Raw genomic sequence first — 55,640 nt, 5'->3', positions numbered from 1 at the left:
ACCTTCTGCATCAATGTCGCGCGGCGAAGCGACTTGGAATCCGAGATCGCTTTGTTGCCATCCGTCGTGTTGATGACAAGCTGGACCTGCCGGTTGCGGATCGCGTCCTCGACATGCGGACGACCTTCCTGGACCTTGTTGACCTTGACGGCGGCAATGCCGTTTTCACCGAGGAAGCGGGCGGTGCCGCCGGTCGCCATCACCTTGAAGCCGATGTCGACGAGAATGCGGATCGCCGGTAGGACGCGGGTTTTGTCTTCGTCGCGGACGGATACGAACACCGTTCCGTCGCGCGGCAGATCGACGCCGGCACCGAGCTGCGACTTGGCAAAAGCAAGCGCGTAGTCGGTATCAAGGCCGATGACTTCGCCAGTCGAGCGCATTTCCGGGCCGAGCAGCGTGTCGACACCGGGGAAGCGGGCGAACGGGAACACGGCTTCCTTGACGGCGATGTGCTTCAGGTTGCGCGGGTCGGGCTTTTCGCCGTAGGCGGCGATCGCCACATCCAGCGCTTCACCGGCCATCACGCGGGCAGCGATCTTGGCGATCGGCGCACCGATGGTCTTGGCGACGAAGGGCACGGTGCGCGAGGCGCGCGGGTTGACTTCGAGCACGTAGATCGTGCCGTCCTTGATCGCGAACTGGACGTTCATCAGACCACCGACATTGAGTGCTTTGGCCAGCGCCGTCGTCTGGCGTTCCAGCTCGTCGACCATCGCGTTGTCGAGCGTGTGAACCGGCAGCGAGCAGGCACTGTCGCCGGAGTGAATGCCGGCCTCCTCGATGTGCTCCATGATACCCGAGACGAACACATCCTTGCCGTCACAGAGGCAGTCGACGTCGACTTCCGTGGCGTTGCTCAGGTAGCTGTCGAACAGCAGCGGGTTCTTGCCGAGAAGCGTGTTGATCTGGCCGGTCTTGTCGTTCGGGTAACGCTGCTTGATGTCTTCCGGAACGAGGCCCGGAACTGTATCGAGCAGATATGTCTGCAGCATGCTTTCCGAATGGATGATCTGCATGGCCCGGCCACCGAGAACGTAGGACGGACGCACGACCAGCGGGAAGCCGATTTCGGCGGCAACGAGGCGTGCCTGTTCGACCGAATAGGCGATGCCGTTGTTCGGCTGGTTGAGATCGAGCTTCATCAGCAGCTTCTGGAAGCGGTCGCGGTCTTCGGCAAGGTCGATCATGTCGGGTGCGGTGCCGAGGATCGGGATGCCGTTCTTTTCCAGTGCTTCCGCCAGCTTCAGCGGCGTCTGGCCGCCGAACTGCACGATGACGCCGACCAGTTCGCCCTTTTCCTGCTCGGCGCGCATGATCTCGATCACGTCTTCAGCGGTCAGCGACTCGAAGTAGAGCCGGTCCGACGTGTCGTAGTCGGTCGAAACGGTCTCGGGGTTGCAGTTGATCATGATCGCTTCATAGCCAGCGTCCTTCAAAGCGAAGGCGGCATGGCAGCAGCAATAGTCGAACTCGATGCCCTGGCCGATCCGGTTCGGACCACCGCCGAGGATGACGACCTTCTTGCGGTCGGAGACATCAGCCTCAGAGCGGGCCGCACCAACGAAAGGCGTCTCGTAGGTCGAGTACATGTAGGCGGTCGGCGAGGCGAATTCGGCGGCGCAGGTGTCGATGCGCTTATAGACCGGGCGGACGTTGAGCGCGTTTCGAAGTTCTGCCACTTCCTTCGGGCGCTTGCCGCCGAGCGTTGCCAGCCGGGCATCGGAGAAGCCCATGGCCTTCAGCATGCGCAGGTTCTCAGCATCCTGAGGCAGGCCGTGCTCGCGGACGCGCGCTTCCATGTCGACGATCGCCTTGAACTGGGCGATGAACCACGGGTCGATCTTGCTTGCCTCGTGAACTTCGGCCTCGCTCATGCCGAGACGCAGCGCCTGGGCAACCATGCGCAGACGGTCCGGCGTCGGCGTACCGATCGCGGCACGGATAGCGTTACGGCCATCGCCGTTCTCGTCCATGTCAGGGATTTCGATTTCATCGAGACCGGTGAGCCCGGTCTCAAGGCCACGCAGCGCTTTCTGCAGCGATTCGGCAAAGGTACGGCCGATCGCCATGACTTCACCGACCGACTTCATCGCAGTGGTCAGGACCGGCGAGGCGCCTGGGAATTTCTCGAAGGCAAAGCGCGGGATCTTGGTGACGACGTAGTCGATCGACGGCTCGAAGGATGCCGGCGTCGCGCCGCCGGTGATGTCGTTCTCGAGTTCGTCGAGCGTGTAGCCGATGGCGAGCTTGGCCGCGATCTTGGCGATCGGGAAGCCGGTTGCCTTGGAAGCGAGAGCCGAGGAGCGCGAAACGCGCGGGTTCATCTCGATGACGACGAGACGACCATCCTTGGGGTTGACGGCGAACTGCACATTCGAGCCCCCGGTCTCGACGCCGATCTCGCGCAGCACCGCGATCGAGGCGTTGCGCATGATCTGGTATTCCTTGTCCGTCAGCGTCAGCGCCGGAGCAACGGTGATCGAATCGCCGGTGTGCACGCCCATCGGGTCGATGTTTTCGATCGAGCAGATGATGATGCAGTTGTCCGCCGTGTCGCGGACGACTTCCATCTCGTATTCCTTCCAGCCGAGAACCGATTCTTCGATCAGCACTTCGGTGGTCGGCGATGCGTCGAGGCCGCTGCCGACGATGTCGAAGAATTCGGTGCGGTTATAGGCGATGCCGCCGCCGGTGCCGCCGAGTGTGAACGACGGGCGGATGATCGCCGGCAGGCCGACATCGTCGAGCGCCTGCGCGGCGATGGCCATCGCATGGTTCATGTAGCGCTGCTTGCGATCGCCTTCGCCGAGGTTCCACTGGTTTTCCAGTTCGTCGAGCGCCGTGTCGAGTTCCGGCCCGGAAAGGCGGCCCTTCAGTTCGGCGCGTTCGGCCTCATGCACCTTGCGGTCGTGGTCCTTGATGTCGGTGGCGTTCGCCAGGCGCGACTTCGGCGTCTCCAGGCCGATCTTGGCCATCGCCTCGCGGAAGAGCGCGCGGTCTTCTGCCTTGTCGATCGCGTCCGGCTTGGCGCCGATCATCTCGACATTGTAGCGGTCGAGAACGCCCATGCGGCGCAGCGACAGCGCGGTGTTGAGCGCGGTCTGGCCGCCCATGGTCGGCAGCAGTGCGTCTGGGCGCTCCTTGGCAATGATCTTGGCAACGACTTCCGGGGTGATCGGCTCGACGTATGTTGCGTCCGCCAGACCCGGGTCGGTCATGATCGTTGCCGGGTTGGAGTTGACGAGGATGACGCGGTAGCCTTCCTCCTTCAGCGCCTTGCAGGCCTGGGTGCCGGAATAGTCGAATTCGCATGCCTGACCGATGACGATCGGCCCCGCGCCGATGATGAGGATCGATTTGATATCTTGGCGCTTCGGCATGGTCGGTCATCCGTTTCTAGCTGCGCGAAAAACCGGCCAAAGTGGGAGGTCACCGGCCGGGCACGCATTGATGGTCTTTTCAGGCTAGAAGCGGCTTATAGGCAAATGTATCTGCAAGCGAAACCCCGAAAATTCCGGAATCGACAGGAAAGCCGACATATTTCGGCATGGGCTTTTGCAACGTGTCGGACGGCGGTCCCAAAGCCGCATGCGGGCCGTCAAATCACGCCCGGTACCACCAGAACCTCGACCTCGCCGGCAGCAGGCGGATGGGCAATCACGCTGGCGGCTTCATCGAGCGAAACGTGCCGCGCGATCCTCCGTGCAAGAGGTGCCTGTCGGTGCCACACGCCTCGACGCGCACCAGCAGGTCACCAGGGCCGGGAGCAGGCGTCCACCTTACGCAGGAAGTTCACTTCACCCAGGAACAGGTCGTCAATCGCCTCGAGCCGCAACGCCTTCATGACCATGCCTCCCTCCACAATTTCCCTGGTGCCAATAGGATTGTCAAAGCGGGACGGTCAAGGACGCGATCGAGGAAGGCGATAACCCCAGCGCTGCCGCACGGCCGCAGCATAGGTGCGGCTCACCGGCACTTCGGTTCCATCGCAAAGCAGGATCGTCATGCGACCGTTATCACGGACGAGGCGTGCAACATGCGCGTCCGCCACCCAATGGGAACGATGGACCTGCAGGCCCGCCACCGGGCCGAGTTCACCGAGCGCATCGGCGAAGCGCAACAGGACGAGTTCACGGCCGAGAGTGGTCGTCACTTCCGTGTAGTGATCGCTAACCGTCACGTGCAGCGGCAGGCCGCGATTGGCGGGTTTCAGGCGCAGAAGCAGCGGTACCCGGCCCGTCTCCTTGAGAAGAGCCGGGTTGCGGGACGTCTGTTGCCCGGCCTCGTCGGACGCGATTGCGGTGGTGCCGGCGTCATTCAGCTCCAAGGCGAATTCAGTGTTCATCGTCATCCAGGTCAAGGTGCAGAACAAGAGCGACAGGAACAGGCCGGTCGCGATGTCCGTCATGACGTCAGCGACTGTTGGAATGGCCGAAAAGGTCGCCGAGCCGATCGCGGTGGTCACGAGGCCGATCGGTATGCTGGCAACGGCTGCACCGATCATCATGCGAACGAAACCGGAGGCAACCTTTTCGCGCAGCAGGCCATTGGCAAGCACGGCCGAAACGATTGCGATCGCCCAGGTGACGGCGTGCAGCACGAGCCAGAACCCGAGCCGCGGCACGACAGCCAGGCGTTCGGCAGTGCCATAGGGCCCCGTGACCCAAAAGATCAGCACGACTGCAGCAAAGGTTGCCCAGAGGCGTGGCGCCTTGACGACAAGATGCAGCTCACGAAGCGTGGATTGCAGAAATGGGCGTTTCACGAAGTTTTCCGTCCGTTCCAGTCAAAGCGTTTGAGCGCAGCCCGGAGCCTGCCGCAAGTTCGGGGAAAATCAACAGCATAGAAATTTTTCATGACATTTTCACCTCTTCTCCATGCATCGTTCGCAGTGCAGCTGCACGTCGCGACCGTCATCCCGGCTGCCATCCTTGGTGCTTTCCTGCTTGCCCGTCCGAAGGGCACACGCCTGCATAGGCTGCTCGGCAAAATCTGGCTCGCACTCATGGTCGTGACCGCATTCTCCACGTTCTTCATCCATGAAATCAAGCTGGTCGGCGGTTTCAGCCCCATTCACCTGTTGTCGATCTATGTGCTCTTCGGCAGCTGGCAGACGATTGCGGCCGCCCGGCGGCACGACATCCCCGCGCATCGCGGGCATGTGGCTGGCATGTATCTCGGCGGCATTGTCGTTTCCGGCCTCTTCACACTGCTGCCCGGAAGGCTGCTGCATGCGAGCCTGTTCTCCGAGCTTTCGATCTGGCAGTCAGCGGTGATGGCGGCTCTGCTGGCTGCGCTGCTCATTTCCGCAGCCGTCCTGTCGATCCGACAGGGTCGTCTCTTCGGTCGCCGCAAGTCCTCGAAAAGATTAGCTTGATCGCAACCTTACGGGCCTGATTGCGTTTTACAACGGCATTCGGCCCGGCATATAAAAGGTCTGACCGATATTGCGTATCGATCCATGCCGGGAGGACAGATCATGGAATGGAAAGGCCGCCGCCAATCCGGAAACGTTGAGGACCAGCGCGGGGCGAGCCCCGGCGGCGGTCTGGGCGGTAATCCATTCGGCCGCGGTGGTGGCTTCCGCATGCCCGGCGGTGGCGGAGGCATGCGTGGCGCCGGCGGCGGCATGAGCTTCGGCACCATCATCTTTCTGGTCGTGCTCTATTTCATCCTGAAGGCCTTGGGCATCGACATGCTGCAGGTGCTGAACGGCGGCGGCGGTCCGGTCGCGCAGCCGGGCTTCGAGCAGAGCGATGGCTCGCCGGTACCCCGCGGATCGGCGCAGGAAGAAGAGATGAAAGCCTTCATGTCGACGGTGCTGGCCGAAACCGAAGACACCTGGAACGGCATCTTCCAGGCGAGCGGCGAACAATATCAAGAGCCGAAGATGGTGCTGTTCAGCGGCTCCGTGCGCTCCGCCTGCGGCTTTGCCTCGGCAGCGTCCGGCCCGTTCTACTGCCCTGGTGACCGCAAGGTCTATCTCGACATGGGTTTCTTCGACGAGCTTGAGCAGAAGTTCGGCGCATCTGGCGACTTCGCGCAGGCCTATGTCGTTGCGCATGAAGTTGGCCACCATGTTCAGAACCTGATCGGCGTGCTGCCGAAGTTCAACCAGATGCGCCAGTCGATGGGTGAAGCCGAAGCCAACCAGATGTCGGTTCGCGTCGAACTGCAGGCTGATTGCTTCGCCGGCGTCTGGGGCAAGTATACCCAGCAGAAGGGCCTGTTGGAGCAGGGCGATCTGGAAGAGGCGCTGAACGCCGCCACCCAGATCGGCGACGACACGCTGCAGAAACGCATGCAGGGCTACGTCGTCCCGGAAAGCTTCAACCACGGCACATCGGAGCAGCGCATGCGCTGGTTCAAGCGCGGCTTCGACAGCGGCAAGATGGCGGCCTGCGACACCTTCTCCGGCCAGGTCTGATTCCAGACCGTCCAGGGAAAAAGCAAAGGGGCCGGCGAGAACTGTCGGCCCCTTTCGTTACCCGGGATTAGAGCGCTCTGGGTTAGACAAAGTTGCAGAGAACACTCTACAGCGCTGCGCGTCTTATTCGACGCGCAAAGATCGCTGTAGCACTTTGAATTGCTGCATGTTTTCACGCATTTCCTGACGGAAAACCGCTTCGCACTTTTCCTGGAAATGCTCTAATGGCGCTCGCTGTCCATATGGGCGAGCTGCGCCTCGGGATAGCGCGCGCCTGCGGCCGCATCCCTCGGCACCGCCCGCTCGATCGCGGCCAGATCTTCCGGTGTCAGATGTACCGCTTGCGATGCCAGCGCTTCGGCCAGCCGGTCGCGACGACGTGCACCGATGAGCGGCACGATATCCTTGCCTTGGGCTGCGACCCAGGCGATCGCAATCTGTGCCACGGTGGCGCCCTTCGCATCCGCCACGCGCTTCAGCGCGTCGACAAGGGCCAGATTTGTGTCGACATTGCCCGCCTGAAAACGTGGGCTGGCCGCGCGGAAGTCGCCACGTGCGACCGCATCCTTCTGCCAATGGCCGCTGATCAGGCCGCGCGACAGCACGCCATAGGCGGTAATGCCGATACCGAGCGCACGGCACGTGGGCAGGATATCGTCCTCGATGCCGCGCGAGATCAGCGAATATTCGATCTGCAGATCCGCGATGGGATGGACGGCCGCTGCCCTTCGGATGGTCTCGGATCCGACTTCCGAAAGCCCGATATGCCTGACATAACCTGCCTGCACCAGATCAGCGATTGCGCCCACTGTTTCTTCGATCGGCACGTCCGGGTCGAGACGGGCAGGGCGGTAGATGTCGATATGGTCGACGCCCAACCGCTGCAGGGTATAGGCGAGAAAGTTGCGCACCGCCTTCGGTCGGCAATCATAGCCCACCCAACTGCCACCAGCGTCTCTCAAGGCACCGAACTTCACGCTGAGAACGACCCGATCGCGGTCCTGGCCCTTGAGCGCTTCGCCAATCAGCATCTCGTTGTGGCCCATGCCATAGAAGTCGCCGGTATCGATGAGCGTAATTCCCGCATCGAGCGCCGCATGGAACGTGGCGATGCTTTCCGTACGATCCGACGGGCCATACATGCCCGACATGCCCATGCAGCCAAGGCCGATGTTGGAAACCATAGGGCCGACTTTTCCGAGCGAAACCTGATCCATTCTCGTTCTCCTTCGGCGGCGCGCCTTTGCGCCCTTCTTCGTCCCCATTGTTACGCCCGGTCCTATCGTGCGATAATCCCGTACAGTCAGAACAAGCCGTACGGCATTTCGCACAATGAACGATCTTCCTCTCGCCGACCTCGATGCCTTCACCGCCGTTGCGCGCGAGCGCAGCTTTCGCGCTGCCGCCGAGAAGCGGGGCGTTTCCGCTTCGTCGCTGAGCGAAGCGCTGCGGCGGCTCGAAGCCAAACTCGATGTGCGGCTCCTCAACCGCACGACCCGCAGTGTAACACCGACGGAAGCCGGCATGCGGCTACTCGAGCGCCTGCAGCCGGCACTCGGGGAGATTGCCGGCGCGCTCGACCAGGTGAGCGAATTGCGCGACAGTCCCGCAGGAACCCTGAAACTGAACGTGCCCACGGTCGTCGCGCGCGTGATCCTGCCCTCGATCATTGGGCGCTTTCTGAAGGTAAATCCTGCCATTTCGCTGGAGGTGACGGCAGACGACGGCTTCATCGACGTCCTTGCCGCCGGCTTCGACGCCGGCATCCGCTACGAAGAGCGGGTCGAGCGCGACATGATCGCCATTCCGATCGGACCGCGGCAGCAACGCTACATCACTGCCGCGTCGCCGGACTATCTCGCGCGACACGGCCTTGCCGCAACACCCGCACGATCTTCTGGAGCATGCCTGCATCCGGCATCGCTTCGCAAGCGGCGTCAGCCTAGCCTGGGAGTTCGGTGACGGAGACGCAGCAATCTCGATCGCCCCTCCGACTGTCGTCATCGCGAACTCGGTCGATCTTGAAATTGCCGCTGCAGTCGAAGGTCTCGGCGTCATCCGGACGTTCGAGGAGTTCCTGGCGCCGCATCTCAAATCCGGCGCCGTCGTGACGATCCTCGACGAATGGGTGACGCCCTTTCCAGGGCCGTTTCTCTACTATGCCAGCCGCCGCCACATGCCGGCGCCGCTTCGAGCCTTCGTCGACTTTCTCAAGGCCGAGCAACGGTCAGGGGTGCGCTGAATGGCGGCCATTTTGGGGAGCAATGGATCAACAAACGCGATTGTTCTCATAAAAAACTTTGAGATGTTCACGTATTGTTTCGACTAAAATTACGCGTTACACCTAAATTGGTAACGTCGTTCACGTTCTGTCTCCGCGCTGGCGACGGATGGCGCAGGGAGAGTTTCATGCTCGACGAAAAGTTCGTGCGGCGCGGCCTGTTCCTCGTCTTTCTCATCCTGCTTCTCGACATCATCGGCATCGCCATCATCGTGCCGGTGCTGCCCACCTATCTGGAGGAGCTGACCGGCGCCAATGTCAGCGACGCGGCGATCGACGGCGGCTGGCTGCTGCTCGTCTATGCCGCGATGCAGTTCCTGTTCGCGCCCCTCATCGGCAACCTCAGCGACCGTTTCGGACGCCGGCCGATCCTGCTTGCCTCCGTGCTCACCTTCGCCATCGACAATCTGATCTGCGCTCTCGCGACCAGCTACTGGATGCTCTTCGTCGGCCGTGTGCTCGCCGGCATCAGCGGCGCCAGCTTCGGCACCGCTTCGGCCTATATCGCCGACATCAGCCATGACGGAAACCGGGCGAAGAATTTCGGCCTGATCGGAATCGCGTTCGGATCCGGCTTTGCACTGGGGCCGGTCATTGGCGGGCTGCTTGGCGAACTGGGTCCGCGTGTGCCGTTCTATGGTGCCGCGGCACTTTCCTTCATCAACTTCCTGCTCGGCGTTTTTCTGCTGCCGGAGACATTGGACAAGGCGCATCGTCGCCGCTTCGAATGGCGGCGCGCCAATCCACTCGGCGCGCTCAGGCAGATGCGCAACTATCCCGGCATCGGCTGGGTCGGGCTGGTGTTCTTCCTGTTCTGGATGGCGCATTCGGTTTATCCGTCCGTCTGGTCGTTCGTATCGTCTTACCGGTACGGCTGGAGCGAGGGGGAAATCGGCCTGTCGCTCGGCATCTTCGGCATCGGCGGTGCCATGGTGATGGCGTTCGTACTGCCGCGCGTCGTGCCGCGGCTTGGCGAGTGGCGGACGGCCGTCCTCGGCCTGATTTTCACGGCACTCGGTGCCGCGGGCTACGCTGCTGCCTGGCAGGGCTGGATGATCTATGCCGTGATTATCGCCACCGCGCTCGAAAGCCTCGCCGATCCGCCGCTGCGCAGCATCGCCGCCGGCCATGTGCCGCCGTCGGCGCAGGGAGAGTTGCAAGGGGCGCTCACCAGTATCGGCAGCATCACGACGATCATCGGCCCGCTGATCTTCACCCAGATCTTCGGCTACTTCACGAGCCCGACGACCACGGTCTCCTTCTCAGGCGCCCCCTATGCACTCGCCAGTTGCTTCGTCGTCGGTGCGCTCGCGGTGTTCTGGCTCAAGGCACCAAAACGGCTCGCGGTCGCGGCTGAACATATCGAGCCCGCAGTGTCCATGGCCGAACCGCGCTACTCCGATCGCAGTGCCATGCACTGAAATTGATCAATATTCGTGATCTTTGGATGAAAAATTGAGCAGTCGGAGCTTTGTTACTGGTTCTTTTGCCGGCCGTGATCTATTTCGGTCATCCTTGCCTTCGTTCTGACCTGCCGCATTTCGGCCGCGTCGACATCCAGGAATCCGTCATGCTGACCGCCACTGCGAGCCCGACCCCGGTGCAAACCGACAATTCATGGCGCACTCATTATCGTGCAAGCCTCTATCTCGGGGTGCCCTTCATCGGCGCACAGCTGGCGCAGCTTGCGATCAACACAACCGACGTCTTGATGGTGGGCAAGCTTGGCGCAACGCAGCTTGCGGCAATCATCCTGGCGACGCAGATGTACTTTACCATCTACATCTTCGGCAGCGGCTTCGCCAACGCGGTCGTACCGATGGCCGCGCAAGCCCAGGGCAGGGGCGACAAGGTCTCCGTGCGTCGCTCCGTGCGCATGGGTCTCTGGGTGGTGCTGTGCTATGGCGTGCTGACGGCGCCGGTGCTCTGGCTGGCGGAACCGATCCTGCTGCTTGCCGGCCAGCAGCCGGAGGTCGCGGCACTCGCGGCCGAGTATCTGCACATTGCGCAATGGGCGATCTTTCCCGGCCTCATCTTCATGGTGCTGCGGGCGTTCCTGAGCGGTCTGGAGCGGGCGGGGATCATTCTCTATGTCACACTGGCAACGCTGGTTCTCAATGCAGCGCTTTGCTACGTGCTGATCTACGGCCACTACGGCTTTCCGCAGCTGGGCATCTTCGGCGCGGCCGTCGCCGCCCTTGGCGTGGCCGTGCTCGGCACGGTGCTGACCATCGCCTATATCAAGAGCAAACCGGAACTGAACCAGTATGAGCTGTTCGTGCGTTTCTGGCGCCCGGATTGGCCCGCCTTCAGGGAAGTCGTCTATCTCGGCATACCGATCTCGCTGACCATTCTTGCCGAAGTCAGCCTGTTCACCGTCGCCTCGTTGCTGATGGGAACCATCGGCACGATCGAGCTTGCCGCACACGGCATCGCGCTGCAGTTCGCCTCGCTCGCCTTCATGATCCCGCTCGGAATTGCGCAGGCGGCAACCGTGCGCGTCGGCCTTGCCTACGGCCGTGGCGACATGCTCGGCGTCCGGCGTGCCGCGATCTCGGCACTGGTGCTCGGAGCCATCTTTGCGATCATCGGCAGCGCCATCTTCGCTCTCTTCCCGAGCCAGCTCGCCGCCCTTTATCTTGACACCAACCGGCCGGATGCCGCGCAAGTGCTCGCCTTTGCCGCTCCGCTCATCGTGATCGCCGGCGCGTTCCAGCTGGTGGACGGATTGCAGGCAATCGCCGCCGGCATGCTTCGCGGGCTCAAGGACACAAAGGTGCCGATGATCCTGGCGATGATCTCCTATTGGCCGATCGGGTTCCTTTGCGCCTGGGCCTTCGCGTTCCCGCTCAAGTTCGGCGGCATCGGCGTGTGGTTCGGCTTCGTGCTGGGACTTGCCGCTGCAGCATTGTTCCTGAACTGGCGGTTCTTCCGGATGATCCGCGACCACAAGGTGACGGCGGCTTAAGCATCGACCAAAGAAAAAGCCGGACGGGCAGGGGATGCCGTCCGGCTTACAAAAGGCGACCACATCAGGGGAGAATGTCGGTCGCTTATTCCGAAACTCCTGGAGGAAGTTTCTCAAGGTCTCTAAACGTTGAACCCGCCGGTCTCATTGGAGCCCAGTCGATCGCGCTGGAGGTCGCGTATCGTGCGGGCAAAATCGACGAGAAAGACGAAACTGATTACCGCCGCGGCGGTCATGAAGACTGTCGCCATGACATGATACCTTTAGCCGAAGATCTTACGGTTGCTTGAACGGTCACGTTGCTCACGGGACTCGTCGCGGAGTGCATGTATCGTCGCAAATATCATTGCGAAAAACATCGTCATCGAAAACAGAGCAAGTCCCATAGCCGTCATCCTTTCAGGTTCCTAAACGGCAGTATCTTCAAAAAGGTTCCGTTCTTTCTTGCTTCACATTACCGATTGCAACGTGAAACACTCTTGAACATGGCATTCATCTAGCATTCATTTCTTTGGTGCCACTGTTTCCCAGGGAACAGGCCCGCGCTCCTGCACAACTCTTGCGATCTGTCGCCGTCCATGACAAAAGGCTTCACCAAACGGAAACAGGTGCGATGACGACGGCATTCTACCCCGGCTCCTTCGATCCGATGACGAACGGGCATCTCGACGTACTTGTTCAGGCGCTGAACGTGGCGCGCAAAGTCATCGTGGCAATTGGCATCCATCCGGGCAAGGCGCCGCTTTTCTCGTTCGACGAGCGCTCGGACCTCATTCGCCAGTCGCTGCTCGAGTTTCTGCCCGAGCGTGCCGCCGACATCGACGTCGTCTCCTTCGACAATCTCGTGGTCGACGCTGCGCGGCAAAGCGGCGCAAAGCTGCTTGTGCGCGGCTTGCGCGATGGCACTGACCTCGATTACGAGATGCAGATGGCTGGCATGAACCGGCAGATGGCGCCGGATGTCCAGACCTTGTTTTTGCCGGCTGGCACGGCATCGCGGCCCATTACAGCCACATTGGTCCGCCAGATCGCGGCCATGGGCGGCGACGTCAGTGCCTTCGTGCCCAAGGCTGTTCACGCGGCGCTGCAGGCCAAACGCAAGGCCTGAGCCGCCACACTCCATTCACCACTCAGGGAGAAACCATGAAAATCCTCCACCTCGCTTTCGCCGGTGCCGTCACGCTTGCGTCCTGGACGGGAACGGCGCTTGCGCAGTCGGCCGACAACTTCCTCACAATCACGCTGAAGGATGGCCCTGTTGTCGTCGAGCTTCGCCCTGATATCGCGCCGAAGCACGTCGAGCAGATCAAGGCGCTTGCAACAGCCGGCGAATACGACAACGTCGCCTTCCACCGCGTCATCAAGGGCTTCATGGCCCAGACAGGCGACGTCCAGTACGGCGACATGGAAAACGGCTTCCAGCCCCAGGCTGCGGGCACGGGCGGTTCGTCCAAGCCGGACCTGCCGGCCGAATTTTCCGACGTACCGTTCGAGCGCGGCACGGTCGGCATGGCCCGTTCGCAGGATCCCAACAGCGCCAATTCGCAGTTCTTCATCATGTTTGCCCCGGGCGACTTCCTCAACGGCCAGTACACGGTCGTCGGCAAGGTCGTCTCCGGCATGGAGAACGTCGATAAGATCAAACTCGGTGACGACGCCAACAACGGCTCCGTCGCCGATCCCGACCGCATGATCAGCGTCAAGGTCGGCAAGTAAAGTCAACAGAAGGAGAAAACCCATGGCCGAGATCAAAGATCCGGAAAACACGATCATCATGGAGACCACCAAGGGCAAGGTCGTCATCGAGCTTATGCCGAACGTGGCTCCGGGTCATGTCGCCCGAATCAAGGAACTGGCACGCGAAGGCGCCTATGACGGCGTGGTGTTTCACCGCGTGATCGAGGACTTCATGGCACAGACCGGCGACGTCCAGTACGGCAAGACCGGCGGCGAGCACTTCAACCCGTCGCGTGCCGGCATGGGCGGCTCATCCAAGCCGGACCTGAACGCTGAATTCTCGAACGTCAGCCACATTCGTGGCACGTGCTCGATGGCGCGCAGCCAGATGCCGAACTCGGCCAATTCGCAGTTCTTCATCTGCTTCACCGATGCTCCGTGGCTGAACAAGCAGTACTCGGTCTGGGGCCAGGTCATCGAAGGCATGGACAACATCGACAAGATCAAGCGCGGCGAACCGGTGCGTGATCCCGACACCATCGTGTCCATGCGGGTTGCCGCCGACGCCTGATTTGCGCTAATGCACAAACCCGCCCCGGTCGCGCCGAAAGGCCCTGGGGCGGGTTTGCTTTTTTTTCAGAAACGATCCATGCGCGTAGACCTGTTCGACTTCGACCTTCCGGAAACCTCGATTGCGTTGCGGCCCGTAAATCCGCGCGACAGCGCCCGCATGCTCGTCGTCGACCCGCAGGCGCCGGAACTCCTGACGGATCACGGCGTGCTCGACCTGCCGTCCTTCCTGCGTCCCGGCGACGCACTGGTGTTCAACGACACCAAGGTCATTCCGGCGCAGCTCGAAGGCATTCGTCGACGCGGCGAAGAGATTACCACGCCCGTCTCGCTGACCCTGCATATGCGGGTCGCGCCGGATCGCTGGAAGGCGTTTGCCCGGCCGGCACGCCGCCTCAAGGTCGGCGACCGCATTGCCTTTGGCCACGGCGGCAACAGCTGCATGCTCGGCACACTCGACGCAACTGTCGAGGAAAAGGGCGACGCCGGTGAGGTGACGCTGCGCTTCGATCTCGCCGGACCGCTGCTCGACGAAGCGATCATGGCCGTCGGGCACATTCCATTGCCGCCATATATCGCCTCCAAACGCGCAGAGGATGCTCAGGACCGCGTCGACTACCAAACGGTCTACGCCCGTGAGGAGGGCGCCGTAGCCGCCCCTACCGCTGGCCTGCATTTCACCGAGCGGCTGTTTTCCAGGCTGAACGAACTCGGCATCGAACGTCATTTCGTCACCCTGCATGTCGGCGCCGGGACATTCCTGCCGGTCAAGGCCGATGATACCGACGACCACGTGATGCACCTGGAGATTGGCCAGGTCGATGCCGCAACCGCCGAACGCCTCAATGCCGTCAAGGCGAGGGGCGGCCGGATGGTCTGCGTCGGTACGACGTCGCTACGGCTGATCGAAAGTGCGGCGGACGAACACGGTATCATCCATCCCTGGTCAGGCCCGACCGGCATCTTCATCACGCCCGGCTACCGCTTCCGCGCCGTCGACATGCTGATGACCAATTTTCACTTGCCGAAATCGACGCTGTTCATGCTGGTTTCGGCCTTCTGTGGCCTCGAGACGATGCGCGCGGCGTATACCTACGCGATCGAGAGCGGCTACCGCTTCTATTCCTATGGCGATTCCAGCCTGCTTTTTCGGAAAGACTAGATGACCGAAACCTTCCAGTTCAAGCTGCACGCAACCGACGGCAAGGCGCGCCTCGGTGAGGTTTCCATGCCGCGCGGCACCATCCGTACGCCTGCCTTCATGCCAGTCGGAACCGTCGGCGCGGTCAAGGCGATGTATCTCGATCAGGTCAAGGATCTCGGCGCCGACATCATCCTCGGCAACACCTACCATCTGATGCTGCGCCCTGGTGCTGAACGCGTGGCGCGGCTTGGCGGTCTGCACAACCTCATCCGCTGGCAGGGTCCGATCCTCACCGACAGCGGCGGCTTCCAGGTGATGTCGCTTGCCGGGCTGCGCAAGCTCGACGAGCAGGGCGTCACCTTCAAGAGCCATGTCGACGGCGCGCTGTTCCACATGTCGCCGGAACGGTCGATCGAAATTCAAGGCTTGCTCGGCAGCGATATCCAGATGCAGCTGGACGAGTGCGTGGCTTTGCCGGCCGAGCCCAAGGAGATCGAGCGGGCAATGGAAATGTCATTGCGCTGGGCGGAACGCTGCAAGGTGGCGTTTGGTGACCAACCGGGCAAGGCGATGTTCGGCATCGTCCAGGGCGGCGACATTCCGGCACTGCGCGTGCGCTCGGCGGAAGCCCTGAAGGGGCTGGATCTCAAGGGCTACGCCGTCGGTGGACTTGCGGTCGGCGAGCCGCAGGAGGTGATGCTCAGAATGCTCGACATCACATGCCCCGAGCTACCTGCCGAAAAGCCGCGCTATCTCATGGGCGTCGGCACGCCCGACGATATCCTAAGGTCGGTCGCACACGGCATCGACATGTTCGACTGCGTCATGCCGACCCGCTCCGGACGACATGGTTTGGCCTTCACCCGCCATGGCCGCATCAACCTGCGCAATGCGCGCCATGCCGAAGACCTGCGGCCGCTAGACGAACAATCCTCGTGCCCGGCGACGCGCGACTATTCGCGCGCCTATTTGCACCACCTGATCCGCTCGAATGAGTCACTCGGGGGCATGCTGCTCAGTTGGAACAACCTTGCCTATTACCAGGAACTGATGGCGGGCATTCGCCTGGCAATCGAAGAGGGCCGCTTTGCCGACTTCATGGCCGAAACCCAGGAAACCTGGCGGCGAGGGGATCTGGCGCCACTCTGAGGACCAGACCTGCTCAGATCTCCGGACCTGGGGCCGACTGGAGCATCATGACGCCGTTGATCTTGTAGCTGCCGTCGGGCTGCTTCATCAGCTGGTAGACCGCCGTCCAGTCCTTACCATCGGGAGCCGAGATCAGCACCTCCTGAATGACCTGATCGCCCACCACCTTGGAGCGGCCAAAGGCAAAATTTCCGGGCCGATAGACCGGCTGGTAGCCGCGCCTGACCATGTCGAAGAAGGCCGTCTTGTCGGGAAACTTGCCGCGTATCGCCGGCGAAGCGAAGGAGTAGGCGGCGTCCGCATCGTCATTGAGGAAAGCCGCGATCTGATCCTGGATGATCGAGCGTGCCGTATCGACCGGTTCTTCCGCCCGACAAAGGCCCGCGCCTGCGAGTTGCGCTGCGATACCGAAGGCAATGGCAAATGTCCTGATCATCACCGATCTCCACCAGACGTTTCTGCCTGCTCCTGAAAGCATAGGTCGTTTGCACGTTCTGGAAATGGCGCGGACAGCGCCGTGCGCTTCTTCACACCAAGCACATATATACAATATCGTTCATATTCAATGCCTTAAACGGAACTTCTAAATTAATCTTTCAAACATCATAACTTAGTGATATTCGCAATTGTCACCTGAGCGCACCCAATCGCATTCCCAATGGCCGAACTGTTTGCGCTCGGCGACGGTGTCGGGACGGTAGAGAATGTTGACATCCGGGCTGAACCGCCTGCCATGACGACGCCTGGCATGCCGCGGCCGACGTCTGGCGCGGTGCTCCGGCAGATGCCGCCAGAGCTTGATCGCGTGCCCATCCGCGGAATAGGCGTACTTGTAGATCGTCTCATGGCTGACAGAAACTGGATCGCGCTCCAGCCGCATGCGGCCGGCGTTCTGCTGCGGCGACCAGCCATGCATGATGCGCTCGATCACCGATTGGCGCACATGCGAGAAACGAGCAAGCTTGCGTAGCTTGGCTCTGCGCTCACGCGCCATCGCGTTGGCGGTGACGCAATAGTAGCCGCTAAGGTCTGGCATCTGCGGATCAACAAAAGTATTGCGCCTGAGTTCGCGGAAAATCGTCGAACGATGTCCGTGCAGTTTCTCAGCGATTACGTCAACGCTGATGCCAGCCGATCGCCTGGTGCCGGATCGACGCCGCACCGCCAGCGCCGATCCGGTCCAACAGACGACGCACCTGGCGGGTACTCAAGCCAAGCACATGGGCCGCCGACACCAGCGTCATCCGCCCGGCAATCACTTTCGACAAGACCTCAATCCGCTGCAGGTCACGCTCGCTCATCGCAATCAATCCCATCCGCAATCTCCCAGGTCATCAAAACCCGGGGAGAGTGACATTCTTACTTTGCAGGATCAGGACACTTCAACTTTGCGGCTACACGAGAAAATCAGATAAGATAGATTATGGAACATATAGATGTGCCGAAATGCCCGTTTCCGGGCGTATTGCACCTACTCTTGGCTTGACCCAGCCGTTCGCGGCTGCTTATTCGTTCGCCACGAAACCTCGTTTTGCAAGGCCCGATGCGATGAGCGAATTGCGCGTTCTTTCAGATGCTTTCATTCCAGAACTGCCAAACCGCTACAATGGCAAAGTGCGCGAAAACTATGATCTGCCCGGCGGCGAACGCATCATCATCGCGACCGACCGGCTGAGCGCCTTCGACATCATCCTGACGTCCATTCCGCACAAGGGTCACGTGCTGACGCAGACGGCGCGCTACTGGTTCGAGGAAACCGCCGACATCTGCCCGAACCATGTGATCAGTTATCCCGACCCGAATGTCGTCATCGGCAAGCGGCTCGACATCCTGCCGGTCGAAATCGTCGTCCGCGGCTATCTCGCCGGCACCACCAGCACGTCGATCCTGACGAAATATCGCAACGGCGAGCGCGACATGTATGGCATTCGTTTGCCCGACGGTCTGCGCGACAATCAAAAGCTTCCGCAAGCAATCATCACGCCCACCAGCAAGGCCTTCGACGGAGGCCATGATGAACCGCTGTCGGAAGACGAAATTCTAGAGCAAGGCCTCCTGACGAAGCAACAGCTCGATACCGTGTGGAGCTATGCGCTGGCGCTGTTTGCGCGGGGCCAGGCGCGAGCCGCCGAACGTGGCCTGATCCTTGTCGATACGAAGTACGAGTTCGGCACCGACAAGGATGGAACCATCATCCTTGCCGACGAGATCCACACGCCCGACAGCAGTCGATACTGGATCGCCGACAGCTATCAGCAGAGCTTTGAAAACGGCGAGCGGCCGAAAAGCTTCGACAAGGATTTCGTGCGCGCCTGGGTCACCGAGCGCTGCGATCCCTACAGGGATCCGGTCCCGGAAATCCCGAGAGAACTGGTCGAGCAAACGTCAGCTGTCTATATCGAAGCCTATGAGAAGATCACCGGGCGCACCTTCGTTCCGAATCTTTCGGGTGGCACCGTGCTGGAGCGCATCCGCAAGAACCTGGCGCCGTATTTTTCGAAATAGGCCTGAATATTAGATATTTCGAACACGTGAAGTTCAGGCGTCTCCGAGCACGGGGACGTCGACTTCGAATTCGAGACGCATCAGGTCATAAGCCGGCTCGACATGATCAGGCGTTTCACCTTGGACGGTGTCGTAGTCGAGCGGCACATGCATATGCGTCAGAACGGCTTTCTTCGGACGAAGCCGATCGATCCAGCCAAGTGACTGCACCAGCGACAGATGGCTCGGATGAAATTTGTACTGGAGGGTATCGAGCACCAGAAGCTCGAGACCATAAAGGTTTGCGATCGTTTCCGGCGGAAAGTCGCTGACATCGCTGCAATAGGCGAAATCGCCGACGCGAAATCCGAGCGAGTGGATATTGCCGTGAAACTGCATCAAGGGCTGGAAGGTGATCGGGCCACCTGCCCCTGTTATGATCACGGATGAAAGATCGTCGGCGATGATATGTGCGTCGACGATGGGCGGATAGCCGCTTCCGGGCGGCGATTCCAGGCAGTAATGAAACCCTTCGCGAATCCGGCCCATAGTGAAAGCGTCCGCCCAGATCGGTACTCTCTTCTTATTTTCAATGACATAGCCGCGCAAGTCATCGATGCCATGCAGATGGTCCGCATGGGCATGGGTATAGAGCACCGCGTCGATGTGGCGGACATTTGCCGCCACCATCTGGGCGCGAAAATCCGGACCGGTATCGATGACCACAGTCGTCTTGCCGCCATCCGGCGCGATCTGCTCCACCAGCAGAGCGGCGCGCATGCGGCGGTTCTTCGGATTTTTGGGATCGCAGGCGCCCCAGTCCCCGGTGATACGCGGCACGCCAGGCGACGAACCACAGCCGAGAATGGTGAAAGCGCGCCTGAATGCCACGTTAGAGCCTCGGCATCTTGGAGAAGATGCGGAAAGCGTTTTCCGTCGTATGCGTTGCAATCTCGTCCTTCGTCACACCGATCGTATCGGCCAGAACATCGGCCGTGTGCGCCACATAGGCAGGCTCGTTGCGCTTGCCGCGAAACGGCTTGGGCGCAAGATAAGGTGCGTCGGTCTCAACAATCATGCGATCATGCGGAACCGTCTTCGCGATCTCGCGCAGTTCTTCCGATTTCGGGAAGGTCAGGATGCCGGAGAACGACACGTAGCCGCCGAGCTCGACGCCAATTCGCGCCAGATCCGGACCCGACGAGAAGCAATGCAGAAGGAAGGGGAAGGCGCCCTTCCCTGTCTCTTCGGTCAGGATCGCCGCCATGTCGTCGTCTGCCGAACGGCTATGAATGACGAGCGGCAAACCGGTTTCGCGCGCCGCAGCGATATGCCGGCGCAGACCCTCGGCCTGAGCGTCGCGCGGCGCGTTGTCGTAGAAATAATCGAGACCCGCCTCGCCGATCGCCACCACCTTCGGGTGGGCCGAAAGCCGGATGAGATCGTCTGCAGTGATATCAAGCTCTTCATCCGCGTTGTGCGGATGGGTGCCGACGGAACAGAAGACGTTCGGATAAGCTTCCGCAATCGCAAGGATCGTGTCGAACCGCTTCACGCGTGTCGAGATCGTGATCATCTGGCCGACGCCTGCTGCGCGCGCGCGCTCGATGATAGCGTCGCGCTCAGCCTCGAAGTCGGGAAAATCCAGATGGCAATGCGTATCGATAAGCATGCTGATCGTGCCTTATTACGCTTCCGGGGCGACATAGCGTGGGAAGACCGGCTTCGGCGCTTCAAGCGGCGTTCCGGAGACAAGACGGCCGGTCTCGCCGAGTGCCGCAAAGTCGCGCTTGTCGGCTGGGGCTGCCACCAGGTCGAGCAGTTTTCCTGACGATTCCGGCATGAAGGGCTGCAACAGGATGGCAATCTGGCGAACGACCTCGGCGGTGACGTAGAGCACGGTTGCCATACGCGCCGGATCGGTCTTTTTCAGGGCCCAAGGCTCCTGGCCGGCGAAATAGCGATCGGTCTCCGAAACGACCGCAATGATCGCCGCAAGCGCGCGGTGGATCATCTGCTTGCCCATCTCGTCGCGGGTGATCTCGAGCAGCGCATCGGCGGCCGCCAACATCGCCTTGTCTTCGTCGGTCAACGCACCGCAGACAGGAATATGGCCATCGCAATTCTTGACGATCATCGACAACGAACGGCTCGCCAAGTTGCCGATGCCATTGGCAAGGTCGGAGTTGATGCGGGTTGCAATCCCCTCCTCGCTGTAGCTTCCGTCCTGGCCGAAGGAAACCTCGCGCAGGAAGAAGTAGCGGATCTGGTCGAGACCGAAATGCTCGACGAGATTGAACGGATCGACGACGTTGCCGAGCGACTTCGACATCTTCTCGCCCTTGTTGAGCAGGAAGCCGTGGGCGAAGACGCGCTTGGGCAGCGGCAGGCCGGCCGACATCAGGAAAGCGGGCCAGTAGACCGCGTGAAAGCGGATGATGTCCTTGCCGATGATATGGATGTTCGCCGGCCAGAATTTCGCCCGCGGTCCCTGCGGATTGTCGAGATAGCCGGTCGCGGTGATGTAGTTGGTGAGCGCGTCGACCCAGACATACATGACATGACCAGGATCGTTCGGCACCTTGATGCCCCAATCGAAGGTGGTGCGCGAAACAGACAGGTCCTTGAGGCCTGACTTCACGAAGGAGATCACTTCGTTGCGGCGCTCAGCCGGGCCGATGAAGTCAGGGTTCTCTTCGTAGTGCTTCAGCAGCTTGTCCTGATACTCCGACAGCTTGAAGAAGTAGCTCTGCTCCTCGACCCATTCGACCGGCGTGCCCTGCGGACCGTAACGCACGCCGTCGGCGCGCAGCTCGGTCTCGTTCTCCTGGTAATAGGCTTCGTCGCGCACGGAGTACCAGCCGGCGTAGGAATCCTTGTAGAGGTCGCCCGCCTCGCCCATGCGGTTCCAGATGTCCTGCGACGCCTCGTGGTGGCGCTTCTCGGTGGTGCGGATGAAGTCGTCATTCGACGCGTTCAGGAGAACCGCCATCTTCTGGAATTCCGAGGAGTTCCGGTCGGCGAGTTCCTGAGGCGTCACGCCTTCGCGGCGCGCCGTCTGCTGCATCTTCTGGCCGTGTTCGTCCGTGCCCGTCAGGAAGAATACGTCGCGTCCGTCCAGGCGCTGGTAGCGCGCCATTGCATCCGTTGCGATCAACTCATAGGCGTGGCCGATATGCGGCTTGCCGTTCGGGTAGGAAATCGCGGTGGTGATGTAAAAGGGGGACGTGTCTCTCATAAGCGGATTCAATCTATCTCGGATAAAGCTACCGACGCTCTTAGCGCATACGCCGCGCGGAAGGAACCGGGAGATGGCAGAAAAGCCCGCACCGAAGCCGCTGATCGACATCCATTCCCGCTTGTGTGGACGCAAACGAAACAATAGAACAAATAGGAAACAAACGCGAAGGGATCGTCATGTTGCGCCAGCTTGAACGTCAATTCGAAGCGGCATCGGCCCACTACGCCGAAGACAACGGCATCGAGCGGGATGCAGATTGGTTCATGCTCAAGATGCAGGAGGAAATCGGCGAACTGACCCAGGCCTGGAACAAGCACACCGGCCGCGGCAGGCGGCATGGAAAATCAGAGGACGAGATCCAGACCGATATGGCGGACGAGGCCGCAGATCTGCTGGGTCACGTGCTGCTTTTCGCCCACCATCACGACCTGGATCTGGTCGCTGCGATCAAGCGCAAATGGAAGTTTCAGGTCCAGCTATAGCGCCGCCTTGACGTCGTCCAGCAGCGAAAGAATGGTTTGCTTGCGATCGAGATTATAGGCGTCGCTGATGGTGAGGCGTTCCCCGGTCGTGGCCGAAAGCCGGGCGAAACGCTCGGCGCGCATGATGTCGCCGGCAACGGCCGCATCGCGGGCTTCGCGCATCAGCCGGCCTGTCAGCAGCGACGTGAAGAAATCGAAGATCGTTTCGCTGTCCTTGGCCGAAAGCACGTCGGCAAGTTTGTGCATGTCCTTGCGGATCCCCGGCCCTTGCCCCGCGAGGATCGCCTCGAAGGTCGCGGTGATTTCCAGACCGCCGTAGTTGATGAGCTTCAGCGCCTCCGCCACGCTGCCATTGGCAGCGGCCAGAACGCGCGCGGCATTTTCGCTCTCAAGATCGAAGCCGAGATGACCGAGCGCCTGGCGCAGCGCCAAAGGCTCCAACGGCTTCAGCCGCAGCGGCAGGCAGCGCGAACGGATGGTTGGTAATAGCTTACCCGGCGCGTGGGTCAGCACCAGGAACAGCGACCGACGCGGCGGTTCCTCGAGAATTTTCAGGATGGCGTTGGCGGCGTTCCGGTTGAGATCGTCGCCGGGTCGATGATGACGATGCGCCAGTTGCCGGTGCCGGATGTCTGCGAAAAGAACTTGCCGGCCCTTCGCACCTCGTCGACGGTGATGGCACCCTTGACCCTGCCCGTCTTCTCGTCGACCGGCCGCGTCAGATGCAGAAGATTGTGCGATGCGCCGGAGGCCAATTGCCGGCCGACGATCGAGGCCGGGTCGGGATCCTCAAGCCTTTCGGGCGCAGTCGCGGGATCCGGGTGATTGAGGATGTGGCTGGCGAAGCGAAACGCAAGCGTCGCCTTACCGATACCCTCCGGCCCTTCGATCAGAATGGCGTGGTGTCCCTTGCCCGAACGGTAGCTCTGGGCCAGAAACGCTTCCGCCTGCTCATGACCAAACAGCCGGTCGTTCTGGACCGGCGCGATTGCCCCTTCAAGTACACCTGGCGCTTCCGACGTCATGGTGCGGACCCCGCATTCGAAGGCCCGGAGACTTCAGCGTTCGCAAGCAAGCTCTCTAGCAGGCCGAGCACCTCTGCGGCAATCGCCTCGGCGGATTGCGTCGCATCGATAACCCGGCACCTGTCCGGATCCGCCCGTGCGATATCGAGGAAGGCCTCGCGGCGCTTTTCATGCGTCTCAAGCTCTTCCTTCTCGAAACGATCCGGGCTGTCATCGCCGGCGCGGCGTTGGGCGCGCTCGAGACCGATAGTCGCCGGCAGATCGAAAATCACGGTCCGGTCCGGGACTACGCCATTGATGGCAACCCGCTCCAGCGTCTCGACAAAGGCCGGCTCCAGATTGCCGGTGATGCCCTGGTAGACGCGCGACGAGTCCATGAAACGGTCGCAAAGCACGATCGTTCCCCCAGTCAGCGCCGGCCGGATGACCTCTTCGACATGATCGCTGCGCGCCGCAGCAAACAGAATGGCTTCCATTCGGACGCCGAAGGCTTCGGCCGCCCCCGAAAGCAGCACATGGCGCACCGCTTCGGCCCCGACCGATCCGCCCGGCTCGCGCGTCGTCAGCACCTTGTGGCCGAGCGCGCGCAGAGAATCGGCGAGCAGGCGCAACTGGGTCGATTTGCCGGCCCCTTCCCCGCCCTCGAATGTTACAAACAGACCTTTTGCCAGCGGCACAATGCTTTCCTATATCGGCATGCGATTTGGCTCTGTTTAGCCGATTGGCCCACCCGATGAAACCGCCAGAACCGGTTTTGTTACAGCCAGAAGAAGAAGAGTTCCTGCAGAGCGTCGAGCGCGCGGCTCGCCAGTGTCCCTTGGCCCACTGCTCCCGCCGTCTTGACCGGAACCTCGCGTAGCAGCTTTTCGCCGTTCCACAGTCGGACGACACCGACCTCGGCGCCGGCTTCCACGGGAGCGCGCAACGGCCATTTGTAGACGACACGGGCCGTCAGGCGTTCCGGGTTGTTGACCGGCAGCAGCACATCAACCGGCCCACCAGCGACAAGCGCGACATGGGAGGCCGCACCGCCGTAGATACTGGCCTCGCCGATCGCCTCGCCATCAGCAAAAATTCGCCGCTTTTCGAACGCCGTCATCGCCCAGTCAAGCACCTTGCGGCTTTCCTCCGTACGCTCCTTATCGGTATCGAGCCCGCCCATCGCGAGATAGACACGCCGGTCGCCACGCTGCATCGATGCGGCCAGCGAAAAACCGTAGCCTTCGGCAAAACCCGTGGCGACACCATCGACCCCGAGTTTGGCCGCGATCAACGGGTTCTTGTTGCGCTGAAGGATCTTGTTCCACTCGAACTCAGGCTGGGCGTAGAGCCGATAGAGATCGGGGTGCGCCTCGTGCAGATGACGGGTCAGCGTCACCAGTTCGGTCATAGTGATCCGGTTCTGGGGATCCGGCAGACCTGTGGCGTTACCGAACGTGGCGATAGGCATGCCGAGTTCGCGAGCGCGGGCCGTCATCTTTTCGGCAAAGGCGGTTTCGCTACCGGCCATCCCCTCTCCGAGGATGATGCAGGCATCATTGGCAAGCTGAACGGCCACCCCTTGCAACAGATCGGCCACGCGAATGCGCGACTTCAGCGCAGCAAACATCGTCGAAGTGCCGGATGGGGCGCCGCCCGTGCGCCACGCGTGTTCGGAAACGTCGAAGGCCGTTTCGGCCGAAAGCTCACCCTTGGCGATGGCCTCGGCCACCACTTCCATCGTCATCAACTTGGCAAGAGAGGCGGGCGGAACCGGTTCGTTCTCGGCGCGGGAAAACAGAACGGTGCCGGTTTCGGCATCCACCAGCAGGATCTGCTTTGCCTTGGTGTCAAACGCCACCGGCGGCGTCTGAGCCGCTGCCGCACTCGCGAGCAACGCCGCAAGGCCGAACGTGACCGTAAGCATCATCAAGCGCATGGGAAACTCCGGTTTCCCATTGGGCATAGCAGCGTCATCAGAATGGTACAACGCCCCAGGTTACCTGAGCGAACCGGTTCTGCCTTGGCGCTTCGCATGGGCAACGATGGATTCAGGCGTAAGCGGATTGGTCTCGACCATGATCGCTTCAAACGGCGATTCCGCATCGCTTACCCGCACTTCCACATAGGCGGCCGCATAGGCCATGTTGCCGTCAGGCATCGGAATGTATTCCGGTCGCTCGCGCGGGATCGGCCCGATTTCCGGAAGCATGACGAACTCGCTCAGCGACGGCGGTGCTGCAAATTGCGGGACAGGTGCAGCCAACGCCGTTACCGTACCGGCGGTATCAAGGGACGATTTCGGCGGAATGACCAGCGTTCCCAACTGGTTGCGCATCGGCTCATTCGAGGCGACCATCACGCCGGTTGCGATCTGGCCCTCCGGCATGACGCCCGGACTGCGGTCGCCCTTCGTGACATAGGACGCCATGAGATAGGGCATGTCGTTGCCTTCAAGCGGTGCGCGGCCGACATATTGCACCCGAACCTTGGCACTGCCCTTCTGCTTGATATCGAGCAAATCGGCTGTCTTCGACGAAACGTCGATGATGCGGCCATATTCATAGGGACCGCGATCGTTCACACGAACGATGACGGAAGTGCCGTTTTCGGTGTTGGTGACACGCGCATAGCTCGGCAGCGGAAAGGTCGGATGCGCGGCGGACAGATGAAGCTTGTCGTAGACTTCGCCATTGGCCGTCAGGCGACCATGAAAGGCCGAGCCGTACCAGGACGCGACACCGGTCTTGTTGTAACCGAAATCTTCCTTCGGCTGGTACCACTTGCCCTTGACCTGATAGGCTTTGCCGACCTGAAAGCGGCCGCCGCCCTTCGGAATATTCTTGCCGGTAGCGACACGGGGGCTCGCCTTCACGCCATAAACGGACTCAGCAAAGTATTCTTTGCTTCTCGACTTGCTCTTCTTGATACTGGACGTCGATCCGCAAGCCGCAAGCGTTGCGCAAAGCACAGGGACCGCCGCAAGGCGCAGTCCCTTGATCAGATATGCCGCATTTTTACTGGATGTCATCTGTCCCACAACATCATTCGAATAAGCCGTACTCGAAACCTTCCACTCGTGCCCCCAGCGGAAATCTCGGCGTCCCGAAACGGAACAGTCGATTAATCATGACAGCAACAAGGCAAAATTGCGAACCGACGAATGGCTGACGGCTCGAAATCTCCAGTTATGGTTTACGAATGGTTACCCGGACAAAATGGGCAGCGGATGCGCCAAGAAAATCTTTCCGCCCACGCATGTTAAATCTTGCAAAGCAGCAAGGCTTCGCGCAATAACGCCCTGCCCGGAGGAGTGGCCGAGCGGTTTAAGGCACCGGTCTTGAAAACCGGCGTGCGTGAAAGCGCACCGTGGGTTCGAATCCCACCTCCTCCGCCATGGCTGTCTCATTTTTCGCCACCCATTATTGCGCTCGGTCGCCAAGTGAATGCTTTGGCGGCGAACGCATACAAGTTTTGCGAGTATTCCCCGATCATAGCCGCAGCATTGACGGCGCTTGCAAGGCGGTGGCTCGACCCGCTTGCCATCCCAGATAATTTGAGGGAAAGTCTGATTCCGGCCCATCGAGCCCTGGGCGATCTCCCAGAACTAGAGAAAACCATGCCTCTTAAATATTTGACGACAGCCGCTTTTCTCGCGCTTCTTGCACTTGCCGGATGCGCAAGCACCGGCGGCAGCAACACGACCTATGCGCAGTGGCAAGGTCCAACACCTGTACCCGATCCGTCTGCGGCGAGTCCCGGCGGTTTCCGGCTCAGCTACTAACTTGCGCTAGTATACGCGTGTCGGACGGAGCGCATCGCGCGCTCCCATCCCCGGCCGCGCGATTTCAGTCGCATAGAGCTATTGGCCGCGAGATATTGTGATCGCGGGGCGATACAGGCGCCCATCGTTTGATCGGACGCCAGTCCCGGTGGAGCCCCTTCCGCTGCTTGATCCTATACTTCCAGGGAAATCGTCGTGAATCGCCGCATCACCGGTGGAAAGTATTGACTTCAATTATATTAGATATTCTTGATATTCAGTCCTCCAACAACCGAGGAACTGAACGATGCCCACCTACATCATTGAACGCGACGTCCCAGGGGCCGACAAGCTCAACCAGGACGACCTTTGCGCATTATCGGCAAAATCCAATGCTGTCGTCGCCGATCTTGGCGTACCATATACATGGATCACCAGTTATGTCGCCGGCGACAAGATTTACTGCGTCCACGAGGCATCAAGCGCCGACGTCATTCGCGAACATTCGGAACGCGCCGGATTTCCGGCGAACAAGATAACCGAAGTTGCTGCCGTCATAGGGCCTGCGACAGCATCCCAGGGGCGCAACGGTAAGTGACCGAAGCGACGTTATCATCGCAGTGCCCGGACACCGGGCACGAATGCGCGACGCAACGCCGGCAAAACAGTGATCCACCGGCACCGTCATTGACTTACGGCGGTATCAATGCAGGCTGGTTTGCCGGCATTCGGCGCCCATGCAGGGTTCCCCGGCACACCTTCCAAGGAGACGATCATGGCAAAAGGTCAAGTGCGAAGTAACCGCGAGGTTAGAAAGCCAAAGAAGGACAAGACTGTCAAAGCCGCCGTTGTGACGGAAGGCTCACAGGTGAAGCTGGCCGGCAGCAGTTTCTCCCTGGGCAAGAAAGACAAGAAGTAAGACGGTCGGCTTTAACCTCTCGAACTAACGACATGAGAGAGATATCCGTCAGTGGCCAGTCGAACTGGGGTGCGCAACGTCTCCGCGACATCCCGGCGCGACTGGTCGAGCACCCGCGGTCAGATGCCGGTTTCGTAGCGCGTTTGAACGTCGTATGTATTTGGCTGGAGATGCGAAGATCGCTACAGGCGGATGCCGCTGGCCACTCGCACTCCATTACGGCGTCCAACATCATCGGAAGCATTTGCGGCGGGTATTGTTGATCAGCTGCCAGCGCCACGCTTTGAGGCGGGCGCCGGAAAATCGAAAACGCCAACGCACCTCACGCCAATCTTTGTGCCTTCATTGCCACAGCTTGAGCACCAGTGCTCGCCTTTCGCAAAGAACTGTTGAACACGGCACAGTGCCCGGCATGCTTGCTGGACTTCGGAACGAAAGCACGGTTCACATCGTTAACCAAACCATCGCCGCCACCTCTGATCTAGTGGACGTTCACCGTGCTTGCAGCCTTGCTTATCGCCTCGATTATCGCATCGCCTAACATCGCCCTCAGCGCTGCCACGGTCGACGACCTGCAAGCCGACTTCGAAACGGCCGTGCCCTGCCAGCAGATAGACGGCCGGAACGTTTGGAAGGGAACGATCGCCTACTACATCCAGTCCTTCGTCTATCAAGGCGACACGCCGGTCGCGACCGAAGCGGCCGACGCTGTGCTGCCGGAGGACAACTCCGCGGAAACCGTCAAGGAATTCGAGGACGCCTGCTCCGCGACGCAGCCGGCCTGATTCAGGCCTCCTCTAGCAGATCGCCCATCGATATTTCTGCTGATCCCTTGATGGCAGGCTATTTCCACTGCGTCCCATCGGCCGCGGCGCAACCGTGCGGCGGGTGTCCGTTGCCAAATGTCAGCTTCAGCCGGTCACAACCCCATTGATTGAGCGGCCCGGGCATCGCCGCATTCAACGCGATACCAACTTCGTCAAACGGGCTCTGCTTGTTATCCACGTATTGATACCAGCGAAACCCAAGGATCGCGGTCGCGGCGACAACGATGGTCAGCAAGATTTGAATCAGCTTCGTCATTAAACCCTCATTCCATAAACGGAAGGAGGCATATCAGCCTCGCGCGGCGCGTGCAGCGACGAGTTGGTCAATCTGCGCTTGATTGAACCAACATTCACAGAATTTTAGGCACTTGCGGAACACATATGGAACAGATAGTGTCTGTTCTTGATTTGTTTCACGCCTCTGGAGCGACTTGCCATGCTGACCCGCAAGCAACAGGAATTGCTTCTTTTCATCCATGAACGAATGAAGGAGTCCGGTGTACCGCCGTCCTTCGACGAGATGAAGGATGCACTCGACCTGGCATCCAAGTCGGGCATTCACCGGCTGATCACAGCGCTCGAGGAACGCGGCTTCATACGCCGGCTTCCCAACCGCGCCCGAGCGCTCGAAGTCATCAAACTGCCGGAAGCCTATGCTGCGAGCGCGCAGCCCCGTCGCGGGTTTTCGCCGAGCGTCATCGAGGGTAGCCTTGGCAAACCGCCCGCCCCTGCCCCCGCGGCGAAAACGCTGCCGGTTGCCGACAACAGCTCCGTGTCGGTTCCAGTGATGGGCCGCATTGCCGCCGGCGTGCCGATCTCGGCGATACAGAACAACACCCACGACATTACCGTGCCGCTCGATATGATCGGCAGCGGCGAGCACTACGCCCTTGAAGTGAAGGGTGATTCGATGATCGAGGCCGGCATTTTCGATGGCGATACGGTGATCATCCGCAATGCCACCACGGCCAATCCCGGCGATATCATCGTGGCACTAGTCGATGACGAGGAAGCAACGTTGAAACGCTTCCGGCGCAAGGGCGCTTCAATTGCTCTAGAGGCCGCCAACCCGGCCTATGAGACGCGCATCTTCGGGCCTGACCGGGTCAAGATTCAGGGCAAGCTCGTCGGCTTGATCCGCCGCTACCACTAAGCCCGTCTCACGCCAGCGCAATTCGAGGAAAAGTGCGGAGCGGTTTTCCGCCAGGAAATGCGTAAAAACAAATAGATAGAGCGCCTAGTGACTCCGTTTAAACCGGAAACGCTCTAGCCGCCTTCATGCCGGCCAGCCGCTCTCTTACTTCAACGTCTCGCCACATAGGGTAGCGAGACGGAGATTTTCGGATCGAGTGTTTTTCACGCTCGACGGATTTTACTCGTGAATCGAGTACTCGCCCAACTCGCAGAGATCCTGCTTGTCTTCAGTCGTGTCGAGACCGGAACCTTCTTCGAATTCAAAGCGCATGTCGTATTTGCAGACATCACGTCCGTCGGCGATGGTAATTTCCATGCTTTCGCCCGGATTAAGCACCTGCCGCCCGAAGACGTCGTCTTCCCACTGATCAACACCGACCGGCGATGTGTAGAAGTTCGTCAAAACGGCATTCGTCTTGTTCTTAAGCTGAAAGACGAGATCCTCAGCGCTTGCGGTGGCCGTCGTTACGGCAAGAATGGCAAGAGCAGTCAGGGCGATCTTATATTTCATTTTATGTCTTTTCCTCCATTGTTGGCTTTGTTTGACACTACCTATACGGGTCGCGCTGTTGGGATATTCATTCCCAGTTCTGTCTAGAGACAATATTTTCAGCACTGACAATAGTGACCGAATCACCATTTCGGGGCGCGTCCTCGCAAGGCCATGTCGTTGGCGACTGCGGACGTTCGCAAACTGGCGGGCAAGCGCAGCCCGGTCGAATTGCGCTTTGAAAACAGTGGTTGGCTGCGATGCGGGCAGCCTCGCTGCGCGTGTTGGACGCGCCGCATTGGCCCATGTTCCTTGCCCCCCGAAAACCGTACCTGCGTGCCGGCAGCATGTCCTTTGCGCAGGCACGCACAGCGTTTCACTTTCGACAATCGGGCTGCTATTGACGGAGAACCGCTTTAGCCAATCGCGCAGGCGCTGGGTGACTTGTTGCTTTCATCGTGCGAGGGGCTGAATCACGCGCTCGCCCGCCCTATCTACGTCACACTTTCGTTGACGCTCGCAACGAGCACGCGGCCGCTTACGCCACCGATGGCCGGTATTTCGACCGCCTTCGGATCTGCGTTCGCCTTGAACCTCGCGTGGGGCGTCGACCGCCAGCGGCATTCGCCGCTGCCAAACCTGTTGAGCGTGTGGCCGATGGCGCTCAATTCTCCTGAACGGAAACCCCGTCCTGGCCAATCTTGATCTCTACGCCGGTCGGTTTTGTTTCCTCGCGGTAGACATAGGCGCCGAGACCAATGACGGCGACGGCGAGCATGGCAATGATCAGATAGAGCCCATTACGGTTCATTCAGCAATTCCTCGCTTGGGTACGGTATGGGTAACTAGGTTCGTACCCAAGAAAGGCAACGGTGCGACGCGGACTGTTCGCTCCTCGCGCGGATGATGCAGGACGGATGCGAACGGCCGTAGGCTTTTTCTCCGCACGATCCGTTGGCCGAGCGCTCTTGCGACGCATCGGCTCGGGCCGCGGAACGTCCCCGACGTGGAGCACGAAAGCGTGCTGGCGCACGTATCGGGCACTTGGTCTGAATATGTGCCCGATGCGCGACGAGACGCCTCGTACCCCGCGCCTGAGCCCAATCGGCTGATGGCCCTACAACGAACGGCCTCAACGGGAGTGCGGTCCTCTGGATTGAGACTGCCCCCGAATGCGCTTGAGCACAAGCAACCCACCTCATAAGAAAGCTCATCAAATGCGCTTCAAAATCAGATGGATGATTGGATGAATCTCGATGTTCAGAACCTTGACGGAGCCTGCCACTGCGGAACGGTTCGCTTCAATGTGAAACTGAAGAGCGGCCTCCGCACCGCCCGCCGTTGCACTTGCTCCTATTGCCAGTTGAAGGGCGCGGTTGCCGTCTCTGCCGCCAAGGACGGGGTCACGGTTCTCTCCGGCGGCGAGGCACTCACCAAATATCAGTTCAACACGAAGGCTGCAGAGCATTACTTCTGCTCGAAGTGCGGCATCTACACATTCCACAAGCCGCGCGCGAACCCGGATTTCTACGGCGTCAACGCCGCGTGCCTTGAAGGCATAAGCCCATTCGATTTCGAGGAGCTACCGGTGAACGACGGCATCAACCACCCGATGGACACGAAGGGATCGACCGGCCCAAGGCTCGCAGGAACGCTCAAGTTTATCCCGGCGGAGTGACGACAGGCGCGGCTGGCAGGACGCCGGCCGCAGCCGTTCAAACTGCTGCACCCTGAATGAGGGGGGCGTTCGTTGCGCCGCCAAGACGTCGAAGATCTACTCGCGGAACGCGAACGGGCGCGCTTGACGAGGCAGAGTGTTGCCAGAAGCAATGGGGATGGAATCGGCAATCTGCTGCTTGGATCGAACGTCGAAGAGGGAGATAACGGGAACCAATTGCCACACCAAGAAGAATGTGTGGCAGCAGATGAAATCCTGCAGTCCAAATAGCGAAACTAATTCAACTACTTAGGAGTGGCTTTGGAGGCCTCGCCCGGAATTGAACCGGGGTACAAGGATTTGCAGTCCTCTGCGTCACCACTCCGCCACGAGGCCTCATCGACTGAGATTATCAAGTCGTGGCGAGCGTTTAGAATGAATATAGAAAGAGCGCAAGAGGGGATTTCTGAAAAACGTCCTCAGGCATTTCTGAAATTCCATCTTTCTCCAACTCTTCCACAGGCTTACCGATCCGGCCCCATAACGGATCGCCGCGAACCCCTTCGACGACAGGCGGCGGGCGCTATACGGCAGCGTCCGACACGAGGCAATTGGATGGATTTACCATTTCGACAGACGGCCCGAATCTTCCGTCCAACCCTTCTTCCGACGTCGCGGGGCGCTGCTACCTTGTACACCGTTTCACGGTAAAGCTACCTTGCACCAAGATTCTTCAGGGAATTGGACGTTGAATCCAGAGTTGATCATCTACCCAAGCTCATACTGACGGTAGTTTTCTGTGGAATGTGCATTGCGGTCGCAATCTGGCGTCTATTCCAGCTCGCGGTGACCGGCCGATTGGACATGTCGCCAATTTTCCCGAACCTTAAGGCAGATTTCCGAGCCAATCCCATCAAGCTGCTTCTAGCAAGCTCTCTTGTTGTGTTCTTTCTGGCACTATCGGCTCTGGGGTTGATAATCGGTATTGATATCGCGCTCGGTGGATAACTTAGACGGCTACACGCTTCCGGCCCTCATCATTCTCTCTGATGACGCCGAGCACCGTCTAACACCAGGGCTTGGGCTGTCCCTTCCAGGGCCGAACCAAGCCCTCCGATACGAGCACGGCGCCGAGAGAGCGGCCGTCGCGCATCACCACGCGCAGCTTTTCGCTGTTCTTGTCGTCGCTCCTGCCGATGGCCTCGATCAGCCTGAACTCGCCGGCGTTCAGCAACTCGCGCAATCGCTGCTTGGCGTAGAAGCCGCGGGCACGTTCGCTATCGCAACTCGCCTGCTTGATTCGCGGTGCATCGACGTCGGCGACACGGATCTCCTCGCCCTGGTAGCGGAATGTTCCGCCGTCGACGACGCAATTGTCGTTGCGGGTACCGCAGAAATAGAACTGATTCGCCTGGGGCTCGACGGCCGTGGGCTGCGCGATCGGGCGCTCGACGGGTGTCGGTGCGGCCAACCCGACATTGACTGCGGGTATCGGTCCGTCGACAGGCTTCGTCTTGTGCGTAGCCGAGGGCATGGCGACACGGGCCTGCGCCTTCGGCCGATCGTCCGACCTGGATGTGGATGTCGACTTGGGCGCCGATGCGAACACATCCGAAACGCCCGGCAGATCCCGCAACTGTCCACGGTGGTCGTACGCAACAACGCCGCCGACTGTCAGCACCGCGGCGAGATACCAGGGCAGCATTCCGCCCTTTTTCTTTGTCCGGCTGCCGCGGCGACGCCCGCGGCTTGTCGTGGTCTTAGCCATTCCGCCCCATCCTTAATCCGGGCGGCATTATGCTGCCGATCCGTTGCCGAATGGTTTTCAACGACAGCCCGAATGCGGGAGTTTGCGCACAAGTCGGTCGGGAGGACGCGGCGGTCCATGACTTTCATTCGATTGGAGCCGCCGCCACATCGTCGCCGACGAAGGAGCCGAATAGGCTCGGCTTCCGTGTAGCGTGAGCTTGTGGCGCCCTGTCGAAGCGAGGATCGCCCTCGCGAACGAATCATCGTTCCTTCGAAGACCCCGTCCCGTTGCGTCGGCGCGCCCACCAGACTGCGAACCTTCGGCGGCGGCGGCGTACTGAAGGAATATCGTGCGAGAGGATGAGTAAGCCCAAGGGCACCATCCAGAATCCGAGCACGGGCAGAAAGCCGAGAAAGCCGCCGAATATCAGCAGCCCGCCAACCAGCATGCGCAGCAGTGGTGATTCCGGCAGCCTCAGGCGCCATTTGCCAAGCACGATCTGCCGTGTGTGCGGGTCTATGCCGAAATGCGTCTGTTTTCTGTTTTTATGCATCATTCCCTATCCGGCTGCCTCTCCCACAATTGGGGGCTTCTCCACAGGCTCGCAACAAAACTTCTCACTTTTTTAAAAAACAGCTTGGCAAATCGGAAAAGCATTTGTATTAGCAGCCTCACTTCTGCAGGACACGCCGCGCAGATGATCCCTGGTAGCTCAGCGGTAGAGCATTCGACTGTTAATCGACAGGTCGCCGGTTCGAATCCGGCCCGGGGAGCCAGTTTTTAAAGAGCCATTCGCGGTAACGCCCGAATGGCTCTTTTTCATTTTGCGGCTATGGTGCCGGCGACGCCTTCCTCCTTCCTCGCCCCCGGGAATGTCATGAGCGCAAATCCCACAACGCCGATTCTGGTCTGGTTTCGTCGAGATTTGCGCCTTCAAGACAATCAGGCACTTGCCACCGCGGCGCAGACGGGTGGACCGGTGATTCCGATCTACATCAATGAACCGGAGGAAAGCGGCAACGGGCCGCTTGGTGGCGCGCAGCGTTGGTGGCTGCACCATTCGCTCCAGGCATTGCGGGCATCGCTGCGGGCACACGGCTCCGACTTTATCCTGCGGACCGGTGCGCCGTTGGATGTGATCGCCGAGATAGCGCGGGAATCGGGCGCGACGACCGTGTTCTGGAATCGCCGCTACGACCCGAGCGGAATAGGAACCGATGCGCCGTTGAAGAAAGCGCTCGTTGAACGCGGCTTCACCGTCAGCAGCTTTGCAGGGCAACTGTTGCATGAGCCGACACGGCTCCTCACGAAGGGTGGCGGCCCTTATCGCGTGTTCACGCCGTTCTGGCGTGCGCTTGAGGCCAGCGGCGAGCCGGCGGCGCCGATTGAGACGCCGGAAATGATCAGAGCGCCTGTGAGGTGGCCGGCATCCGAGGAGCTTGAACGGTGGAAGCTCTTGCCGACGCGGCCGGACTGGGCATCGACGTTCGCCGAAATCTGGACGCCGGGCGAGCAGGCCGCTGCCGAACGCCTGCACAAATTCGTTGAACATGCCCTTGCCGGCTACAAGGCTGAGCGGGACGTCCCTGCAGCGCAAGGTACGTCCATGCTCTCTGCGCATCTTGCCTTCGGCGAAATCTCTCCGGCGCAGATCTGGCAGGTCACGCGTGGCCTGACGGAAACGCCGGTGGACGATGTCGTCACTTTCCGCAAGGAACTCGCCTGGCGCGAGTTCTCCTACAATCTGCTGTTTCACAATCCGGATCTCGGCCGTCAAAACCTCGATCGTCGTTTTGATGGCTTTCGCTGGCTGGACAATGACGAACAGTTCCACCGCTGGACAAGGGGCCTGACCGGCTATCCGATTGTCGACGCCGGCATGCGGCAGCTCTGGCGCCACGGCTACATGCACAATCGCGTCAGGATGATCGTCGCCTCCTTCCTGATCAAGGACCTGCTGATCGACTGGCGACGCGGAGAGGCGTGGTTCCGCGACACGCTGGTCGATGCAGATCCGGCCTCGAACGCAGCAAGCTGGCAATGGGTGGCGGGGTCCGGCGCCGATGCCTCGCCTTTCTTCCGCATTTTCAACCCGGTGCTCCAGGGCGAGAAATTCGATCCGGAGGGGCTTTATGTGAAGCGTTTCGTTCCGGAGCTCGCTGATCTCGAGGCGCGTTATATCCATCGACCATTCTCGGCCCCCTCGGCAGTACTGGCTGCCGCCGGCATCGAGCTTGGAGTCTCCTACCCCACCCCCATCGTCGACCACGCCTTCGCGCGCGACCGCGCGTTGGCCGCGTTTCAGGAAATCAGAACCTAAAAAATCGCTACAACCGCGCCGCCACCGGTACAAATCCATGGTTGGCCTCTCGCAGGATTATCGCTAGGCTCACGTTACGGATGCAACGATTGCCGGAGGGTGGTTTATGCATGATACAGAAGCCTGCTTTGCCGAATTCGACAACGCCGAGCACCTTTCGACTGAAAATCTCTCGCAGGTGCTGAAGGACTTTCCGCTCAAGGCCCAGATGGTCCTGCGCGGCCTCGTTCACCTTGAGGCCGGCGCGCTGGCGCTCGCTTTGCCCAACGGTCGGCGGCTGCTGGTCAAGGGAAAGGTGCCGGGGCCATGCGCCGCCGTGACACTTCACAACTGGAATCTTCCGCACCGGGCAATCACCGGTGGCACCATCGGCGCCGCGGAAAGTTATATAGACGGCGATTGGGACAGCCCCGATGTCGGCGCCTTTCTCGAGCTTTTCCTTGTCAACGCAGACATCGGCAACAGATTCCCTAACCGGGCGCGCGGGTTGATGCGGCTGGTGGAAAAATTCCTCCACTGGCGCAATGCCAACACCAGGACGGGCGCACAGCGCAATATCTCTGCCCACTACGACCTCGGCAACGCCTTCTACCGTGAATGGCTCGATCCGAGCATGACCTATTCGTCGGCACTTTACGCTAGCGGCGCCAACGATCTGCAGTCGGCCCAGACTGCCAAATACCGGGCACTGGCCGAGGCGACGAATCTACGGCCCGGTGACCATGTGCTTGAGATCGGCTGCGGCTGGGGCGGTTTTGCAGAATTTGCGGCGACCGAGATCGGCTGCAAGGTCACCGGCCTGACCATCAGTCGCGAACAACTCGCGTTTGCCCGGGAACGCATGCACAGGGCCGGCGTCGCCGACCGCGTCGAGCTGAAATTCCAGGACTATCGCGAGGAGAAGGGCCTCTATGACCGAATCGTCTCGATCGAAATGTTCGAGGCGGTCGGGGAAAAATTCTGGTCGACCTATTTCTCGCAGCTGAAGCGCTGCCTGAAACCCGGCGGCAAGGCCGGCCTGCAGATCATCACGATCAAGCCGGAAGCCTACGAGGAGTACCGCTCCAATCCGGACTTCATCCAAAAGTACGTTTTCCCCGGCGGCATGCTGCCGACGCGCGAGCATCTGGTCGATCTCGGGCGCAACGTCGGTCTGCGAATGATCAACGATTTCGGCTTCGGTGGCGACTACGCCCGAACGCTCGGCGAGTGGCGGCAGCGCTTCTGGTCGGTGTGGAGCCGGATCGAGCCGCTCGGTTTCGATCTGCGCTTCAAGCGCCTGTGGGAGTTCTATTTCTACTACTGCGAAGCCGGTTTCCGCGCCCGCAACATCGATGTCCGTCAGATCGTCTTCGAATGAGGCTCGCCGCCGCTACAGCGCCGCGCGTCTTATTAGACGCGCAAAGGTCGCTGTAGCACTTTGAATGGCTGCAAGTTTTTATCCTTAAGTCGAATAGGATTTAAGGAAACATGCAGTAGGCTTTACCGATCGTCCGACAACGCCTATGAGGCAACCGATCCAGATCTTTTCTTGAAGGTTCCTCATGCGGCTTGCATGGTTTTTCCTGGCGCTCGCGATCGCGACTGAGGTGGCGGGCCTGACGGCGATGAAGGCCGCATCCGCCAATGGCTCCTATCTCGGCCACGTAGTGATGTATGTCTCCATTGCGCTTTCCTACGTCTTCCTGGCAAAGGCCGTGAAGACCATTTCCGTCGGCGTTGCCTATGCCATCTGGGAGGGGTCCGGGGTCGCGATCATTACGCTCGTTTCGGTGTTCGTGTTCGGCCATGTGCTGACCGGCCGGGAAATGCTGGGCCTGTCGATGGCGGTGGCCGGTATCCTGCTCGTCAATGCAGGCGAACACCGCGAAGAGGACGCTCCGGCCACGGAGGGAGCCATCGATGAGCGCACCTAGTCTCTATTTCGTCTTTGCCGTCATCGCCGGCATCCTCGACATCGCTGCCAATCTCGCTTCGACCAAATCGAATGGCTTCGCGCGCCGCGGCTGGGGCGCGCTTTCCATCGTTCTCGTGCTCGCCGCCTTTGCCTTCCTTGCCGAAGCGGTCAAGGGCATGGAACTTGCGATCGCCTACGCGGTTCTCGGCGCGACCGGGATTTTCGGCACGGCCATTTGCGGCCGCCTGCTCTTCGGCCAGAAGCTCAAGCCGATCGGCTGGGTCGGCCTCGCCCTGATCTTCGGCGCAGTACTGGTGCTTCACACGGCCTGATGTGGCCGCCCCTTGGCGCTCGTGCGGGTGTTCGTCGCTTTTGGCGGCGTCGCGCCTTGCCGGGTCAGCCGGTCAACGAGCGCGAAGTAGGCACCATATGGCAGCAGGCGTGACAACTTTGCGATAGTGATAGAGCGCTTCGGGAAGCTGACTTCGAAATGCTTCGACTTCAGGCCCTCGACGACGTGCTGAGCGGCCTCGTCTGCACTGACCATGCCGGACCTTGCAAATCCAAGCCGCGGCGAACCGGTCGTGTCGACAGGCCCCGGATTGATCAACTGCAGGCGAATGCCGATCCGGTCCAGATCGAGCTTCAAGCTCTCGGCCAGATTGATCAGGGCCGCCTTCGTGGCGCCATGGGCGGCGTTGCCCGGCAAACCGCCATAACCTGCAGCCCCCGACACGATGGCGATGTGGCCCTGCCCCCTTGCCTTCATGTGGGCCACTGCCGGCAGCAGACAATTGACGACACCGTTCACATTGACCGCAAAGCTCCGCTCAAAAGCGTCGCGATGCAGATCGTCGCCCCTCACCGGGATTGTCACCCCCGCATTGAACACGGCCAGAGACAGGTCGCCGTGATCATATTCGATCGATGCCAACACACGTTCCATATCCTGAGGGTCGGTGACATCGCCATCGAGAACGATGATGCGGCCGTCGGCGGCAGCTTCCTGTTGCAGGGCCACCAGTTTTTCGTGATTTCTGGAGGTGACGACCACCGAATAGCCGTCTCGCACCAGCCGCAATGCCAGCGCTCGGCCTATTCCCGAACTCGCTCCCGTTACCCATGCCAACCCATGCTCGGAATTCGTCTTGTGCATACTCATTGCCCATACCTCGGCACGCACCCGCCCGGTGCACGCTCAACTCAAGGGGCCGGCGAATGACACGCCCGGCCCAGACCAATCCCCCTCCAATATCCGGCGCGCACCCAGAGCGGCCTCGACCCTAAGCTTTCCCCTCGAAGACGTTTTTTGTTCGGGACAGGGCAGCGGTGAAACGCTATTTCTTGCCTGGGAAACAGGCTGAGCCGAAAACACGCCAATATTTCGGCGATCCGGTGTCGTTCTCAACGTTCGCCGGCCACTCGGCGTTTTTCTTCGGTAACGCGGCTCGCTTCAGCGGCCGTTCTCAAGCACGAGGTTCTGCAATGGCCATTCTTCCGTCCGTTCTTGAAGCAATCGGCAACACGCCCCTGATCCGGCTGAAATCCGTATCCGAGGCAACCGGCTGCACGATCCTCGGCAAGGCGGAGTTTCTCAATCCGGGACAGTCGGTGAAGGATCGCGCCGCGCTCTGGATCATCCGGGAGGCGGAGAAGGCCGGGCAGTTGAAGCCGGGGGGCGTGATCGTCGAAGGGACTGCCGGCAATACCGGCATTGGCCTTGCCCTCGTCGGGCAGGCACTCGGCTATCGGACCGTCATCGTCATTCCGGAAACCCAGAGCCAGGAAAAGAAGGATGCGCTGCGTCTTCTTGGAGCAGAGCTCGTCGAAGTGCCGGCTGTGCCGTACAAGAACCCGAACAACTACGTGAAGATCTCCGGTCGCCTGGCCGCTGAACTCGCAAAGACCGAACCGAACGGCGCCATCTGGGCAAACCAGTTCGACAATGTCGCCAATCGTGACGCCCATGTCGCCACCACGGCGCCTGAAATCTGGCGCGATACGGACGGCAAGGTCGACGGCTTCATCTGCTCTGTCGGCTCCGGCGGTACGCTTGCGGGCGTTGCAGAGGGCCTGCGCGCCAAGAACCCTGCGATCAAGATCGGCCTTGCCGACCCTGATGGTGCGGCGCTCTACAATTACTACGCGCACGGGGAGTTGAAGGCGAGCGGAAGCTCCATCACCGAGGGCATCGGCCAGGGCCGCATCACCGCCAACCTCGAAGGCTTCAGTCCAGACTTTTCCTACCAGATCTCCGATGCCGAGGCCGTGCCGCTGGTCTTCGACCTGATCGAACGCGAAGGCATTTGCGTCGGCGGATCAACGGGCATCAATATTGCCGGCGCCGTCCGGCTCGCCAAGGAGCTCGGTCCGGGACATACGATCGTGACGATCCTTTGCGACTATGGTAACCGCTATCAATCGAAACTCTTCAACCCGGACTTCCTGGCCTCGAAGGGCCTGCCTGTTCCGGCCTGGTTGAAGGGCCCCTCAAGCATCACCGTTCCATACGAATCAGTCGGATAAGATTTGCGATGACAAAGACCGTGACTGCCCTCTTCCGCGAAGATTTCTATCTCTCGACTTGCGAAGCAAGTGTCACCGGAATTCTGGAGGATGGCGGGATCGAGCTTGATCAGACCTGCTTCTACGCCACGTCAGGCGGACAGCCGGGCGATAGCGGCTTCCTGGAGCGCAGCGACGGCAGCCGCATCGACGTTGCCGTTGCCCGTCATGGCGCGACGAAGGACATCATCATCCATGTCCCGGCGGAAGGACAGCCAGCGCCTGATATCGGCGAGAAGCTGGTCGTGCATATCGACTGGCCGCGCCGCTACCGGCTGATGCGCATGCACACGGCTTGCCATCTGCTCTCCGTCGTTTGTCCCTTCCCGATCACGGGCGCAGCCGTAGGCGAAGATGAAAGCCGGGTCGATTTCGACATGAGCGAAACGATCGATAAGGACGAGGTGACGGCAGCGCTGAGGAAGCTCGTCGACGAGAACCACCCGGTCTATCTGCAGTGGATCACCGACGAGGAACTCGCAGCCAACCCCGGTATCGTCAAATCCAAGAATGTACGCCCGCCCGTCGGGCTTGGTCGCGTCAGCCTTGTCTGCATCGGTGAAAACTCGGCGATCGACAGCCAGCCCTGCGGCGGTACACATGTGTCGGAAACCCAGGAAGTCGGCGCGATCCACATCGCCAAGATCGAGAAGAAGGGCAAGGAAAACCGCCGTTTCCGCATCCGCTTCGGCACGGCAGACGACCGCCAGACAATCTGAACAGGAGATACGACCATGACCAACAACAAAAGCGCTTACGTCGTTTCTCCGGACTGGTTGCAGCAGCGGCTCAACAATCCCACCATTCGCATTCTCGATGCCGCCTGGTATCTGCCAGCCCAGAACAGAGACCCGAAAGCGGAGTACGACGTGGGCCACATTCCCGGTGCCGTGTTCTTCGACCAGGATGCGATCGCCGATCACACGAGCGGACTGCCGCATACGCTGCCGACGCCGGAAGCCTTCGCCACGGCCGTTGGTGCGCTCGGTGTCAGCGAGACCGATACGATCGTCGTCTATGACGGCCCGGGCATCATGACCGCGCCGCGCGTGTGGTGGATGCTGCGCATCATGGGCGCAAAGGACGTCTATGTGCTCGATGGCGGCATGGACGGCTGGAAGAAGGACGGACGCCCGGTGACGACGGACGTTCCCTCGCCCACGCCCGTCACGTTCAACGTTACTTTCACGCCTTCGGCGGTAACCTCGCTTGAGCGCATGAAGGACATCGTGCAATCAGGCAAGGTCCAAATTGCCGATGCGCGGGGCGCCGGGCGCTTCCTCGGCGAAGAGCCAGAGCCGCGTGCCGGAATGCGCTCCGGCCACATGCCGGGCGCGCACAGCCTGCCTTCCACCACCTTTTCCGAGAACGGCAAGTTCAAAGATCTCGACACGCTGCGCAAGACATTTGCCGAGGCGGGCGTCGACCTTTCCAAGCCCGTGGTGACAACCTGCGGCTCAGGCGTCACGGCAGCCATCATCACGCTGGCGCTGCAATCCCTCGGCCACACCGACAATACGCTTTACGACGGCTCCTGGTCCGAATGGGGTGGCCGCGCGGATACCTCCGTTGTGACCGGCAGCGAGTGACATCATGCGCCCTCCCAAGCTCGCCTCACTGACTGCCCACGTCACCGAACTGGAAATGACGGCACCGCCCAAGCAGAGCTTGCCGATGCCGGTCAACATCCAGACGGCAATCCTGCGCGTGTCCGACATCCCGCTGAATTACTATCGGTTCCTCTATCTGCGGGTTGGCAAACGCTGGCACTGGGCCGATCGTATCCGCATGAGCGACGAAAAGCTGGCTGCGTTACTCGCCGACAAACGCACGAGCGTTACCGTGCTCTATGTCAACGGCGCACCTGCCGGCTTCTTCGAGCTTCACCAGGCCGATGACAACGTCGTCGAGCTGACGCATTTCGGCTTGATGGAGCACGCGCTCGGGCTTGGCCTCGGCAAATGGTTCCTGCTGCAAACGCTGTTTGCTGCGTGGACCTTGAACCCGAGCAAGGTTACGGTCACGACCAACAATCTCGACCACCCACGGGCGCTCCAGCTCTATCAGCAATTCGGCTTCTCGCCCGTCGCCACCCGCGAAGCGACCATCGAGCCGCTGACGGACGAAGAACTGCTGGCCTTCGCTAAGAATCTCTGACGTCCGCACGGCCGCAAGTTTCGGGTGTCGCCGCCGCACCAGGCGGGGCACAGTGCGCATCAAATGATCCCTATTGATCTGGAGATGCACGATGGCCCTGCGCTACATACCGATGTCCACCGATCAGGCCGAGCGCCTAAGACAGGGTGGCAACGATGCTTATGGCAACCCGCCGGAACGCCAGATATCCGATGGCGACGGCGTTCCCTGTCGGCATTGCCTTGGCAACGTCGATGCCGGCGACACCTATCTGATCTTCGCGCTGCGGCCTTTTACGTCGCTGCAGCCCTATGCCGAGACCGGTCCGGTTTTCATGCATGCCGACGAATGCCCGGCATATAGCGACGAAGTTCGGCCGCCCATCCTGACGTCGAGCAAAGACTATCTGCTGCGCGGCTACGGCAGCAATGAGCGCATCATCTATGGGACCGGCGGCGTGGTTCCCGCCGAGCAGCTCGAATCTCGCGCTGAAGCTCTGCTCTCCATGCCTGAGGTCGCAAGTGTGCATGTCCGATCGGCCAAGAACAATTGTTATCAATGCAGGATAGAGCGCCCCTGAAGCGTCGGTCCGGCCATGGCCGGACGACTTCGTTAGGGTTCAGGCGACGTTGAGCACCGCTTCCGGCGCGTAGGCGTCGTAACCGAGTGCCTCGGCAACGGGGGCGTTGGTCACCCGTCCGCGGTGAACGTTGAGACCGGCACGCAGGTGCCGATCTTCCGCGACTGCCTTCAGACCACGATCAGCCAGTTGCAGACCGTAGTGCAGCGTGGCGTTGTTGAGCGCATGGGCTGACGTCACCGGGACGGCGCCAGGCATATTCGCGACGCAATAGTGGACGATCCCGTCGACCTCGTAAGTCGGGTCCGAATGGGTGGTCGCGTGCGATGTCTCGAAGCAGCCGCCCTGGTCGATGGCGACATCGACGATGACGGCACCCTTCTTCATCCCGGTCAGCATTTCCCGCGTCACAAGCTTAGGTGCGGCAGCGCCTGGAATGAGAACGGCTCCGATGACCAGATCGGCAGAGAAAACCTCATCCTCGAGGGCATCGATGGTGGAGTAGCGCGTGTGTATACGACCGCCGAAGATGTCGTCGAGCTGGCGCAGACGAGGAATAGAGCGATCGAGGATGCTGACATCAGCGCCAAGTCCAGCTGCCATTCTGGCGGCATGGAGGCCGACGACGCCGCCGCCGATAATCGCGACCTTGGCGGGAAGCACACCGGGCACACCGCCGAGCAGAATGCCGCGGCCACCGTTGGCCTTCTGCAGCGATGTCGCACCGGCCTGAATGGCCAGGCGACCCGCGACTTCCGACATCGGCGCCAGAAGCGGCAAGCCGCCGCGCTCGTCCGTGACGGTTTCATAGGCGATGGCCGTGACGCCCGAATTGAGCAGACCCTTGGTCTGTTCCGGATCCGGCGCGAGATGCAGGTAGGTATAGAGAATTTGGCCCTCGCGCAGCTGTGCCCATTCGGAAGGCTGCGGCTCCTTGACCTTGACGATCATGTCCGATTTTTCGAACACATCCTTTGCCGTCGCGACTATCTTCGCGCCAGCGGCACGGTAGGTATCGTCATCCGCGCCGATCCCCGCTCCTGCCTTGGTTTCAATGATAACCTCGTGGCCGTGAGCGACATATTCACGTACCGACCCGGGGGTCAGGCCGACTCGGTATTCATGGTTTTTGATTTCCTTCGGGCAACCGACACGCATCGCGCGTTCCTCTCCTGTTGTGGGCAATTTTGCCTCATTGACACGCCCTCAGCAAAACACGCGGCGAAACGAATGTCCTTGCAAAGATGTCTCCGCGGAGGCATCAATTTCGAAGAATATTGCGTCATTGTCCGAGCTATTGGTGGAAATCGCGAATGAGTGAACTTGATGCCATCGATCATGCGATTCTGCGCATTCTTCAGCAGAACGGCAGGATTTCGAACGCCGATCTGGCGGCCAAGGTAGGGCTGTCGCCATCGGCCTGTTCGCGCCGGGTCGATATCCTGGAGAAATCAGGCACCATCAGCGGCTACCACGCCCGCCTCGCCCACAAGGCGCTCGACTACCAGATCATGGTGATCGTGCATATTTCCCTGTCCGGGCAGTTCGCCAAGACGCTGGCCGAGTTCGAGGCAGCGGTAAAGCTCTGCCCCAATGTTCTCGTCTGTTACCTGATGTCGGGCGAATACGACTACATTCTGCGGGTCGCGGCCAAGGACCTGCAGGACTACGAACGCATCCACCGAGACTGGCTTTCCGCCCTGCCCCATGTGGTCAAGATCAACTCGAGCTTTTCCTTGCGGGAAGTGATCGACCGGCCGAACGTCGGCATATAACGAGCTGCGATAGCGTTAGCGGCCGACGACGCAATCGCGACCACGCGCTTTCGCTGAATAGAGCCTGAGATCAGCCTCAGACAGCAGATGCGCAATCGCGACACCATCGTCAGGCGTGGACGACAATCCGATGCTGACGGTCACGGCTTTGCCATCGGGGGTGAAAACACCAGCGGACACCGCTAGCCGGATGGTCTCGGCATGCCTCAGCGCATCGGCATGCGACAATCCCGGGCACAGCACGACGAACTCTTCACCGCCATAACGAAAGAGCCGATCTCCCTGGCGCAAGCGTGCTTTCATCACTTCCACAAGCTTCTGCAGGATGCGGTCACCCTCCTGGTGGCCGAAGCGATCGTTGACGCCCTTGAAGTGATCGACGTCGATGATCAACAGACTGACCGCAGCTTTTGAGGCTACGGCAGCGCGCAGCATCTGCGGCCCTTCGATATCGAAGCGGCTGCGGTCGAGACATCCCGTCAGCGTGTCCTGGCCGGACCGTGAAAGCAGGTCTTCATAGCGTTCGCGGAAAGTCAGATCGTTGAAGATGTCGCCGAGAGGCCGGTCCGACATCGCCAGGAACGGATGGCGCGAAACATTGAGATAGAGGCCGATAGCGATGGCGTAGAAAGTCGCGGCCAGCATTTTCGCGATCCATCCGCCCCACAGCACCTCCATAGGCGCATCGTTCAGCCAGTGCAGAGCCGCGTAAAATGCCAATTGATCGAAGCTCAGGATCACGACACCGCAGATCAGGAAGCGGACGGTTACGAAGCGGCGCAACCATTTGCCGAGACGCTCGTAGAGCAGGATGATCAGGAGCGTATCGAGGTAGAGAACCAACGTCCCCCACACCATCAGCCCGCCCATTTCATCGATGAAGGCGATGTCGGCCGAACGGCCCGGAACAATCGAAACAGTCTCGTGCTGGCGCAGCAGCAGGCTGAGGATGACCGTGAGCAAGTTTCCCGCGAGCAGACCATAGATCGGCTGACGGACGGTCGCGGCATCCTCCTTCACGTAAAGCAAGAGGATGATCATCAGCTTGCCGGAGAAAAGCACGACCGATCCCGGAGAGACGATCCCGAACGGCAATTGCACGTAAAAGACCGCCGCCAGATAGGTTTCGATGAAATGCATCACGCCCAGGGCCGCGACAAAAACGCCGAGACCCAGCCGGGCACGAAGCTGCAACAACCAGATCATCGCCGTGACGTAGACCAGTGCTTCGCCGACGAAAATAATGAGATTGGCGTTGGGCATGCTGTTGAAAAGGTTCCGGTTTCGCCAGACAAACCGTTAGGTGGAAAGCTTAAAGAAAACTTTAGCTCGGTTGCAGACGGACCGGAATTGCAATGCGAGAATCAACTGCTTTGCGAAGTGTTGCCTTTCCGGCATAGTCGCGACCAACCCACCGTGGTTCGCATGTCAAATCAGAAACCGCGGATTGCACACGCAATGGCATTCATCAATGGAGGGCAAGCATGCAATCGACGACATCCCCGTTCCACCTCTCGCGCCGCTCGCTTCTGTCCGGCGTCGCCGCCGCCTCGGCGCTGGTAATGCTTCACCCCTTCTCCGCACGTGCTGCCGCCAACCAGGCGCATCTGCGCATCATGGAAACGACCGACCTGCACGTTCACGTCTTTCCCTACGACTACTACGGCGACAAGCCGAACGACACGCTGGGGCTAGCACGCACGGCCTCGATCGTCGACGCCATCCGGGCGGAGGCAACCAACTCGATCCTCGTCGATAACGGCGACTTCCTGCAGGGAAACCCGATGGGCGACTACATCGCCTATCAGCGTGGCATGAAGGATGGTGACATCCATCCTGTTATCGCTGCAATGAACGTGCTTGGCTACGATTGCGGCACGCTCGGCAACCACGAATTCAACTATGGCCTTGATTTCATGTTCAAGGTGCTGAACGGCGCCAACTTCCCGCTGGTCTGCGCCAACCTGACCAAGGGCGCGCTCGCCGCCGATGCCCGACAGGACCAGCTGTTCCTCAAGCCCTACGTCATTCTCGACCGCAAGGTGAAGGACGGTGCCGGCGCCGAGCATGCGATCCGGGTCGGGCTCATCGGTTTCGTGCCTCCGCAGATCATGTCCTGGGACGCAAAGCACCTTGAGGGCAAGGCCAATGCCCGCGATATCGTCACGGCGGCCCAAGCCTGGGTTCCGCAGATGCGCGAGGAAGGTGCCGATATCGTCATCGCGCTTTCCCACTCCGGCATCGGTCAGCAGGACTACGCCGAAAACCTCGAAAACGCATCGGTTCCGCTGGCCGCGGTCGAAGGCATCGACGCCATCGTGACCGGGCATAGCCATCTCGATTTCCCCGGTCCGAAGTTCGCCAAAATCGCCGGCGTCGACAATGCCAAGGGGCTGATTTCGGGCAAGCCCGGCGTCATGGGCGGGTTCTGGGGTTCGCATCTCGGCCTGATCGATCTGCTGATCGAACGCGAAGGCGGCGCCTGGCGCGTCATCAGCTCCACCAGCGAAGCGCGGCCGATCTACCGGCGCGAGGACAAGAAGGTGATCGCCGAGGTCGCCGAAAAGCCGGAAGTGCTGGCGGCGGCACAAAAGGAACACGAGGCAACACTTGCCTATGTTCGCACGCCGGTCGGCAAAAGCGCGGTGCCGCTCTATTCCTACTTCGCCCTGGTCGCCGACGATCCGTCTGTCCAGATCGTCAGCCAGGCGCAGACCTGGTACATCAAGGACATGCTGAAGGATACGGAGCACAAGGATCTGCCTGTGCTCTCCGCTGCGGCTCCATTCAAGGCCGGCGGTCGCGGCGGCGCCGACTACTACACCGACGTTCCGGCCGGCGACATCGCCATCAAGAACGTCGCCGATCTCTATCTCTACCCCAACACGGTCCAGGCCGTCGTCATCACCGGCGAGCAGGTGCGCAACTGGCTGGAAATGTCCGCAGGCATCTTCAACCAGGTGAAGGCTGGAGCCTCGGATGCAGCCCTGATCAACGGTGACTTTCCGTCCTACAACTTCGATGTCATCGACGGCGTCACTTACCAGATCGACGTGTCCGAGCCGCCGAAGTTCGACAAGGACGGCAATGCCATCAACCCGTCAGCCAATCGTATCAAGAACCTGAACTTCAATGGACAACCGATTGACCCGGCGCAGAAATTTGTCGTCGCGACGAACAACTACCGCGCCGGTGGCGGCGGCCATTTCCCTGATATCGCTGCCGACAAGGTGGTCTTCGTGGCACCCGACACCAACCGCGACGTAGTGGTTCGCTACATCATTGACCAGGGAACCATAAATCCGGCGGCCGATGCCAACTGGACCTTCGCGCCACTCGCGAACACCAGCGTCACGTTCGACAGCGGCCCGAAGGCAAGGCAGTTCCTGTCGCAGGTCAAAGGCGTGACGATCGAGGATGCGGGTGAAGCCGCAGAAGGATTCGCCCGTTTCCGCATCAAGCTGTGATGCCGAGTGCCCCCGCAAGGCGGGGGTACGTCCCCTGGCGTGGAGAACGGAAGTGCCGCTACCAGCAAATGCCAAAAGCGGCAATGCGGATGCTGAAGCAGCCATCAATCTGGACGTGAGTGAGCCGCTTGCGCTTACGATGGACACGAGCTCTTGACGCCAAGTCACTGCAATATTTTTATAAATCGGACGTCGCGGCTTGCCGCCAACAATCAGACTTGCCGCGACGGGGCGTCGTCAGAAAACAACGACGGTCCGGTCTGGTCGATGATCTGGCGGCCCTTGCGGAAAGCGGCATCGATCGCGTCTTGTTCGGACGTGAACAGATCGGCCCGGATGAAGCTGCGCACCCGCACGTCGCCTTCGGCGATCGTCTTCTCGATGCTGCCAGCCAGACGGAACTGCGAGCCTTCGCGCATCGGTGTCGCGCGGATCGTGCACTCTGCATAGGCTTCGGTTTTTCCCGATGCGCCTTGAGCCTCGTTTTCGGTGGAGCCGGAGCGGCCGAACAGTTTTGAGAAAAATGATGCCATGAGCAAGACTTAGACGCGACGGCGAAAGCTGTCAAAGCCAAAGTGTCGATGTCGACCCTCTGCCATTACGTCTCCGCCCACCAGCCGTCAGATGATCAGATTGGACAGGATCTCGTTCTCGGTGATGTCCTGATACCGCAGGCCGGCAGCGTCGAACCGCGACTTCAGGATCGGGAAATTCTCCGCGTGCTTGGTCTCTATGCCGATGAGGATCGAACCGAAATTGCGCGCGGACTTCTTCAAATATTCGAAGCGCGAGATATCGTCCTCGTCGCCGAGCAGGTTGAGGAAGTCGCGCAAGGCACCAGGGCGCTGCGCCATGCGCAGGATGAAATACTTCTTGAGCCCCGCATGCCGCATCGCCCGCTCCTTGACGTCAGGAAGACGCTCGAAGTCGAAGTTGCCGCCGGAGACGACGGCGATGACGGTCTTGCCTTCAAGCTTTTCGCGACCGATCGCGTCCAGCGCCGTGATCGACAATGCGCCTGCGGGCTCGAGCACAACGCCCTCGACATTCAACATGTCGATGATCGTCATGCAGATCGCGTTTTCCGGAAGCAGCATGACCTGGTCGGCAGAGAAGCGGCGAAGAGCCGCAAAATTCAGATCGCCGATCCGCCCGACAGCTGCGCCATCGACGAAGTTGTCGACTTGGTCGAGCGTGACAAGACTGCCGGTCTCGAGGCTCTGCCGGAGGCTCGGCGCGCCTGATGGTTCGCAGAAGACGAAATGGTCGGCGGCGACATCATCCTTCAGATAGCCGGTGACGCCGGCCGACAGGCCACCGCCACCGACCGGAAGCACGACGAGATCGGGCCTGACGCCCTCGGGCAATTGCTCGGCGATTTCAGCGGCAACAGTCGCCTGCCCTTCGATGATGTCGAGATGATCGAACGGCGGCACCATGACGCCATCGATCGTTTCCACATGCTCGCGCGCAGCCTTGTAGCATTGGTCGAAGATGTCGCCGACAAGGCGGATCGTGATGAACTCGCCGCCGAACATGCGGGTCTTGTCAATCTTCTGCTGCGGCGTGGTCACCGGCATGAAGACGACGCCAGGAACACTGAAATGCCGGCAGACGAAGGCGAAGCCCTGCGCGTGGTTGCCTGCCGAGGCGCACACGAAGGTCTTGCCCGTCGCGCCGGCACCAAGCACCTTGCGGAAGAAATTGAACGCGCCTCTGATCTTGTAGGAGCGAACCGGCGAAAGGTCCTCGCGCTTGAGGAAGATGTTGGCGCCGTACCTGGCGCTCAGATGTTCGTTCAATTGCAGCGGCGTGGCCGGAAAAATATCACGCATCGCCGTGGTTGCGTTGTCAACATCCTGCTTCGTCACGTGAGGTCATCCATTGAGTTTGCCGATGGCAGCCGCTATTGCACATTGCAGCGCTCGAGGCCATCGCTTTGACTCGAATCGACCGGCGGTGGACAATGTAACCGCTTCGCGCCTCGCCAGATCACGTAGTTTCATTTCCAGGAAATCGAACGTTTGAACGCAACCCTGATCCGGCCCGCTGTGCACATCGCAGCGATCCTCGGCCTCTACCTGTCGGTGGCGATGCTCGTGCCGGCGATGGTCGACCTCTATTACGGCCATCGCGATTGGCAGATCTTTGCTGTATCCGCCTTCATGATCGGCGGCCTTTCGGCAGCGACGTTCATGGCGACGCGCATGGGACCGCCGCCGTTTTCGAAGAAGTTCGGCTTTCTGCTGGTCAACCTGCTCTGGGCGGTATTTTCAGTCGTCGGCGCCATCCCGCTGTGGCTGTCTTCATTGAAGCTCGACTTCGCGCAGGCGCTGTTCGAATCCGTCTCCGCCATCACGACAACCGGATCGACCGTCATCGTCGGGCTCGACGATGCGCCGCCGGGACTGCTCGTCTGGCGCTCGCTCTTGTGCTGGCTCGGCGGCATCGGCATCGTCGTCCTTGGCCTGTTCATCATCCCCTATCTCCGGGTTGGCGGCATGTCGTTCTTCAAGATGGAATCCTCCGATACGAGCGACAAGCCGTTCGCTCGCGTCGCAAGCTTCAGCCGCGCATTCCTTCTCATCTATATCTCGATCACGGTTCTCTGCACGATCGGGTACAACATGACGGGCATGAACCGGTTCGACGCGATCAATCATGCGATGTCGACGGTGGCGACGGGCGGTTTCTCGACGCATGATGCGTCATTCGGCTATTTCGGCAGTATCCCGCTGCTCTGGACGGCGACCTTCTTCATGGCGCTCTGCAGCCTGCCGTTCTCGATCCTGATCGTGCTTGTCGTGCGCGGCCGCCTCGACGCGCTTCGCGACCCGCAGATCATCGTCTTCCTCGGCTATCTCTCGGCCTTCTCGATCGCCGTGGCGATCTATCATCGCCTCGTCAGTGGCGTCGAGTTTCACCTGGCGCTTGCACATTCCTTCTTCAACATCACCTCGATCCTTTCGACCAGCGGCTATGCGAGCGAGGACTACAGCCTGTGGGGTCCCTTCGTGGTGATGGTCGCTTTCATCGCAACCTTCATGGGCGGCTGTTCCGGATCGACTGCCGGCGGCATCAAGGCCTATCGCTTCGTGGTGCTCTTCAACGCCATCCGCTCGGGCCTCAACAAGCTCATCTACCCCAATGCGATCTATGCCGTACGTTACGGTAACAACACTGTTGATGCCGATACGCAGCGCGCGATCTTCCTGTTCTTCACCACCTATATCCTGCTGTGGGTGCTGGGCAGCCTCGGCATGGGCGCGCTCGGCTATGATTTCATAACCGCGACCTCAGCGGTCATCACCTGCCTTTCCAATGTCGGTCCCGGCCTCGGCAGTCTCATTGGCCCGGCGGGCAACTTCTCGACACTCCAGGACCCGGAGCTTTATCTCCTGTCGCTGATGATGTTGCTGGGTCGTCTGGAAGTGCTGACCGTTCTGGTGATTCTGACGCCGATCTTCTGGAAACATTGACCATTGCCGCGCCGGCCCTATCGTCTTGACTCGATGCGGCAAATGCCGAAAGTCGCATCCAAGGGACAAAGGGGAACGTCATGGCGAAACATCGGTCACTGCTGGCGGTGCTAACCGCCGCAAGCATGCTCTGCATAAGCGTCGAGGCAAAGGCCGGGCCGCTCGTCGACGCCGCGACCAAGGCGGAACAATTGGCGACCTCCGGCGACCCGGCCAAAGCACGGGAACTCCTGCGGCAAGCGGTCGGTGATTTTTCGCAAACCCTGCCGTTCTCCATCGGCAAGGCCGTCTTCATCACCAAGGAACCGGCTGGCTATGCCATGTACGAGCCCAAGGACGGGACCGTCTTCAAGACCGGGGAAGCGCTCGTATCCTACGTCGAACCGGTCGGCCTCACCTGGAAGGACGCGGCCACCAAGGGCAAGTTGGAAACGCACTTCACCGTCGATTTCGACATCCTCAATCCCAAGGGCGATATCCTTGCCGGGCAGAAGGCATTTGGCGACTTCACCTTCACCGGTTACCTCAAGAACCAGGAGATCTATTCGACCCTGACGATCGACGTTTCCGGGGCTCCGGTCGGTGACTACGTGCTGCGCTTCCATTTCAACGATATCAACAGCGGCAAGACAGCGACGATCGATCAGCCGTTCAAGATAGCCGGACCGTGAGACAATGCCTGACATGATTACGACGATCGGCTTCGATGCCGATGATACGCTTTGGCAAAACGAACAGTTCTATCGCCTGACCGAGGCGCGCTTCGCCGAACTGCTCAAGGACCATGCCGACACGGAAAGCCTGCCCGCACGGCTGCTGGCCGCCGAAAAGCGCAACCTCGGCCTGTACGGTTTTGGCATCAAGGGCTTCGTGCTGTCGATGGTGGAGACCGCTGTCGACGTGACGGACGGGCGCGTCCCGTCATCGGTGATCGCAGAAATCCTTGCGGCCGGACGCGAGATGCTGGTCCACCCGGTCGAGCCGCTGCCACATGTCAAGGAAACGCTCGAGACGCTTCATGGCACCTTCCGGTTGGTGATGATTACCAAGGGCGACCTCTTCGACCAGGAGCGCAAGCTCGCCGCCTCTGGATTGGGCGATTACTTCAACGCCGTCGAAATCGTCAGCGACAAAACGGCCGCCACATACGATCGCATCTTCACACGCCACGGCGACGGCCCGGCGAAAAGCCTGATGGTCGGCAACTCGTTGAAGTCCGACATCGTCCCTGCCCTCGAGGCCGGCAGTTGGGGCATCTATGTGCCGCATGCCCTCACCTGGGCATTCGAGCATCACGACAAACCCGACAGCCATCCGCGCTTCCGCGAGATCGCCGATCTCGGTGGTCTGTCGGATGCACTGCAAACGTTGCCCGACGACAGCGCCGCGCGTCTAAATAAGACGCGCTAAGGTCGCTGTAGCCCTTTGAATTGCTGCCTGTTTTTATCCTTAAATCGAATAGGATTTAAGGAACCATGCAGTAGGGCTCTCGCCTGGACCAGAGCGGCTTTGACATCGTAAGTTGCGATGACGAGGCTTGTGGTCCTGCGCTTTAGGGCGACCCGAAAAGAGCTATGAAATCCGAACGAATCGGAGAAAGCTGCGGGAAACCGAAAGGCACGTTGAGGGAGAAACAGTTTGGCGGAGCTATTCGGGGCCACTGTCGCCATGGCGTTCACCAGCATGCTGATCGGGTGGATTGTCAGGAAGCTTTCCTCCACGGGCGTCTTTGCATCTCGCCTTGTCGGCTTGGCAATAATGCTGTTCATCGCACCGCCGATCTACATTTTCGCGTCAGGCGGCCCGTATTTCCAGGCATTCTTCGCCTATAGCCTTGGAGCACTGCTTGCTGGCGCGATCTTCTATTGTCTGCGCCAGAAGGAAAAGGACGCATAAACTCCGCCCGATCCAAAGCGCCTTCCGCTTTGCGGCCGTCGAAATAGCCCGATCCACGGCCCGGCAGCGGGCCCGAAATTGCAATGCAGAGCGTATGTGCGCGTGCAGACGACCGGGTATCGCAGAGACGCTGGCAGCCATCGCACCGCTCGCGGAATCGGCCAGATCTGTGTTATGTGCCGCCATCAATCGAAATCGAGGTGATCGACATGGCCGAAAATTGGGAAAAGCCCGTAGCTTTGGCCCTGGAGGGACCGGAGAAATACACGACCATTACGAACACGACCGAAGCGTCCTGGGCGATGATCGAGGACTGGCCGCTCGAAGACAGCGCGCTGCTGACACTGGCACTCGATACGTGTGCTGCCGTGATCGAGGGCAAGCAACCGGCAGAGGCCGCCCGCAAAGCCTTCATCGATGCTGCGCGCGAAGCGGGCATTCCCGTCCGGGAGTAACCTTGCGCCCCGGGATAGAGCCCGGCTTACCCCTGTTACAAATGTACCTAAAGCGACGCGCGTCTTATTAGACGCGCAAGGTCGCTGTAGCACTTTGAATTACTGCAGGTTTCCTTAAATCGAATACGATTTAAGGAAAGTAGGTCGCCCTCCGGTGGATCGGCACTACCGGCTTCAAAGGCAAATTGGTCGCGCCCAATATAAAGCGACGCCTAAAACATGCCGAACGAGGCGCGAACATCCACAGTACGAACCCGGCCTACCCTTCCCCAATAACCCATTTGAGGGAGGAACAATTGGTGAAAGCGCCGGCAGCGGCTGAGGTCGTCCGGCTGCTCCAAACTCACCGTGAGGCTCACGCTATCGGCCAGCAAGAACGCGACAATCAAGTTTGGATGCAGAACCGCTTCGCCTTCGGACGATCCGCAACAATAAAGACTTCTGAAGACGCCATTTTTCGTTTCTCGACAGCCATTCGACAGCTGCCGTTCAGCTTCAATTAAGCCTAACTCCCAAATAGTGGGGACGATCATAAATCGAGGAAATCTGTGGTGGCGCTTCCCGGACCGGCTTTCATTCTCGCTCTCGTCGCCTTCATCGTCGTGGTACCTCTTGCGGCCAAGAAGGCTGAAGAGGGCCGGATTTACAGCCACAGCATCGCCACGAACTTCTAAACTGACGCCGCAGGTCTGCAACACGCCCCGGCGCACATCTCCTAAAGCTTGCCGTAACCATTCCTAGGTTTCGCCACCTCGACCGCGGTCGAAATACGGCATCTGCCGTATGTCACTGATCTCCCTGCCGATCTACGCCAAGGTTCCCCGTTTGCTAACCGTAGTGCGCCGGGTTCGAACCAAGGAGGTGGCATGAAAGCAGCCGCGTCCCAGGAGAGAACGGACCATTGAGATGCAGGTGATGATCGAGGGACAGTCACGCTTCCGGCCTTTCGGCTTACCTTATTGGGGTTTCGAAGATCTCAACAAGGGAGTTGGAAGCATGACTGCCTCTTATGATTACCATATCGGCGTCGACTACCACAA

55 protein-coding genes, 3 tRNA genes and 4 pseudogenes (1 of these 62 running past the window's edge) are annotated in these 55,640 nt (G+C 60.3%); 37 read left to right on the top strand and 25 right to left on the bottom strand.

The features are described from left to right. Positions 1 to 3,383 carry the 5' portion of a carbamoyl-phosphate synthase large subunit gene (carB, locus tag BKP54_RS03165; RefSeq protein ID WP_025427078.1) on the bottom strand. The gene continues 109 nt to the left of window position 1, outside the view, so 3,383 of the gene's 3,492 nt are visible here — the first part of the coding sequence; its start codon is at positions 3,381 to 3,383; the stop codon falls past the left edge of the window. Between the two features lie 521 nt (positions 3,384 to 3,904). Beyond that, a complete protein-coding gene (locus BKP54_RS03160; protein ID WP_025427077.1) occupies positions 3,905 to 4,768 on the bottom strand; it encodes a LytTR family DNA-binding domain-containing protein in 864 nt (287 codons plus the stop codon). A gap of 90 nt (positions 4,769 to 4,858) precedes the next feature. Between BKP54_RS03160 and BKP54_RS03155 the strand changes: the two genes are divergently transcribed. Together BKP54_RS03155 and BKP54_RS03150 are read left to right on the top strand one after the other, a co-directional pair. After that, positions 4,859 to 5,380 (top strand): DUF2306 domain-containing protein, encoded by a 522-nt coding sequence (locus BKP54_RS03155; protein ID WP_084814272.1) that lies wholly within the window; start codon positions 4,859 to 4,861, stop codon positions 5,378 to 5,380. Between the two features lie 102 nt (positions 5,381 to 5,482). Continuing rightward, entirely contained in the window at positions 5,483 to 6,430 is a 948-nt protein-coding gene (locus BKP54_RS03150; protein WP_025427075.1) for a neutral zinc metallopeptidase, read from the top strand. A 221-nt stretch (positions 6,431 to 6,651) separates the two neighbouring features. Here the strand turns inward: BKP54_RS03150 and BKP54_RS03145 are convergent, their stop codons facing one another. After that, on the bottom strand, positions 6,652 to 7,647 hold the full coding sequence (locus BKP54_RS03145; protein ID WP_025427074.1) for an aldo/keto reductase: 996 nt from the start codon (positions 7,645 to 7,647) through the stop codon (positions 6,652 to 6,654). Positions 7,648 to 7,762: 115 nt separating this feature from the next. Between BKP54_RS03145 and BKP54_RS03140 the strand changes: the two are divergent. The 3 genes and pseudogenes from BKP54_RS03140 (at position 7,763) to BKP54_RS03130 (ending at position 11,679) form a co-directional block, all read left to right on the top strand. Further along, positions 7,763 to 8,672 (top strand): annotated as a pseudogene (locus BKP54_RS03140) (LysR family transcriptional regulator). 167 nt (positions 8,673 to 8,839) lie between these two features. After that, complete coding sequence (locus BKP54_RS03135; protein WP_025427073.1) at positions 8,840 to 10,132, top strand: tetracycline resistance MFS efflux pump; 1,293 nt, start codon at positions 8,840 to 8,842, stop codon at positions 10,130 to 10,132. Positions 10,133 to 10,281: 149 nt separating this feature from the next. Beyond that, the gene (locus BKP54_RS03130) at positions 10,282 to 11,679 is read left to right on the top strand and encodes an MATE family efflux transporter (protein WP_025427072.1); all 1,398 of its coding nucleotides are present in this window, start codon (positions 10,282 to 10,284) and stop codon (positions 11,677 to 11,679) included. Between the two features lie 122 nt (positions 11,680 to 11,801). Here the strand turns inward: BKP54_RS03130 and BKP54_RS37065 are convergent, their stop codons facing one another. Beyond that, a complete protein-coding gene (locus tag BKP54_RS37065; RefSeq protein ID WP_255569870.1) occupies positions 11,802 to 11,930 on the bottom strand; it encodes a hypothetical protein in 129 nt (42 codons plus the stop codon). Between the two features lie 362 nt (positions 11,931 to 12,292). Between BKP54_RS37065 and coaD the strand changes: the two genes are divergently transcribed. From coaD to tgt, 5 genes are all read left to right on the top strand, one after another. Beyond that, positions 12,293 to 12,787, top strand: a complete 495-nt coding sequence (gene coaD / locus BKP54_RS03125) for a pantetheine-phosphate adenylyltransferase (protein ID WP_025427070.1) — start codon at positions 12,293 to 12,295, stop codon at positions 12,785 to 12,787. Positions 12,788 to 12,822: 35 nt separating this feature from the next. Continuing rightward, positions 12,823 to 13,395, top strand: a complete 573-nt coding sequence (locus tag BKP54_RS03120; protein ID WP_025427069.1) for a peptidylprolyl isomerase — start codon at positions 12,823 to 12,825, stop codon at positions 13,393 to 13,395. 22 nt (positions 13,396 to 13,417) lie between these two features. Then, positions 13,418 to 13,927 (top strand): peptidylprolyl isomerase, encoded by a 510-nt coding sequence (locus BKP54_RS03115; RefSeq protein ID WP_025427068.1) that lies wholly within the window; start codon positions 13,418 to 13,420, stop codon positions 13,925 to 13,927. 78 nt (positions 13,928 to 14,005) lie between these two features. Beyond that, entirely contained in the window at positions 14,006 to 15,088 is a 1,083-nt protein-coding gene (gene queA, locus BKP54_RS03110; protein WP_025427067.1) for a tRNA preQ1(34) S-adenosylmethionine ribosyltransferase-isomerase QueA, read from the top strand. After that, entirely contained in the window at positions 15,089 to 16,219 is a 1,131-nt protein-coding gene (tgt, locus tag BKP54_RS03105) for a tRNA guanosine(34) transglycosylase Tgt (RefSeq protein ID WP_057208604.1), read from the top strand. A gap of 13 nt (positions 16,220 to 16,232) precedes the next feature. Here the strand turns inward: tgt and BKP54_RS03100 are convergent, their stop codons facing one another. The 3 genes and pseudogenes from BKP54_RS03100 to BKP54_RS03090 form a co-directional block, all read right to left on the bottom strand. Beyond that, positions 16,233 to 16,655, bottom strand: a complete 423-nt coding sequence (locus BKP54_RS03100) for a DUF4864 domain-containing protein (RefSeq protein WP_057208602.1) — start codon at positions 16,653 to 16,655, stop codon at positions 16,233 to 16,235. Positions 16,656 to 16,856: 201 nt separating this feature from the next. Next, a pseudogene (locus tag BKP54_RS03095) lies at positions 16,857 to 17,387 on the bottom strand (IS30 family transposase); the annotation flags it as partial. Continuing rightward, a pseudogene (locus BKP54_RS03090) lies at positions 17,350 to 17,535 on the bottom strand (helix-turn-helix domain-containing protein); the annotation flags it as partial. The pseudogenes BKP54_RS03090 and BKP54_RS03095, both read right to left, overlap by 38 nt. 241 nt (positions 17,536 to 17,776) lie before the next feature. Here BKP54_RS03090 and BKP54_RS03085 point away from each other — a divergent pair. Next, positions 17,777 to 18,724, top strand: coding sequence for a phosphoribosylaminoimidazolesuccinocarboxamide synthase (locus BKP54_RS03085; protein ID WP_025427063.1), 948 nt, complete (start codon positions 17,777 to 17,779; stop codon positions 18,722 to 18,724). A gap of 33 nt (positions 18,725 to 18,757) precedes the next feature. Here the strand turns inward: BKP54_RS03085 and BKP54_RS03080 are convergent, their stop codons facing one another. Genes BKP54_RS03080 through metG form a run of 3 tightly spaced genes read right to left on the bottom strand, consistent with a single transcriptional unit; the run spans position 18,758 to position 21,941 of the window. Then, positions 18,758 to 19,594, bottom strand: coding sequence for an MBL fold metallo-hydrolase (locus tag BKP54_RS03080; protein WP_057210388.1), 837 nt, complete (start codon positions 19,592 to 19,594; stop codon positions 18,758 to 18,760). A gap of 1 nt (position 19,595) precedes the next feature. Then, entirely contained in the window at positions 19,596 to 20,375 is a 780-nt protein-coding gene (locus tag BKP54_RS03075; RefSeq protein WP_025427061.1) for a TatD family hydrolase, read from the bottom strand. Positions 20,376 to 20,390: 15 nt separating this feature from the next. Then, on the bottom strand, positions 20,391 to 21,941 hold the full coding sequence (gene metG, locus BKP54_RS03070; RefSeq protein WP_057210390.1) for a methionine--tRNA ligase: 1,551 nt from the start codon (positions 21,939 to 21,941) through the stop codon (positions 20,391 to 20,393). A gap of 179 nt (positions 21,942 to 22,120) precedes the next feature. Here metG and BKP54_RS03065 point away from each other — a divergent pair, with 179 nt between their 5' ends. Further along, positions 22,121 to 22,426, top strand: a complete 306-nt coding sequence (locus BKP54_RS03065) for a pyrophosphatase (RefSeq protein WP_057214155.1) — start codon at positions 22,121 to 22,123, stop codon at positions 22,424 to 22,426. Here the strand turns inward: BKP54_RS03065 and BKP54_RS03060 are convergent. The 4 genes and pseudogenes from BKP54_RS03060 to BKP54_RS03045 all read right to left on the bottom strand — a co-directional run bounded on the left by BKP54_RS03060 (position 22,421) and on the right by BKP54_RS03045 (position 26,461). After that, a pseudogene (locus tag BKP54_RS03060) lies at positions 22,421 to 23,451 on the bottom strand (DNA polymerase III subunit delta'). The gene BKP54_RS03065 and the pseudogene BKP54_RS03060 overlap by 6 nt on opposite strands. After that, on the bottom strand, positions 23,448 to 24,128 hold the full coding sequence (gene tmk, locus BKP54_RS03055) for a dTMP kinase (RefSeq protein ID WP_038576098.1): 681 nt from the start codon (positions 24,126 to 24,128) through the stop codon (positions 23,448 to 23,450). The pseudogene BKP54_RS03060 and the gene tmk overlap by 4 nt, the downstream one beginning before the upstream one ends. A gap of 80 nt (positions 24,129 to 24,208) precedes the next feature. Then, on the bottom strand, positions 24,209 to 25,369 hold the full coding sequence (locus tag BKP54_RS03050) for a D-alanyl-D-alanine carboxypeptidase family protein (RefSeq protein ID WP_025427057.1): 1,161 nt from the start codon (positions 25,367 to 25,369) through the stop codon (positions 24,209 to 24,211). Between the two features lie 60 nt (positions 25,370 to 25,429). Beyond that, positions 25,430 to 26,461 (bottom strand): septal ring lytic transglycosylase RlpA family protein, encoded by a 1,032-nt coding sequence (locus tag BKP54_RS03045; RefSeq protein ID WP_025427056.1) that lies wholly within the window; start codon positions 26,459 to 26,461, stop codon positions 25,430 to 25,432. Positions 26,462 to 26,737: 276 nt separating this feature from the next. Here BKP54_RS03045 and BKP54_RS03040 point away from each other — a divergent pair. The 4 genes from BKP54_RS03040 to BKP54_RS03025 all read left to right on the top strand — a co-directional run bounded on the left by BKP54_RS03040 (position 26,738) and on the right by BKP54_RS03025 (position 28,897). Further along, positions 26,738 to 26,827 (top strand) — tRNA-Ser (locus BKP54_RS03040). Between the two features lie 673 nt (positions 26,828 to 27,500). Continuing rightward, a complete protein-coding gene (locus BKP54_RS03035; RefSeq protein ID WP_025427055.1) occupies positions 27,501 to 27,791 on the top strand; it encodes a DUF4242 domain-containing protein in 291 nt (96 codons plus the stop codon). 108 nt (positions 27,792 to 27,899) lie between these two features. Then, positions 27,900 to 28,112, top strand: coding sequence for a hypothetical protein (locus BKP54_RS03030; protein ID WP_038576095.1), 213 nt, complete (start codon positions 27,900 to 27,902; stop codon positions 28,110 to 28,112). Between the two features lie 497 nt (positions 28,113 to 28,609). Further along, on the top strand, positions 28,610 to 28,897 hold the full coding sequence (locus BKP54_RS03025) for a hypothetical protein (protein ID WP_025427054.1): 288 nt from the start codon (positions 28,610 to 28,612) through the stop codon (positions 28,895 to 28,897). A gap of 58 nt (positions 28,898 to 28,955) precedes the next feature. On the opposite strand, the gene BKP54_RS03020 is transcribed toward BKP54_RS03025, so the two are convergent. Then, positions 28,956 to 29,195 (bottom strand): hypothetical protein, encoded by a 240-nt coding sequence (locus BKP54_RS03020; RefSeq protein WP_025427053.1) that lies wholly within the window; start codon positions 29,193 to 29,195, stop codon positions 28,956 to 28,958. Between the two features lie 180 nt (positions 29,196 to 29,375). Between BKP54_RS03020 and lexA the strand changes: the two genes are divergently transcribed. After that, on the top strand, positions 29,376 to 30,092 hold the full coding sequence (gene lexA, locus BKP54_RS03015; protein WP_025427052.1) for a transcriptional repressor LexA: 717 nt from the start codon (positions 29,376 to 29,378) through the stop codon (positions 30,090 to 30,092). A gap of 219 nt (positions 30,093 to 30,311) precedes the next feature. On the opposite strand, the gene BKP54_RS03010 is transcribed toward lexA, so the two are convergent. Beyond that, positions 30,312 to 30,644: a hypothetical protein gene (locus tag BKP54_RS03010; RefSeq protein WP_025427051.1), complete on the bottom strand. Its 333-nt coding sequence runs from the start codon at positions 30,642 to 30,644 to the stop codon at positions 30,312 to 30,314. A gap of 643 nt (positions 30,645 to 31,287) precedes the next feature. Then, complete coding sequence (locus BKP54_RS34880) at positions 31,288 to 31,434, bottom strand: hypothetical protein (protein WP_025427050.1); 147 nt, start codon at positions 31,432 to 31,434, stop codon at positions 31,288 to 31,290. Between the two features lie 435 nt (positions 31,435 to 31,869). Here BKP54_RS34880 and BKP54_RS03005 point away from each other — a divergent pair, with 435 nt between their 5' ends. Continuing rightward, positions 31,870 to 32,301 carry a GFA family protein gene (locus BKP54_RS03005; protein WP_025427049.1) on the top strand — a complete coding sequence of 144 codons (432 nt, stop codon included), beginning with the start codon at positions 31,870 to 31,872 and terminating at the stop codon, positions 32,299 to 32,301. A 301-nt stretch (positions 32,302 to 32,602) separates the two neighbouring features. On the opposite strand, the gene BKP54_RS03000 is transcribed toward BKP54_RS03005, so the two are convergent. The 3 genes from BKP54_RS03000 to BKP54_RS02985 form a co-directional block, all read right to left on the bottom strand. After that, positions 32,603 to 32,676: transfer RNA gene (locus BKP54_RS03000), tRNA-Cys, on the bottom strand. Positions 32,677 to 33,346: 670 nt separating this feature from the next. Beyond that, positions 33,347 to 34,048 (bottom strand): thermonuclease family protein, encoded by a 702-nt coding sequence (locus BKP54_RS02990; protein ID WP_025427047.1) that lies wholly within the window; start codon positions 34,046 to 34,048, stop codon positions 33,347 to 33,349. A gap of 241 nt (positions 34,049 to 34,289) precedes the next feature. Next, the gene (locus BKP54_RS02985) at positions 34,290 to 34,583 is read right to left on the bottom strand and encodes a hypothetical protein (protein WP_025427046.1); all 294 of its coding nucleotides are present in this window, start codon (positions 34,581 to 34,583) and stop codon (positions 34,290 to 34,292) included. A gap of 148 nt (positions 34,584 to 34,731) precedes the next feature. Between BKP54_RS02985 and BKP54_RS02980 the strand changes: the two genes are divergently transcribed. The 5 genes from BKP54_RS02980 to BKP54_RS02960 all read left to right on the top strand — a co-directional run bounded on the left by BKP54_RS02980 (position 34,732) and on the right by BKP54_RS02960 (position 38,579). Continuing rightward, positions 34,732 to 34,806: transfer RNA gene (locus tag BKP54_RS02980), tRNA-Asn, on the top strand. Positions 34,807 to 34,907: 101 nt separating this feature from the next. After that, positions 34,908 to 36,350, top strand: a complete 1,443-nt coding sequence (locus BKP54_RS02975; RefSeq protein WP_025427045.1) for a deoxyribodipyrimidine photo-lyase — start codon at positions 34,908 to 34,910, stop codon at positions 36,348 to 36,350. Positions 36,351 to 36,456: 106 nt separating this feature from the next. Continuing rightward, the gene (locus BKP54_RS02970) at positions 36,457 to 37,710 is read left to right on the top strand and encodes a cyclopropane-fatty-acyl-phospholipid synthase family protein (protein WP_025427044.1); all 1,254 of its coding nucleotides are present in this window, start codon (positions 36,457 to 36,459) and stop codon (positions 37,708 to 37,710) included. Between the two features lie 184 nt (positions 37,711 to 37,894). Next, the gene (locus BKP54_RS02965; protein WP_025427043.1) at positions 37,895 to 38,266 is read left to right on the top strand and encodes an SMR family transporter; all 372 of its coding nucleotides are present in this window, start codon (positions 37,895 to 37,897) and stop codon (positions 38,264 to 38,266) included. Continuing rightward, positions 38,253 to 38,579: an SMR family transporter gene (locus BKP54_RS02960; RefSeq protein ID WP_025427042.1), complete on the top strand. Its 327-nt coding sequence runs from the start codon at positions 38,253 to 38,255 to the stop codon at positions 38,577 to 38,579. The genes BKP54_RS02965 and BKP54_RS02960 overlap by 14 nt, the downstream gene beginning before the upstream one ends. On the opposite strand, the gene BKP54_RS02955 is transcribed toward BKP54_RS02960, so the two are convergent. Next, positions 38,567 to 39,409: an SDR family NAD(P)-dependent oxidoreductase gene (locus tag BKP54_RS02955; RefSeq protein ID WP_025427041.1), complete on the bottom strand. Its 843-nt coding sequence runs from the start codon at positions 39,407 to 39,409 to the stop codon at positions 38,567 to 38,569. The two genes, BKP54_RS02960 and BKP54_RS02955, sit on opposite strands and share 13 nt — an antisense overlap. A gap of 323 nt (positions 39,410 to 39,732) precedes the next feature. Between BKP54_RS02955 and BKP54_RS02950 the strand changes: the two genes are divergently transcribed. The 5 genes from BKP54_RS02950 (at position 39,733) to BKP54_RS02935 (ending at position 43,528) form a co-directional block, all read left to right on the top strand. After that, the gene (locus BKP54_RS02950) at positions 39,733 to 40,773 is read left to right on the top strand and encodes a cysteine synthase A (protein WP_025427040.1); all 1,041 of its coding nucleotides are present in this window, start codon (positions 39,733 to 39,735) and stop codon (positions 40,771 to 40,773) included. A gap of 8 nt (positions 40,774 to 40,781) precedes the next feature. Further along, positions 40,782 to 41,531 carry an alanyl-tRNA editing protein gene (locus BKP54_RS02945; RefSeq protein WP_025427039.1) on the top strand — a complete coding sequence of 250 codons (750 nt, stop codon included), beginning with the start codon at positions 40,782 to 40,784 and terminating at the stop codon, positions 41,529 to 41,531. Between the two features lie 15 nt (positions 41,532 to 41,546). Further along, a complete protein-coding gene (gene sseA, locus BKP54_RS34875; protein WP_025427038.1) occupies positions 41,547 to 42,401 on the top strand; it encodes a 3-mercaptopyruvate sulfurtransferase in 855 nt (284 codons plus the stop codon). A 4-nt stretch (positions 42,402 to 42,405) separates the two neighbouring features. Beyond that, a complete protein-coding gene (locus BKP54_RS34870) occupies positions 42,406 to 42,969 on the top strand; it encodes a GNAT family N-acetyltransferase (protein WP_025427037.1) in 564 nt (187 codons plus the stop codon). Positions 42,970 to 43,060: 91 nt separating this feature from the next. Continuing rightward, on the top strand, positions 43,061 to 43,528 hold the full coding sequence (locus tag BKP54_RS02935) for a DUF1203 domain-containing protein (protein ID WP_025427036.1): 468 nt from the start codon (positions 43,061 to 43,063) through the stop codon (positions 43,526 to 43,528). A gap of 39 nt (positions 43,529 to 43,567) precedes the next feature. Here the strand turns inward: BKP54_RS02935 and ald are convergent, their stop codons facing one another. Beyond that, entirely contained in the window at positions 43,568 to 44,686 is a 1,119-nt protein-coding gene (gene ald / locus BKP54_RS02930) for an alanine dehydrogenase (protein ID WP_025427035.1), read from the bottom strand. Between the two features lie 155 nt (positions 44,687 to 44,841). On the opposite strand from ald, the gene BKP54_RS02925 reads away from it, so the two are divergent. After that, positions 44,842 to 45,303, top strand: coding sequence for an Lrp/AsnC family transcriptional regulator (locus tag BKP54_RS02925; protein WP_025427034.1), 462 nt, complete (start codon positions 44,842 to 44,844; stop codon positions 45,301 to 45,303). Positions 45,304 to 45,318: 15 nt separating this feature from the next. On the opposite strand, the gene BKP54_RS02920 is transcribed toward BKP54_RS02925, so the two are convergent. Then, a complete protein-coding gene (locus tag BKP54_RS02920) occupies positions 45,319 to 46,566 on the bottom strand; it encodes a GGDEF domain-containing protein (protein ID WP_025427033.1) in 1,248 nt (415 codons plus the stop codon). Between the two features lie 221 nt (positions 46,567 to 46,787). Here BKP54_RS02920 and BKP54_RS02915 point away from each other — a divergent pair, with 221 nt between their 5' ends. Next, entirely contained in the window at positions 46,788 to 48,770 is a 1,983-nt protein-coding gene (locus tag BKP54_RS02915) for a bifunctional 2',3'-cyclic-nucleotide 2'-phosphodiesterase/3'-nucleotidase (protein ID WP_084814271.1), read from the top strand. Between the two features lie 212 nt (positions 48,771 to 48,982). Here the strand turns inward: BKP54_RS02915 and BKP54_RS02910 are convergent, their stop codons facing one another. Together BKP54_RS02910 and ilvA are read right to left on the bottom strand one after the other, a co-directional pair. Beyond that, on the bottom strand, positions 48,983 to 49,303 hold the full coding sequence (locus BKP54_RS02910; RefSeq protein ID WP_025427031.1) for an HlyU family transcriptional regulator: 321 nt from the start codon (positions 49,301 to 49,303) through the stop codon (positions 48,983 to 48,985). 87 nt (positions 49,304 to 49,390) lie between these two features. Next, positions 49,391 to 50,641: a threonine ammonia-lyase gene (ilvA, locus tag BKP54_RS02905; RefSeq protein WP_025427030.1), complete on the bottom strand. Its 1,251-nt coding sequence runs from the start codon at positions 50,639 to 50,641 to the stop codon at positions 49,391 to 49,393. Between the two features lie 153 nt (positions 50,642 to 50,794). On the opposite strand from ilvA, the gene BKP54_RS02900 reads away from it, so the two are divergent. From BKP54_RS02900 to BKP54_RS37060, 7 genes are all read left to right on the top strand, one after another. Continuing rightward, entirely contained in the window at positions 50,795 to 52,249 is a 1,455-nt protein-coding gene (locus BKP54_RS02900) for a TrkH family potassium uptake protein (protein ID WP_084814270.1), read from the top strand. An 80-nt stretch (positions 52,250 to 52,329) separates the two neighbouring features. Then, positions 52,330 to 52,920, top strand: coding sequence for a hypothetical protein (locus tag BKP54_RS02895; protein WP_025427028.1), 591 nt, complete (start codon positions 52,330 to 52,332; stop codon positions 52,918 to 52,920). Positions 52,921 to 52,924: 4 nt separating this feature from the next. Then, a complete protein-coding gene (locus BKP54_RS02890; RefSeq protein ID WP_057210396.1) occupies positions 52,925 to 53,659 on the top strand; it encodes an HAD family hydrolase in 735 nt (244 codons plus the stop codon). A 228-nt stretch (positions 53,660 to 53,887) separates the two neighbouring features. Then, a complete protein-coding gene (locus BKP54_RS02885) occupies positions 53,888 to 54,145 on the top strand; it encodes a hypothetical protein (protein WP_025427026.1) in 258 nt (85 codons plus the stop codon). A 209-nt stretch (positions 54,146 to 54,354) separates the two neighbouring features. Beyond that, entirely contained in the window at positions 54,355 to 54,600 is a 246-nt protein-coding gene (locus tag BKP54_RS02880) for a DUF982 domain-containing protein (protein WP_025427025.1), read from the top strand. Positions 54,601 to 54,899: 299 nt separating this feature from the next. Beyond that, positions 54,900 to 55,103 (top strand): hypothetical protein, encoded by a 204-nt coding sequence (locus BKP54_RS02875; protein WP_128090372.1) that lies wholly within the window; start codon positions 54,900 to 54,902, stop codon positions 55,101 to 55,103. A gap of 48 nt (positions 55,104 to 55,151) precedes the next feature. Next, positions 55,152 to 55,274 (top strand): hypothetical protein, encoded by a 123-nt coding sequence (locus BKP54_RS37060; RefSeq protein ID WP_255569942.1) that lies wholly within the window; start codon positions 55,152 to 55,154, stop codon positions 55,272 to 55,274. The last annotated feature ends 366 nt before the right edge of the window (positions 55,275 to 55,640 follow it).

It is taken from the genome of Ensifer sp. 1H6 (genome assembly GCF_001976035.1).
Classification (GTDB): Bacteria; Pseudomonadota; Alphaproteobacteria; order Rhizobiales; family Rhizobiaceae; genus Ensifer; species Ensifer canadensis.
This window is presented reverse-complemented; position numbering and strand designations above follow the sequence as displayed.

Excerpts from the sequence above, each read along its gene's own strand:
- BKP54_RS03155 (WP_084814272.1), top strand. The coding sequence starts at position 4,859 with ATGACATTTTCACCTCTTCTCCATGCATCGTTCGCAGTGCAGCTGCAC.
- BKP54_RS03150 (WP_025427075.1), top strand. The coding sequence starts at position 5,483 with ATGGAATGGAAAGGCCGCCGCCAATCCGGAAACGTTGAGGACCAGCGC.
- BKP54_RS03145 (WP_025427074.1), bottom strand. The coding sequence starts at position 7,647 with ATGGATCAGGTTTCGCTCGGAAAAGTCGGCCCTATGGTTTCCAACATC.
- BKP54_RS03135 (WP_025427073.1), top strand. The coding sequence starts at position 8,840 with ATGCTCGACGAAAAGTTCGTGCGGCGCGGCCTGTTCCTCGTCTTTCTC.
- BKP54_RS03130 (WP_025427072.1), top strand. The coding sequence starts at position 10,282 with ATGCTGACCGCCACTGCGAGCCCGACCCCGGTGCAAACCGACAATTCA.
- BKP54_RS37065 (WP_255569870.1), bottom strand. The coding sequence starts at position 11,930 with ATGGCGACAGTCTTCATGACCGCCGCGGCGGTAATCAGTTTCGTCTTT.
- coaD (WP_025427070.1), top strand. The coding sequence starts at position 12,293 with ATGACGACGGCATTCTACCCCGGCTCCTTCGATCCGATGACGAACGGG.
- BKP54_RS03120 (WP_025427069.1), top strand. The coding sequence starts at position 12,823 with ATGAAAATCCTCCACCTCGCTTTCGCCGGTGCCGTCACGCTTGCGTCC.
- BKP54_RS03115 (WP_025427068.1), top strand. The coding sequence starts at position 13,418 with ATGGCCGAGATCAAAGATCCGGAAAACACGATCATCATGGAGACCACC.
- queA (WP_025427067.1), top strand. The coding sequence starts at position 14,006 with ATGCGCGTAGACCTGTTCGACTTCGACCTTCCGGAAACCTCGATTGCG.
- tgt (WP_057208604.1), top strand. The coding sequence starts at position 15,089 with ATGACCGAAACCTTCCAGTTCAAGCTGCACGCAACCGACGGCAAGGCG.
- BKP54_RS03100 (WP_057208602.1), bottom strand. The coding sequence starts at position 16,655 with ATGATCAGGACATTTGCCATTGCCTTCGGTATCGCAGCGCAACTCGCA.
- BKP54_RS03075 (WP_025427061.1), bottom strand. The coding sequence starts at position 20,375 with ATGCTTATCGATACGCATTGCCATCTGGATTTTCCCGACTTCGAGGCT.
- metG (WP_057210390.1), bottom strand. The coding sequence starts at position 21,941 with ATGAGAGACACGTCCCCCTTTTACATCACCACCGCGATTTCCTACCCG.
- BKP54_RS03065 (WP_057214155.1), top strand. The coding sequence starts at position 22,121 with ATGTTGCGCCAGCTTGAACGTCAATTCGAAGCGGCATCGGCCCACTAC.
- BKP54_RS03050 (WP_025427057.1), bottom strand. The coding sequence starts at position 25,369 with ATGCGCTTGATGATGCTTACGGTCACGTTCGGCCTTGCGGCGTTGCTC.
- BKP54_RS03045 (WP_025427056.1), bottom strand. The coding sequence starts at position 26,461 with ATGACATCCAGTAAAAATGCGGCATATCTGATCAAGGGACTGCGCCTT.
- BKP54_RS03035 (WP_025427055.1), top strand. The coding sequence starts at position 27,501 with ATGCCCACCTACATCATTGAACGCGACGTCCCAGGGGCCGACAAGCTC.
- BKP54_RS03030 (WP_038576095.1), top strand. The coding sequence starts at position 27,900 with ATGCAGGCTGGTTTGCCGGCATTCGGCGCCCATGCAGGGTTCCCCGGC.
- BKP54_RS03020 (WP_025427053.1), bottom strand. The coding sequence starts at position 29,195 with ATGACGAAGCTGATTCAAATCTTGCTGACCATCGTTGTCGCCGCGACC.
- lexA (WP_025427052.1), top strand. The coding sequence starts at position 29,376 with ATGCTGACCCGCAAGCAACAGGAATTGCTTCTTTTCATCCATGAACGA.
- BKP54_RS03010 (WP_025427051.1), bottom strand. The coding sequence starts at position 30,644 with ATGAAATATAAGATCGCCCTGACTGCTCTTGCCATTCTTGCCGTAACG.
- BKP54_RS34880 (WP_025427050.1), bottom strand. The coding sequence starts at position 31,434 with ATGAACCGTAATGGGCTCTATCTGATCATTGCCATGCTCGCCGTCGCC.
- BKP54_RS03005 (WP_025427049.1), top strand. The coding sequence starts at position 31,870 with ATGAATCTCGATGTTCAGAACCTTGACGGAGCCTGCCACTGCGGAACG.
- BKP54_RS02990 (WP_025427047.1), bottom strand. The coding sequence starts at position 34,048 with ATGGCTAAGACCACGACAAGCCGCGGGCGTCGCCGCGGCAGCCGGACA.
- BKP54_RS02985 (WP_025427046.1), bottom strand. The coding sequence starts at position 34,583 with ATGCATAAAAACAGAAAACAGACGCATTTCGGCATAGACCCGCACACA.
- BKP54_RS02975 (WP_025427045.1), top strand. The coding sequence starts at position 34,908 with ATGAGCGCAAATCCCACAACGCCGATTCTGGTCTGGTTTCGTCGAGAT.
- BKP54_RS02970 (WP_025427044.1), top strand. The coding sequence starts at position 36,457 with ATGCATGATACAGAAGCCTGCTTTGCCGAATTCGACAACGCCGAGCAC.
- BKP54_RS02965 (WP_025427043.1), top strand. The coding sequence starts at position 37,895 with ATGCGGCTTGCATGGTTTTTCCTGGCGCTCGCGATCGCGACTGAGGTG.
- BKP54_RS02960 (WP_025427042.1), top strand. The coding sequence starts at position 38,253 with ATGAGCGCACCTAGTCTCTATTTCGTCTTTGCCGTCATCGCCGGCATC.
- BKP54_RS02955 (WP_025427041.1), bottom strand. The coding sequence starts at position 39,409 with ATGAGTATGCACAAGACGAATTCCGAGCATGGGTTGGCATGGGTAACG.
- BKP54_RS02950 (WP_025427040.1), top strand. The coding sequence starts at position 39,733 with ATGGCCATTCTTCCGTCCGTTCTTGAAGCAATCGGCAACACGCCCCTG.
- BKP54_RS02945 (WP_025427039.1), top strand. The coding sequence starts at position 40,782 with ATGACAAAGACCGTGACTGCCCTCTTCCGCGAAGATTTCTATCTCTCG.
- sseA (WP_025427038.1), top strand. The coding sequence starts at position 41,547 with ATGACCAACAACAAAAGCGCTTACGTCGTTTCTCCGGACTGGTTGCAG.
- BKP54_RS34870 (WP_025427037.1), top strand. The coding sequence starts at position 42,406 with ATGCGCCCTCCCAAGCTCGCCTCACTGACTGCCCACGTCACCGAACTG.
- BKP54_RS02935 (WP_025427036.1), top strand. The coding sequence starts at position 43,061 with ATGGCCCTGCGCTACATACCGATGTCCACCGATCAGGCCGAGCGCCTA.
- ald (WP_025427035.1), bottom strand. The coding sequence starts at position 44,686 with ATGCGTGTCGGTTGCCCGAAGGAAATCAAAAACCATGAATACCGAGTC.
- BKP54_RS02925 (WP_025427034.1), top strand. The coding sequence starts at position 44,842 with ATGAGTGAACTTGATGCCATCGATCATGCGATTCTGCGCATTCTTCAG.
- BKP54_RS02920 (WP_025427033.1), bottom strand. The coding sequence starts at position 46,566 with ATGCCCAACGCCAATCTCATTATTTTCGTCGGCGAAGCACTGGTCTAC.
- BKP54_RS02915 (WP_084814271.1), top strand. The coding sequence starts at position 46,788 with ATGCAATCGACGACATCCCCGTTCCACCTCTCGCGCCGCTCGCTTCTG.
- BKP54_RS02910 (WP_025427031.1), bottom strand. The coding sequence starts at position 49,303 with ATGGCATCATTTTTCTCAAAACTGTTCGGCCGCTCCGGCTCCACCGAA.
- BKP54_RS02895 (WP_025427028.1), top strand. The coding sequence starts at position 52,330 with ATGGCGAAACATCGGTCACTGCTGGCGGTGCTAACCGCCGCAAGCATG.
- BKP54_RS02890 (WP_057210396.1), top strand. The coding sequence starts at position 52,925 with ATGCCTGACATGATTACGACGATCGGCTTCGATGCCGATGATACGCTT.
- BKP54_RS02880 (WP_025427025.1), top strand. The coding sequence starts at position 54,355 with ATGGCCGAAAATTGGGAAAAGCCCGTAGCTTTGGCCCTGGAGGGACCG.